The sequence below is a fragment of the Kribbella sp. NPDC056951 genome (assembly GCF_042674205.1).
GTDB lineage: Bacteria > Actinomycetota > Actinomycetes > Propionibacteriales > Kribbellaceae > Kribbella > Kribbella yunnanensis.
Map to the genome: position 1 here is coordinate 166,126 of NZ_JBHUQZ010000014.1, position 56,839 is coordinate 222,964.

Annotated in this window: 55 protein-coding genes (1 of these 55 cut by a window edge); 24 read left to right on the forward strand and 31 right to left on the reverse strand. The window is 67.6% G+C overall.

Going from position 1 to position 56,839, the window contains the following annotated elements; all coding sequences use genetic code 11:
- The 5 genes from ACFTSF_RS36180 to ACFTSF_RS36200 form a co-directional block, all read right to left on the reverse strand.
- On the reverse strand, positions 1-761 hold the beginning of the coding sequence (locus ACFTSF_RS36180) for a BTAD domain-containing putative transcriptional regulator (RefSeq protein WP_380159469.1). It extends 2,218 nt beyond the left edge of the window; the window shows 761 of its 2,979 coding nt (coding positions 1-761); its start codon is at positions 759-761; the stop codon falls past the left edge of the window.
- Between the two features lie 243 nt (positions 762-1,004).
- Positions 1,005-1,832 (reverse strand): LemA family protein, encoded by an 828-nt coding sequence (locus ACFTSF_RS36185; RefSeq protein ID WP_380159470.1) that lies wholly within the window; start codon positions 1,830-1,832, stop codon positions 1,005-1,007.
- 44 nt (positions 1,833-1,876) lie between these two features.
- Positions 1,877-2,572: a hypothetical protein gene (locus ACFTSF_RS36190; RefSeq protein ID WP_380159472.1), complete on the reverse strand. Its 696-nt coding sequence runs from the start codon at positions 2,570-2,572 to the stop codon at positions 1,877-1,879.
- Entirely contained in the window at positions 2,573-3,115 is a 543-nt protein-coding gene (gene pyrE / locus ACFTSF_RS36195) for an orotate phosphoribosyltransferase (protein ID WP_344149339.1), read from the reverse strand.
- Between the two features lie 22 nt (positions 3,116-3,137).
- Positions 3,138-3,758, reverse strand: a complete 621-nt coding sequence (locus ACFTSF_RS36200) for a class E sortase (RefSeq protein WP_380159474.1) — start codon at positions 3,756-3,758, stop codon at positions 3,138-3,140.
- Positions 3,759-3,865: 107 nt separating this feature from the next.
- On the opposite strand from ACFTSF_RS36200, the gene tdh reads away from it, so the two are divergent.
- The 6 genes from tdh (at position 3,866) to ACFTSF_RS36230 (ending at position 8,851) form a co-directional block, all read left to right on the forward strand.
- Positions 3,866-4,915: an L-threonine 3-dehydrogenase gene (gene tdh, locus ACFTSF_RS36205; protein WP_344149335.1), complete on the forward strand. Its 1,050-nt coding sequence runs from the start codon at positions 3,866-3,868 to the stop codon at positions 4,913-4,915.
- Complete coding sequence (locus tag ACFTSF_RS36210) at positions 4,915-6,087, forward strand: glycine C-acetyltransferase (RefSeq protein ID WP_380159476.1); 1,173 nt, start codon at positions 4,915-4,917, stop codon at positions 6,085-6,087. Before tdh ends, ACFTSF_RS36210 begins: the two co-directional genes overlap by 1 nt.
- Before the next feature lie 45 nt (positions 6,088-6,132).
- Positions 6,133-6,408: a ribbon-helix-helix protein, CopG family gene (locus ACFTSF_RS36215; RefSeq protein ID WP_380159478.1), complete on the forward strand. Its 276-nt coding sequence runs from the start codon at positions 6,133-6,135 to the stop codon at positions 6,406-6,408.
- Positions 6,408-6,818, forward strand: coding sequence for a type II toxin-antitoxin system VapC family toxin (locus ACFTSF_RS36220; RefSeq protein WP_380159480.1), 411 nt, complete (start codon positions 6,408-6,410; stop codon positions 6,816-6,818). The genes ACFTSF_RS36215 and ACFTSF_RS36220 overlap by 1 nt, the downstream gene beginning before the upstream one ends.
- 60 nt (positions 6,819-6,878) lie before the next feature.
- Positions 6,879-7,964: a winged helix DNA-binding domain-containing protein gene (locus tag ACFTSF_RS36225; RefSeq protein WP_380159482.1), complete on the forward strand. Its 1,086-nt coding sequence runs from the start codon at positions 6,879-6,881 to the stop codon at positions 7,962-7,964.
- Positions 7,965-8,026: 62 nt separating this feature from the next.
- Complete coding sequence (locus ACFTSF_RS36230; RefSeq protein WP_380159484.1) at positions 8,027-8,851, forward strand: aldo/keto reductase; 825 nt, start codon at positions 8,027-8,029, stop codon at positions 8,849-8,851.
- Here ACFTSF_RS36230 and ACFTSF_RS36235 read toward each other — a convergent pair.
- A complete protein-coding gene (locus ACFTSF_RS36235) occupies positions 8,848-9,756 on the reverse strand; it encodes a LysR substrate-binding domain-containing protein (protein ID WP_380159486.1) in 909 nt (302 codons plus the stop codon). The two genes, ACFTSF_RS36230 and ACFTSF_RS36235, sit on opposite strands and share 4 nt — an antisense overlap.
- Positions 9,757-9,838: 82 nt before the next feature.
- On the opposite strand from ACFTSF_RS36235, the gene ACFTSF_RS36240 reads away from it, so the two are divergent.
- From ACFTSF_RS36240 to ACFTSF_RS36265, 6 genes are read left to right on the forward strand one after another with little or no spacing between them, the layout of a single operon-like run.
- A complete protein-coding gene (locus ACFTSF_RS36240) occupies positions 9,839-10,051 on the forward strand; it encodes a hypothetical protein (protein WP_380159488.1) in 213 nt (70 codons plus the stop codon).
- Positions 10,008-10,907 (forward strand): LysR family transcriptional regulator, encoded by a 900-nt coding sequence (locus ACFTSF_RS36245; protein ID WP_380159490.1) that lies wholly within the window; start codon positions 10,008-10,010, stop codon positions 10,905-10,907. Before ACFTSF_RS36240 ends, ACFTSF_RS36245 begins: the two co-directional genes overlap by 44 nt.
- 45 nt (positions 10,908-10,952) lie before the next feature.
- Positions 10,953-11,705 carry a dolichyl-phosphate beta-glucosyltransferase gene (locus ACFTSF_RS36250; protein WP_380159492.1) on the forward strand — a complete coding sequence of 251 codons (753 nt, stop codon included), beginning with the start codon at positions 10,953-10,955 and terminating at the stop codon, positions 11,703-11,705.
- The gene (locus ACFTSF_RS36255; protein ID WP_380159494.1) at positions 11,702-13,369 is read left to right on the forward strand and encodes a hypothetical protein; all 1,668 of its coding nucleotides are present in this window, start codon (positions 11,702-11,704) and stop codon (positions 13,367-13,369) included. Before ACFTSF_RS36250 ends, ACFTSF_RS36255 begins: the two co-directional genes overlap by 4 nt.
- 2 nt (positions 13,370-13,371) lie before the next feature.
- On the forward strand, positions 13,372-13,890 hold the full coding sequence (locus ACFTSF_RS36260) for an RNA polymerase sigma factor (RefSeq protein ID WP_380159496.1): 519 nt from the start codon (positions 13,372-13,374) through the stop codon (positions 13,888-13,890).
- Complete coding sequence (locus tag ACFTSF_RS36265) at positions 13,887-14,864, forward strand: hypothetical protein (protein WP_380159497.1); 978 nt, start codon at positions 13,887-13,889, stop codon at positions 14,862-14,864. The genes ACFTSF_RS36260 and ACFTSF_RS36265 overlap by 4 nt, the downstream gene beginning before the upstream one ends.
- Here ACFTSF_RS36265 and ACFTSF_RS36270 read toward each other — a convergent pair whose 3' ends face one another.
- Entirely contained in the window at positions 14,865-15,659 is a 795-nt protein-coding gene (locus ACFTSF_RS36270) for a hypothetical protein (RefSeq protein WP_380159499.1), read from the reverse strand. It abuts the gene before it with no gap.
- An 80-nt stretch (positions 15,660-15,739) separates the two neighbouring features.
- Positions 15,740-16,507, reverse strand: coding sequence for an SDR family oxidoreductase (locus ACFTSF_RS36275; protein ID WP_344149309.1), 768 nt, complete (start codon positions 16,505-16,507; stop codon positions 15,740-15,742).
- Positions 16,508-16,675: 168 nt separating this feature from the next.
- On the opposite strand from ACFTSF_RS36275, the gene ACFTSF_RS36280 reads away from it, so the two are divergent.
- On the forward strand, positions 16,676-17,368 hold the full coding sequence (locus ACFTSF_RS36280) for an FCD domain-containing protein (RefSeq protein WP_344149307.1): 693 nt from the start codon (positions 16,676-16,678) through the stop codon (positions 17,366-17,368).
- A 92-nt stretch (positions 17,369-17,460) separates the two neighbouring features.
- On the forward strand, positions 17,461-19,419 hold the full coding sequence (locus tag ACFTSF_RS36285; RefSeq protein WP_380159502.1) for a glycosyl hydrolase family 28-related protein: 1,959 nt from the start codon (positions 17,461-17,463) through the stop codon (positions 19,417-19,419).
- Here ACFTSF_RS36285 and ACFTSF_RS36290 read toward each other — a convergent pair.
- Positions 19,405-20,946: an MFS transporter gene (locus tag ACFTSF_RS36290; protein WP_380159504.1), complete on the reverse strand. Its 1,542-nt coding sequence runs from the start codon at positions 20,944-20,946 to the stop codon at positions 19,405-19,407. The two genes, ACFTSF_RS36285 and ACFTSF_RS36290, sit on opposite strands and share 15 nt — an antisense overlap.
- A 104-nt stretch (positions 20,947-21,050) precedes the next feature.
- Between ACFTSF_RS36290 and ACFTSF_RS36295 the strand changes: the two genes are divergently transcribed.
- Entirely contained in the window at positions 21,051-21,485 is a 435-nt protein-coding gene (locus ACFTSF_RS36295) for a MarR family winged helix-turn-helix transcriptional regulator (protein ID WP_380159506.1), read from the forward strand.
- A gap of 10 nt (positions 21,486-21,495) precedes the next feature.
- Positions 21,496-22,647 carry a pyridoxal phosphate-dependent aminotransferase gene (locus tag ACFTSF_RS36300; RefSeq protein WP_380159508.1) on the forward strand — a complete coding sequence of 384 codons (1,152 nt, stop codon included), beginning with the start codon at positions 21,496-21,498 and terminating at the stop codon, positions 22,645-22,647.
- 437 nt (positions 22,648-23,084) lie between these two features.
- Here the strand turns inward: ACFTSF_RS36300 and ACFTSF_RS36305 are convergent, their stop codons facing one another.
- Genes ACFTSF_RS36305 through clpB form a run of 3 tightly spaced genes read right to left on the reverse strand, consistent with a single transcriptional unit; the run spans position 23,085 to position 26,439 of the window.
- Entirely contained in the window at positions 23,085-23,435 is a 351-nt protein-coding gene (locus ACFTSF_RS36305; RefSeq protein WP_380159510.1) for an ArsC/Spx/MgsR family protein, read from the reverse strand.
- Positions 23,435-23,830, reverse strand: coding sequence for a hypothetical protein (locus ACFTSF_RS36310; protein ID WP_380159512.1), 396 nt, complete (start codon positions 23,828-23,830; stop codon positions 23,435-23,437). Before ACFTSF_RS36310 ends, ACFTSF_RS36305 begins: the two co-directional genes overlap by 1 nt.
- A gap of 29 nt (positions 23,831-23,859) precedes the next feature.
- A complete protein-coding gene (clpB, locus tag ACFTSF_RS36315; protein WP_380159513.1) occupies positions 23,860-26,439 on the reverse strand; it encodes an ATP-dependent chaperone ClpB in 2,580 nt (859 codons plus the stop codon).
- A 226-nt stretch (positions 26,440-26,665) separates the two neighbouring features.
- On the opposite strand from clpB, the gene ACFTSF_RS36320 reads away from it, so the two are divergent.
- The gene (locus ACFTSF_RS36320) at positions 26,666-30,286 is read left to right on the forward strand and encodes a S8 family serine peptidase (RefSeq protein WP_380159515.1); all 3,621 of its coding nucleotides are present in this window, start codon (positions 26,666-26,668) and stop codon (positions 30,284-30,286) included.
- Positions 30,287-30,324: 38 nt separating this feature from the next.
- On the opposite strand, the gene ACFTSF_RS36325 is transcribed toward ACFTSF_RS36320, so the two are convergent.
- Positions 30,325-30,714, reverse strand: a complete 390-nt coding sequence (locus tag ACFTSF_RS36325; RefSeq protein WP_380159517.1) for a RidA family protein — start codon at positions 30,712-30,714, stop codon at positions 30,325-30,327.
- Positions 30,715-30,810: 96 nt separating this feature from the next.
- On the opposite strand from ACFTSF_RS36325, the gene ACFTSF_RS36330 reads away from it, so the two are divergent.
- Positions 30,811-31,197 (forward strand): winged helix-turn-helix transcriptional regulator, encoded by a 387-nt coding sequence (locus tag ACFTSF_RS36330; protein WP_380159519.1) that lies wholly within the window; start codon positions 30,811-30,813, stop codon positions 31,195-31,197.
- Position 31,198: 1 nt separating this feature from the next.
- Here ACFTSF_RS36330 and ACFTSF_RS36335 read toward each other — a convergent pair whose 3' ends face one another.
- From ACFTSF_RS36335 to ACFTSF_RS36345, 3 genes are all read right to left on the reverse strand, one after another.
- Entirely contained in the window at positions 31,199-32,434 is a 1,236-nt protein-coding gene (locus ACFTSF_RS36335; RefSeq protein ID WP_380159521.1) for a hypothetical protein, read from the reverse strand.
- A 91-nt stretch (positions 32,435-32,525) separates the two neighbouring features.
- Entirely contained in the window at positions 32,526-33,212 is a 687-nt protein-coding gene (locus tag ACFTSF_RS36340; protein WP_380159523.1) for a response regulator, read from the reverse strand.
- Positions 33,185-35,017, reverse strand: a complete 1,833-nt coding sequence (locus ACFTSF_RS36345) for a sensor histidine kinase (RefSeq protein ID WP_380159524.1) — start codon at positions 35,015-35,017, stop codon at positions 33,185-33,187. Before ACFTSF_RS36345 ends, ACFTSF_RS36340 begins: the two co-directional genes overlap by 28 nt.
- 143 nt (positions 35,018-35,160) lie before the next feature.
- Between ACFTSF_RS36345 and ACFTSF_RS36350 the strand changes: the two genes are divergently transcribed.
- Positions 35,161-36,351: a glycosyltransferase 87 family protein gene (locus tag ACFTSF_RS36350; protein WP_380159526.1), complete on the forward strand. Its 1,191-nt coding sequence runs from the start codon at positions 35,161-35,163 to the stop codon at positions 36,349-36,351.
- Positions 36,348-37,490 carry a glycosyltransferase 87 family protein gene (locus ACFTSF_RS36355; RefSeq protein ID WP_380159528.1) on the forward strand — a complete coding sequence of 381 codons (1,143 nt, stop codon included), beginning with the start codon at positions 36,348-36,350 and terminating at the stop codon, positions 37,488-37,490. The genes ACFTSF_RS36350 and ACFTSF_RS36355 overlap by 4 nt, the downstream gene beginning before the upstream one ends.
- Here the strand turns inward: ACFTSF_RS36355 and ACFTSF_RS36360 are convergent.
- The 5 genes from ACFTSF_RS36360 to dnaK form a co-directional block, all read right to left on the reverse strand.
- Positions 37,436-37,972: a GNAT family N-acetyltransferase gene (locus ACFTSF_RS36360; RefSeq protein ID WP_344162736.1), complete on the reverse strand. Its 537-nt coding sequence runs from the start codon at positions 37,970-37,972 to the stop codon at positions 37,436-37,438. The genes ACFTSF_RS36355 and ACFTSF_RS36360 overlap by 55 nt on opposite strands.
- 256 nt (positions 37,973-38,228) lie before the next feature.
- Positions 38,229-38,684, reverse strand: a complete 456-nt coding sequence (locus ACFTSF_RS36365) for a heat shock protein transcriptional repressor HspR (RefSeq protein WP_344162739.1) — start codon at positions 38,682-38,684, stop codon at positions 38,229-38,231.
- 1 nt (position 38,685) lies between these two features.
- Entirely contained in the window at positions 38,686-39,864 is a 1,179-nt protein-coding gene (dnaJ, locus tag ACFTSF_RS36370) for a molecular chaperone DnaJ (RefSeq protein WP_380159530.1), read from the reverse strand.
- A gap of 18 nt (positions 39,865-39,882) precedes the next feature.
- A complete protein-coding gene (grpE, locus tag ACFTSF_RS36375; RefSeq protein ID WP_344162744.1) occupies positions 39,883-40,536 on the reverse strand; it encodes a nucleotide exchange factor GrpE in 654 nt (217 codons plus the stop codon).
- Positions 40,533-42,401 carry a molecular chaperone DnaK gene (gene dnaK / locus ACFTSF_RS36380; RefSeq protein WP_380159532.1) on the reverse strand — a complete coding sequence of 623 codons (1,869 nt, stop codon included), beginning with the start codon at positions 42,399-42,401 and terminating at the stop codon, positions 40,533-40,535. The genes grpE and dnaK overlap by 4 nt, the downstream gene beginning before the upstream one ends.
- 214 nt (positions 42,402-42,615) lie before the next feature.
- Here dnaK and ACFTSF_RS36385 point away from each other — a divergent pair, with 214 nt between their 5' ends.
- From ACFTSF_RS36385 to ACFTSF_RS36395, 3 genes are all read left to right on the forward strand, one after another.
- The gene (locus tag ACFTSF_RS36385; RefSeq protein ID WP_380159534.1) at positions 42,616-43,095 is read left to right on the forward strand and encodes a GNAT family N-acetyltransferase; all 480 of its coding nucleotides are present in this window, start codon (positions 42,616-42,618) and stop codon (positions 43,093-43,095) included.
- 128 nt (positions 43,096-43,223) lie between these two features.
- The gene (locus tag ACFTSF_RS36390; protein WP_344162753.1) at positions 43,224-43,760 is read left to right on the forward strand and encodes a hypothetical protein; all 537 of its coding nucleotides are present in this window, start codon (positions 43,224-43,226) and stop codon (positions 43,758-43,760) included.
- 23 nt (positions 43,761-43,783) lie between these two features.
- A complete protein-coding gene (locus tag ACFTSF_RS36395) occupies positions 43,784-44,419 on the forward strand; it encodes a hypothetical protein (RefSeq protein WP_344162756.1) in 636 nt (211 codons plus the stop codon).
- A gap of 59 nt (positions 44,420-44,478) precedes the next feature.
- Here ACFTSF_RS36395 and ACFTSF_RS36400 read toward each other — a convergent pair whose 3' ends face one another.
- Positions 44,479-44,868, reverse strand: coding sequence for a phosphoribosyltransferase family protein (locus ACFTSF_RS36400; protein WP_380159553.1), 390 nt, complete (start codon positions 44,866-44,868; stop codon positions 44,479-44,481).
- Positions 44,869-45,199: 331 nt separating this feature from the next.
- Between ACFTSF_RS36400 and ACFTSF_RS36405 the strand changes: the two genes are divergently transcribed.
- Entirely contained in the window at positions 45,200-46,105 is a 906-nt protein-coding gene (locus ACFTSF_RS36405; protein ID WP_380159536.1) for a DUF559 domain-containing protein, read from the forward strand.
- A gap of 27 nt (positions 46,106-46,132) precedes the next feature.
- Here the strand turns inward: ACFTSF_RS36405 and hutI are convergent, their stop codons facing one another.
- The 9 genes from hutI to hutH all read right to left on the reverse strand — a co-directional run bounded on the left by hutI (position 46,133) and on the right by hutH (position 56,597).
- Positions 46,133-47,296, reverse strand: a complete 1,164-nt coding sequence (gene hutI, locus ACFTSF_RS36410; protein ID WP_380159538.1) for an imidazolonepropionase — start codon at positions 47,294-47,296, stop codon at positions 46,133-46,135.
- A 16-nt stretch (positions 47,297-47,312) separates the two neighbouring features.
- A complete protein-coding gene (locus ACFTSF_RS36415) occupies positions 47,313-48,632 on the reverse strand; it encodes a formimidoylglutamate deiminase (protein ID WP_380159539.1) in 1,320 nt (439 codons plus the stop codon).
- A complete protein-coding gene (locus ACFTSF_RS36420; protein WP_380159540.1) occupies positions 48,629-49,918 on the reverse strand; it encodes an allantoate amidohydrolase in 1,290 nt (429 codons plus the stop codon). The genes ACFTSF_RS36415 and ACFTSF_RS36420 overlap by 4 nt, the downstream gene beginning before the upstream one ends.
- Positions 49,915-50,853 carry an ABC transporter substrate-binding protein gene (locus ACFTSF_RS36425; protein ID WP_344162773.1) on the reverse strand — a complete coding sequence of 313 codons (939 nt, stop codon included), beginning with the start codon at positions 50,851-50,853 and terminating at the stop codon, positions 49,915-49,917. Before ACFTSF_RS36425 ends, ACFTSF_RS36420 begins: the two co-directional genes overlap by 4 nt.
- Positions 50,854-50,872: 19 nt before the next feature.
- A complete protein-coding gene (locus tag ACFTSF_RS36430) occupies positions 50,873-51,583 on the reverse strand; it encodes an ABC transporter permease (protein ID WP_344162776.1) in 711 nt (236 codons plus the stop codon).
- Positions 51,580-52,239 (reverse strand): ABC transporter permease, encoded by a 660-nt coding sequence (locus tag ACFTSF_RS36435; protein ID WP_344162779.1) that lies wholly within the window; start codon positions 52,237-52,239, stop codon positions 51,580-51,582. The genes ACFTSF_RS36430 and ACFTSF_RS36435 overlap by 4 nt, the downstream gene beginning before the upstream one ends.
- On the reverse strand, positions 52,236-53,237 hold the full coding sequence (locus tag ACFTSF_RS36440) for an ABC transporter ATP-binding protein (RefSeq protein WP_380159543.1): 1,002 nt from the start codon (positions 53,235-53,237) through the stop codon (positions 52,236-52,238). The genes ACFTSF_RS36435 and ACFTSF_RS36440 overlap by 4 nt, the downstream gene beginning before the upstream one ends.
- 138 nt (positions 53,238-53,375) lie before the next feature.
- A complete protein-coding gene (hutU, locus tag ACFTSF_RS36445) occupies positions 53,376-55,034 on the reverse strand; it encodes a urocanate hydratase (protein ID WP_344162785.1) in 1,659 nt (552 codons plus the stop codon).
- Positions 55,035-55,046: 12 nt separating this feature from the next.
- Positions 55,047-56,597, reverse strand: a complete 1,551-nt coding sequence (gene hutH / locus ACFTSF_RS36450) for a histidine ammonia-lyase (RefSeq protein WP_380159545.1) — start codon at positions 56,595-56,597, stop codon at positions 55,047-55,049.
- Positions 56,598-56,839 lie beyond the last annotated feature (242 nt).

Genomic DNA, 56,839 nt, shown 5'->3' on the forward strand with positions numbered 1-56,839 from the left:
TTCGGCCAGTTGGCGGAGCGGCCGTTCTCGGCACGCGCTCCGGCCGCCTCGAGCTCGGGGCCGGGCTTGATATCCAGCTCGTCGGCGAGCGTCTGAACAGCCTTCCCGTACGCCGCTCGCGCCTCCCCGACCCGACCGGCCGCGAGCAGCGCATCCACGAGTCGCCGCCACAGCTGTTCGTCGTACGGGTCGTCGGTGAGCCGGGCACTGAGTAGTACGGCGGCGCCGCTGGCATCGCCGTACTGGAGTCGCAGGTCGAGCAGGCTGTCGACGAGGCCGCGGTGCTGAGCCTCGAGCCGGTTGAGCGAGCCCTCCCAAGCGGCCGGGATGATCAGGTCCTCCAGCGGGCGGCCGCGCCAGAGCGCGTAGGCCCGGGACAGCACCTGCATGGCCTGACGTCCGTCACCGGCGTCCTTCAGGTGACCGCCCTCGGCGAGGAGCGATTCGAACAGGCTCGCATCGAGCTCGTCGACGCCGACCTCGATGCTGTAGCCGGCTGCCGACGTGTCGATCGAGGCCGGCAGTCCGGCGTCCTCCAGCACACTCCGCAGAGCGCGGACGTAGGTGCGGATGTTCGCCGTCGCGGAGCGTGGTGGGGTGCTCTCCCAGAGTGCGTCCGCGATCAGGTCGGTGGAGACGAAACGGTTCGGGTGGAGGAGCAGGGTGGCCAGCAGTTGCCGCGGTTTCGCGGCCTTGAGCGGCTGCCCCTGGACGTCATTGAGGCGCAGAGATCCAAGGATCCCGTACCTCGGACTGTCCACGCGCCTACCTCTCCACTCTCGAACCGCCCCATCGTGGCATCCCGCCGTACCGCGCGGGAAGCCCGATGTACGCCGGATGTATCTCACTCGGGCACTGTTGACACAGGTACCGGGGGGAGGCAGGGACTGGGGCACGGCGACCGACCGCCGCCGCGCCCCGATCCCAGCACCGGCGTGGAGTTCGGGATCGGGGGTCCCGAATCACGGGGACCCGGTGCCTAGGAGTGTCCGCCAGGCACTCCGTCAGTGGCCGCCGGTGAAGGGTGGCTGTCCGTCCTGCGGGCTGGGGGAACCCGCAGGCGGGCCGCCCACCGGCGGTCCCTGAGGAGCGCCGTACGGCGGCTGCCCGGGCACCTGCTGCTGTGGCTGATTCTGGGGCGGGTACTGCTGCTGCGGCTGCTGGTAGCCGCCCTGGTCACCCGGCATCTGCGGGTGGATCTGGCCCGAGGACTGCGCGCCCGGCTGCATCTGCGGCGGCGCCTGCTCACCGGCCACCGAGCCGATCGTCCCGAACGAGACCTGCGGAACCGCCCGGACCGCCTCGTCCTTCACCTCGAAGTAGCCGGCCTTCACGAACTTGAACGCGCCCGCGACGATATTCGACGGGACGGACTCGACCCGGGTGTTGTAGTCGCCGACGTTCGCGTTGTAGAACCGGCGGCCTGCCGCGATCCGGTCCTCGGTGTCGGTCAGCTCGCGCTGCAGACCGAGGAAGTTCTGGTTGGACTGCAGCTGCGGGTAGGCCTCGACCGAGATCATCATCTGCCGCAGCGCGCCCGACAGCTCACCCTCGGCGGCGGCCCGCTGCTCCGGGCTCGCGCCCTGGACGTTCACCGCCTGCGAGCGCAGCCGGGCGACCTCCTCGAACACGTGCCGCTCGTGCGCGGCGTACGCCCGGACGGTCTCGACCAGGTTGGGGATCAGGTCGTACCGGCGGTGTAGCTCGACATCGATCTGCCGCCAGGATTCCTGGATCAGGTTCCGCTGCTTCACGAACCGGTTGTACGACGCGATCAGGGCGATGCCCAGAATCAGGACGATCACCACGATCGCGATGATGACAAACGTCATTGCCTTGCTCCCGAGTGTTGGCGATGCTGGCCAAGACTCTATGCCTATCGCGGTTCTACTCCGGCGTAGTCGCGCCACACGTACGGCGGAACCTGCCCGGCTACCTGCTCGAGCAGCTGCAGGCGGCGCAGAACCTCGGTCGGGTCGTGCGGACCGCCGTCCCAGCCGACCAGCGAGTTGCCTTCGATCCGCCAGCCGATCTCGCCGCGCGCCAGCAGCAGCTCCATCATCTGCGGATGCACCACGGCGTGGCCGAAGCGCTCGTCGTTCGCCTTCACGCGGAACGCGCGGTTGAACTGCTCGCTCTCGAACTGCAGGTCGCGGAAGCCGAGCGCGTTCGCGACCGCTCCGCCGAAGATCCCCTCGTGGGTGACCTCCAGATGCGGCAACGCCCCCGGCAACTGCAGGACGACCACGCCGAACTTGTGGGTGGTGGTCCGGCGCTGGCCTTTCCCGTTCGAGCTGTGCGTCTGATAGCTGTAGTCGAAGGCAACCATCTGGTGCCCGTTGAACAGCCCGGTCAGAACGTTCTTCACCGACCAGTTGTCACCGGTCCGGAACGGCGTCCCCTGCCAGTTGTGGGCCAAGGCGTTGTTGTACGGCGCGTACGACCAGCCGTACTGAGCTGCGAATCCGGCGAACAGTTCCCGGCGCTTCTTTGCCTGGTACAGGCTGAACCAGATGATCCCGCCTGCGATGAGAACGCAGAGAACGACCAGCAGTACAGGTCCGACGTTCATTTACAGCCCCAGGTCGTCGAGACCGAACACGGCCAGGTACTCCAGGCCCTCCGACTCCACCTTCTCCTTGGCGCCGGTCGCCCGGTCCACGATGACCGCCACCGCGACCACCTCGGCCCCGGCCTCGCGCAGCGCCTCGACCGCGGTCAGCACCGAACCGCCAGTGGTGGAGGTGTCCTCGACCGCGAGCACCCGGCGACCCTTGACGTCCGGGCCCTCGATCCGGCGCTGCAGGCCGTGTGTCTTCTCCGCCTTGCGCACCACGAATGCATCCAGCGTCCGGCCCTGCTGAGCCGCCGCATGCAGCATCGACATCGCCACGGGGTCCGCACCGAGCGTGAGTCCGCCGACTGCGTCGTACTCGATGTCCTTGGTCAGCTCGAGCATCGCCGGGCCGATCAACGGCGCCGCAGCCGCATCCAGCGTGATCCGGCGCAGGTCGACGTAGTAGTCGGCTTCCTTGCCCGACGCCAGCGTCACCTTGCCGTGCACGACAGCCTTGGTCTTGACCTGCTCCAGCAATGCGTCCCGGTCGTAGCTCATGAGGCTTGAGCTTAGAACAGCGTCAGCTCTTCTTGCTGACGTGGACCAGTTGGCCGAAGGCGACCGAGCGGTCGGGTGAGTGGAACAGGTCCTGACAGGTGGTCAGCGTGATGATCGACTTGGTCGCCGTCTCCTGCGGTTTGCCGGGGACCGGTTCGAGAACCCAGTTGTCGGCCGGTTTCACGGTCAGGTCGCGCGGCGAACCGTCCAGCTCGTAGGTGTAGATCGCGTCGCTGGTCTCGACGATCACCTGGTCGCCCTTGCGCAACTCGAGCAGCTTGCGGAACGGCGAACCGTGCGTGACGCGGTGCCCGGCGATCGCGAAATTCCCCGGCTGACCGGGCAGCTGCGTCTGCGGGTAATGCCCGATCCCGCGCGCGAGCTCACCTTTACCGACACCTTCGATGACCGGCTTCTCCCACTTCTCGCCGAACTTCGGGATCCGGATCAGTACGACGGGATCGCCCTCGGCCGGTTTGGTCGGCGCGGGCTTCTTCCACTGCTCACGCAGCGAGTTCTCCGCCTCACCCATCTGCTGGTTCGAGGTGATCCCGGTTCCGAAGTACTGCCACCCCACCCAGCCGAGCAGGCCCACGCCCGCCACGAGCAGGACAATCCCCAGCCCTCTGATCACGCCCCGCATGCCGACAAGTATGCAGTTCAACTGCAAAGGCTGTGTACGACGTGTCGATGGACGCGGGTGGTTGCCCGGGACGACGATGTTTTCGTCCCGATGACGGAGGTACTGCGGTGAAGGCGCTGGTGAAGGCCGAGGCGAAGCCCGGTCTGTGGTTGCAGGATGTTCCGGAGCCCAAGATCGAGGCCGACGAGGTCCTGATCAAGGTGCTGCGGACGGGGTTGTGCGGCACCGACCTGCACATCCAGAGCTGGGACTCGTGGGCCCAGAAGAACGTGCCGGTACCGATGGTGACCGGGCACGAGTTCGTCGGCGAGGTCGTCGAGATCGGGGTCGGCGTCCGCGACGTCGCGGTCGGTGACCTGGTCAGCGGCGAGGGTCACCTCGTCTGCGGCCGCTGCCGCAACTGCCGCGCCGGCCGCCGCCACCTCTGCATCAAGACGCGCGGTCTGGGCGTCCATGTCGCCGGGGCCTTCGCCGAGTACGTCGCTCTGCCGGCCGGGAACGCGTGGGTTCACAAGGACCCGGTCGATCTCGACGTCGCCGCGGTCTTCGATCCGTTCGGGAACGCCGTACACACTGCTTTGTCGTTCCCGCTGGTCGGCGAGGACGTGCTGATCACCGGCGCCGGGCCGATCGGCGTGATGGCCGCGGCCGTCGCACTGCACGCCGGGGCGCGGAACGTGGTGATCACGGACCTTTCGGAGTACCGGCTCGATCTCGCCCGGAAGATCGGCGTCACCCGGGCGGTCAACATCGGCTCGGAGACGATCGCCGAGGCGCAGTCGAGTCTCGGGATGCGCGAAGGGTTCGACGTCGGGATGGAGATGTCCGGGCAGCCCGCCGCGCTGCGCGACATGCTCGCGAACATGAACCACGGCGGCAAGATCGCGATGCTCGGCCTGCCGGCCGACGAGATCGCGATCGACTGGAGCACCGTCGTACTGAACATGCTGACCATCAAGGGTATCTACGGCCGGGAGATGTTCGAGACCTGGTACTCGATGTCGGTGATGCTCGAACGCGGCCTGGACCTGACCCCGGTGATCACCCACCGCTTCGGGTACGGCGACTTCGAGCAGGCCTTCGACGTCGCGCGGGCAGGTCAGTGCGGCAAGGTGATCATGGACTGGACGAGCGAGACGCTGGAGGAGAAGCACTGATGTTCGGGCAGATGCGGGACGATCTCAAGACCACGATCGGCGAGATCCGGGAGGCCGGGCTGTACAAGTCCGAGCGGGTGATCACCTCACCCCAGCAGTCTCTGATCTCCGTTGCCAGCGGCAACGAGGTGCTGAACTTCTGCGCGAACAACTACCTCGGACTGTCGGATCACCCGGAGGTCGTCGCGGCGGCCAAGGACGCCCTCGACCGGTGGGGGTTCGGCCTGTCCTCGGTGCGCTTCATCTGCGGTACCCAGCAGATCCACAAAGACCTGGAAGGTGCCCTGAGCAACTTCCTTGGCACCGAGGACACCATCCTCTACAGCTCCTGCTTCGACGCCAACGGCGGCCTCTTCGAGACCCTGCTCGGCGCCGAGGACGCGATCATCTCCGACGAGCTCAACCACGCCAGCATCATCGACGGCATCCGCCTGTCCAAGGCCAAGCGCTACCGCTACAAGAACCGCGACATGGCCGACCTGGAAGCCCAGCTCAAGGACGCCGCCGACGCCCGCTACCGCCTGATCGCCACCGACGGCGTGTTCTCCATGGACGGCTACCTGGCCCCCCTCGACGAGATCTGCGACCTCGCCGAGCGCTACGACGCCCTCGTCATGGTCGACGACTCCCACGCCGTAGGTTTCGTAGGCCCCGACGGCGCCGGCACGCCTTCCCTGTTCGGCGTCAAGGACCGCGTAGACATCGTCACCGGCACCCTCGGCAAAGCCCTAGGCGGCGCCTCCGGCGGCTACGTCTCAGCCCGCCGCGAAATCGTCGAACTCCTCCGCCAGCGGTCCCGCCCCTACCTCTTCTCCAACTCCCTGGCCCCCTCAGTCACCGCAGCCTCCCTCAAGGCCCTCGAACTGATCGCCACCTCCACCGCCCTCCGCGACCAACTCAACGCCAACACAGCCCTCTTCCGCGCCAAAATGACCGAGGCCGGCTTCGACATCCTCCCCGGCACCCACCCCATCACCCCGGTCATGATCGGCGACGCCGCCCAAGCCGCCGTACTAGCCGAAAAACTCCTGGCCCTGGGCATCTACGTCATCGCCTTCTCCTACCCGGTCGTCCCCCACGGCAAGGCCAGAATCCGAGTCCAGTTGTCAGCCGCCCACTCCACCGAAGACGTGGAGAAGGCCATCGCCGCCTTCGTGGAAGCCCGCGACTGATCTGCCTTGGTACCACGCATGGTACTTTCGCGGTACCATGCGTGAATGGCGATGAACTTGAGACTCAGCCCCGAGGTCGCGTCGGCTCTCCAGGCCGAGTCGGAGCGCACCGGCAAGTCACAGCAGGAGATCATCCGGGAGGCTGTCGCCCGGCACCTCCACCTGGTCGGGCGCGAAGCTCCGCTCTCCGATCGTGAGCAGGCCCGGGCATCAGGTCTGGTCCGCCCAGCGCGCGTTCCATACCGGAAGGTGACACCCACCCTCCGCCTGCCGAAGGGTGTGACCACCCTCGATCTGCTGGATCGAGAGGACCGCGTCTGATGCATGTGTACGTCGACAGCAGCGCACTCCTGAAGCGAGTGTTCGCCGAACAAGAGTCCGCCGAGTTGCTCAGCTTTCTCGATGGGCATTACCAGCAGGACGACGTACTGGCGACCTCATCCCTCGGCCTGGTCGAGGTGTCGCGCTCTGTACTGTCACGCGCCAGGACGCCGATCGCCGCCGGTGATCTGATCGACGAGGCGATGTCCGGTATCGACGAACGCCCGATGACCGCGGACGTCGTCAGCGTCGCACGACGCGTCGAGCCGCTCATCCTGCGTAGCCTCGACGCCATTCACCTCGCCACCGCCGTCCTGATCGATGCCGATGTCGTCGTCACCTACGACGATCGGCTTGCCGATGCCTGCCGCCGCAACTCCCTCGCAGTCGCAATGCCTGGTCGCGACTGACACCCGCTCTCCACTGTCCTGTCCCAAGACTTTGTCGGTGGGGTGGGGGACTATGCGGGGATGGTGGTTTTGAGTGGGCGGGCGGTGGGGCGGGCGACCTTGGCTCGGCAGATGTTGGTGGGGCGGGCTGAGGTGCCGGTGGTTGAGGCTGTGGGGCGGTTGGTGGGGATGCAGGGGCAGGAGGCCAAGCATCCGTACGTCGGGTTGTGGTCTCGGGTGGTTGGGTTTGCGGAGGGGGATCTCGATCGGGCGGTTGCCGATCGGGAGGTTGTGCGCGGGACCTTGTTTCGGGGGACTTTGCATTTGGTGACTGCTGCCGACTACCTGCGGTTTCGAGCGACTGTGGCTCCGGTGTTGGAGGCGGGGTTGCGGATGTTGAAGGAGCGGGCGGAGGGGATGGATCCGGTCGCGGTAGTAGCGGCGGCGGAGCGGATTCTGAAGAAGGAGCCGCTGACGTTCACCGAGGTGCGGGATGCCTTGCAGGCGGAGTTCCCCGCGGTGAATGAGCGGGCGCTGGGGTTCTGTACGCGGATGATGGTGCCGCTGGTGGTGTATCCGACCGGCGTCCGGTGGGGGTGGCCGGCCAATGCGCGGTTCACGCCGGCCGAGGCGTGGCTCGGGAAGAAGCTGCACCGCAAGGAAGAGCAGGGCGAGCTCATCGTCCGGTACCTGCAGGCGTTCGGTCCCGCGACACCGGCCGACTTCCAGACATGGTCCGGCCTATCAAAAGCCAAGCCGGTGTTCGACAGCCTCGATCTCGAGGTCTTCACCGACGACAACGGCAAGACCTTGTACGACGTACCGGACGCCCCGCGCCCTGATCCGGACACCGCGGTTCCGGTCCGGTTCCTGCCGGAGTTCGACAATCTCCTGCTGGCGCACGCGAAGCGGGAGCGGATCATCGCCGACGCGCATCGGCCGGCGGTGTTCACGAAGAACCTGCGGGTGAAGGCGACGTACACGGTGGACGGACTGGTCGCGGGGCTGTGGACGACGGAGAAGAAGCGTGGTGTGGCGACTCTCACGCTGACTCCGTTCGGGCGGTTGCTGAAGCGGGATCGGGTCGAGCTGGAGCGGGAGGGGACCGCATTGCTGGGGTTCCTGGAGCCCGATGCGAAGACCTACGAGGTGGTTACGGGCAGTTGATGAGGTTGTTGTCACACATCAGATGACTGGGCCAGAACCCGTCGGCCCGGTGAAATGGATGGATGAACACAGTCCCCTCCATCACTCTGGACAACGGCGTCGAGATCCCGCAGCTGGGCCTGGGGGTCTGGCAGGTCGAGGACGCGATCACGGCCGACGTGGTCAGCGCGGCCTTCGAGGCGGGTTACCGCCACATCGACACCGCCGCGGCGTACAACAACGAGCCCGGTGTCGGCCGGGCGATCGCGGCCAGCGGCATCCCGCGCGACGACCTGTTCATCACCACGAAGCTGCAGAACGACGACCAGGGCTACGACTCCACCCTGGCCGCCTTCGACGCCAGCCTGGAACGGCTCGGCCTCGAGTACGTCGACCTGTACCTGATCCACTGGCAGTGCCTCAAGAAGGACAAGTACGTCGACACCTGGAAGGCGTTCGAGCAGTTGTACGCCGACAAGCGCATCCGCGCGATCGGCGTATCGAACTTCCACGAGCCCGCCCTGCGACGGATCTTCGACGAGACCACGATCCGGCCGGCGGTGAACCAGATCGAGCTGCACCCGGCGCTCCCGCAGGACGAGCTGCGCGCGTTCAACGCCGAGAACGACATCATCACCCAGGCCTGGAGCCCGCTCGCGTCCGGTGAGCTGCTCGGCGACACCACGCTGAAGGCGCTCGGCGACAAGCACGGCAAGTCGCCGACTCAGGTGATGATCCGCTGGCACCTGCAGCTGGGCAACGTGGTGATCCCGAAGTCGAAGACGGTCAGCCGGATCCAGGAGAACATCGCGGTGTTCGACTTCCAGCTCGACAACGACGACATGGCCGCGATCGCCGATCTCGAGACCGGCGTCCGCACCGGCGGCGACCCCGACACCCTCGGCTAAATCAGCTCCAAGAACCGCGCAAGCACCGGGGACCGGTTGTCCGGCGACCAGGCGACGGACAGTTGCCACGGTGGTAGGTCGTCGGACAACTCGCGGTACACGACCGCGTCCGGGTTCGACGGTGGCGTCGGCCCGATCAGCAACGAGACGCCCAGCCCGGCCGCGACCAGCGAAACGATCGTCTGTACGTCGGCCGCCACCTGCTCGATCCTTGGCGTGAACCCGACCGCCCGGCAGAACCCGAGCAGGGTGTCGTGGACGACGGGCCCACTCGGTCGGCTGTAGAACACGAACGGCTCCTCGGCCAGCTCAGTCAGCCGCAGCCGCTTCCGCCGAGCCAGCCGGTGCCCCGCAGGCAGCACCACGACCACCGGATCCGACGACACCACCCGCGACTCCAGATCGGGTGCCAAGCGAACAACAGCGATCCGCGTCGACGGCGCCCCGACGGCCGGAGCGTTCGGACGCATCAGCCCCACGTCGATCCGCCCGTCGCGCAACGCCTCCGTCTGCCGCAACGTCGTCACCGACTCCAGCTCGAGAACAACTTCCGGGTACGCCGCCCGGAACGCCCCGAGCAACCGCGGCAGCGCCTCGAATGTCGCCGACTGCACAAACCACAGCCGCAATGTCCCGAGCTCACCACGCTGCGTCCGCTGCGCCGCCCGGACCGCCTCATCCGACCGCCGCAGCAGGTCCTGCGCCTCCGCCAGGAATGTCGCCCCGGCCGCGGTCAGCACGAACCGCTTCCGCACTCGCGCGAACAGCTCCACCCCGAGATCCCGCTCGAGCGCCGCGATCTGCCGGCTCAGCGAGGGCTGGGTGAGATGCAGCCGCACCGCCGCGCGCCCGACGTTCAGCTCCTCGGCCACCACCACGAACGACCGCAACTGCCGTAGCTCCATCCCTAGATCATGCACCATGCACATCAACTAAGCGAAGAACTTTCATTGGACGTATCAATGCTCAGTTCTTACCGTCGAAGACATGAGCTACATCCCGTTTTCCGTCATCAAAGCCATCCACGAAGACACCCACTCCGCCGAGCCGCACGCCCCTGTCCGGCCGCACCGCCCGCGCCGCAACCGCTCGGTGCTGCGCGCCATCCGCAGGCTGTTCGACCTTCCCCCGGACGACGTGTGCCAAGCTGAGGTCCGTGATCGAGGTACGACGGTTGCGGGTCCTGCGCGCGCTTGCTGATCACGGCACCGTGACCGCGGCCGCCGAGGTGCTGCACCTGACCCCCTCGGCCGTCTCGCAGCAGCTGGCCGCCCTCGAATCCGAGGTCGGCCAGGAACTGCTCGAGCGCCGCGGCCGCCGGGTCGCGATCACGTCCGCCGGCCGGCTGCTCCTGAGTCACGCCGACACGATCCTCGGCGAGGTCGAGCGGGCGGAGGACGCGCTGCGGTTGTTCGCCGACGGTTCGACCGGCGAGGTCCGGATCACCGCCTTCGCGACCGCGATCAGCCTCCTGGTCGCGCCGACCCTGGCGCGGCTGCGCGACACCAACCCCAGCCTCACCCTCGTCGTTCGCGATGCCGAAGGCCACCAAGGCATCACCCAGCTCCTCGACGGCGACGCCGACCTGGCAATCGCCGTCGAGCACCGCGGTTCACCTCGGCCCGACGACCAGCGACTGACCCGAATCCCCTTGTACGCCGAGCCTTTCGTCGCCGTCGTACCGCCGACTCACCCGGCCGCCGGCCACGACACGGTCGATCTCGCCATGCTCGCCGGCGACGACTGGGTGATGACCGCGCCGGGCAATCCGATCCGCGACGTCGTACTGCTGGCTTGTGAACAGGCCGGCTTCCAACCCAAGATCGCGCACGAGTCCGACGACTTCCGCGCCGTCGCCGCACTGGTCGCGGCCGGCGCCGGCGTCTCGCTGGTACCCCGACTCGCGGTCCCGACGCCGACCCTCGCGGTCATCCGCCCGCTGCCCGACCCGGCCCCGGTACGACGGGTCTACGCGGCCGTCCGGCGGAGTCGCGCCGACCACCCGCTGATCACCGCGACTCTCGCCGTACTGACTGACGTCGCTGACAAGTTGTGACCCAGGTCACTCAACCATCCGCGACGCCGACGGTGTCTGCGGGGTGTGACAGTTCAGCTCAGCGTGGTGATTCCCGCTTACAACGAGGAACAGCGCCTCCCGCAGACCTTGAAGGCCGTGACCGCCTACCTGGCGGCGACCTGCGAGGACTGGGAGGTCCTGGTCGTCGATGACGGTTCCGCCGATGCCACTGCGCGGTCTGTCCAGGCGGCCGGGGACGAGCGCGTCCAGCTGATTCGCTGGCCGGTCAATCGCGGCAAGGGCCACGCCGTCCGCGTCGGCATCCTGGCTTCCCGCGGTGCGCGCGTACTGATGTGCGACGCCGACAACGCGACCCCGATCGAGCAACTCCACGTCCTGCAGGCTGCGCTCGACCGCGGCGCGAGTGCGGCGATCGGCTCCCGCGCCCTGCCGGAATCCGAGCTCGAGGTCCGACAGAGCGCGTTCCGCGAGACGTGCGGCCGGATCGGCAACGCGCTGATCCAGGCGTTCGCCGTACCGGGCATCCAGGACACCCAGTGTGGCTTCAAGCTGTACGACGGGCCGCGGGCGCGGCTCGTATTCCAGCTGGCGCGGATCGACGGGTGGTGTTCGGATGCGGAGGTCCTGCACCTGTTTCATCGGCTCGGTCTCGAGGTCGCCGAGGTTCCGGTGCGCTGGTTCGATCGCGACGGCTCGAAGTTGCGGCCGTCCGGCTACTTGTCCGGCCTGGCCGAGCTCGCGCGGATCCGGCGCTACCACCACGCGTTGCCGCCGCTGCACCAGCTGATCCAGCCCTCCTTGCTGGGTACGCCGTGACCGTGGTCGAACTGCGGCCCACGCCGACCCAGCAACGCACAGGTGGTCGGTGGATCACGCTATTGGTTGCTCTCGGCTACCTCTGTGCCGCGATCGTGTTGCTGCACGGGATCTGGGCCGATCCGAACGGCCGCTACCTCTGGGACAGCGGGCAGGATCAGAACCAGTGGCAGTGGTTCTTCGACGTCACCGCACACCAGGTCCTGAACGGCCAGAACCCCTTGTTCAGCACGCTGATGAACTATCCGCTCGGCGTGAACCTGATGGCCAACACCGCCATGTTCGGCCTGAGCATCCCACTCATCCCGGTCACGGTCTGGCTCGGCTCCGGCGTCACCTGGGCCCTGATTCTCACGCTGGGGCTGGCCGGTACGGCGTTCGCGTGGTTCTGGATGTTCTCCCGGCGACTCGCCTCGGTCCCGGCAGCCGCGGTCGGCGGTCTCTTCTGCGGTTTCGCACCGGCGATGATCTCGCACGCGAACGCGCACCCGAACTTCGTCGTCCTCGCGGTGATCCCACTGCTCCTGCTGCCGCGACCACCTGGCCGTCGTACGGCGATCGTGGTCGGACTGCTGATCGCGTACCAGATCTTCCTGGGTGAGGAGGTTCTGTTGCTGGCGGCAACCGGGCTGCTCGTCTTCAGCGTCGTGCACGCGATCGTCCGGCCGCTGGAGTCGTCCACTTTCGTCCGCCGGTACGCCGGCACGATCATCGGCGCCGGGGTTGTCGCGCTGGCGATCGTGGCGCTGCCGCTGGCCTGGCAGTTCTTCGGTCCGCAGAGCTATCACAAGCTGGGTCACGGCGATCAGGGGACGCCGTTGGCCGCGTTCACCGAGTTCAACTCGTGGGCTCTGGCCGGCGATCCGGAGACGGCTCAGGCACTGTCGGTCAATCCGACCGAGGAGAACGCGTTCTTCGGCTGGCCGTTGCTGGTGGTCGTGCTTGGGTTGGTCATTGCCCTGCGCAAACAACCGAGGGTGCGGATCCTCGGTATCACCGCGTTGATCCTCGCGTGGTTGTCGACCGGGCGGTCGGTGGAGGTGTTCGGTGTAGAGGTGCCGGGTCCGTGGGCCGTCATCCGGTTCCTGCCGCTCTACGACTCGGTGGTCGAGTCGCGGATCGCCATGGTCTGCATCCCGATCATCGGCGCACTACTTGCCATCGGCATCGATCGGTTCAAGCGGATTGGATATGTCGTCGTCGCGGCCGCGCTGCTGCCGATCGTCCCGGTCCCATTGATGGCAATCGAACGCGGTCCCACACCAGCCTTCTTCGCCGACGGGCTCTGGCGGGACTACGTGCGGCCGGGGCATTCCGTCGTACCGGCGCCGCCGGCGAACGGTGCCAACGGTGCACCGCTTCAATGGCAACGGGCAGCCGACTTCGGGTTCACCATCCCGGACGGCTACTTCGTCGGACCCCATGGTCCGACCGGCAAAGGCGGGTACGGCGCCCAGCCCCGCCCCACGTCAACCATGTTCTGGCGGGTCCAGGACGGTGGCGAATGTGAGATCACCCCCGCACAACTCGAGGCGGATCTCCGGTACTGGAACGCGGACGCGGTCGTCGTACAGCCCGGGAACGAGCGCATGCATACTTGTCTGGACAGGCTGCTCGGCCGAGGTTCACTCGTCGGCGGCATCTGGGTCTGGCGGGTGGTGTGACCGTGCGTGCGCATGACGAGCAGCAATACGTGGACTACGTGACCGCGCGTCTGCCTGAGTTGCGCCGGCTCGCGGGATCGTTGTGCAAGGACAGCGACCGGGCGGACGACGTCGTACAGCAGGCGATCACCAAGCTCTACGTGCACTGGCACAAGGCGCAGTCCGCCGAGAACCTGGACGCGTACGTGCGGACCATCGTCGTCCGCACCTTCCTCAACGAACGCCGGTTGCGCTGGTCGCAGGTGAAGCTTGTCGACGATCCGATCGAACGCCCCGCACCGCACGGTCGCGAGGTGGAGACCCGGCTCGTCGTTGCCGATGCTCTCGACCACATTCCGCCGAAGCTGCGCGCCGTACTCGTCCTGCGTTTCCTCTATGACCTGTCCGTCCGCGAGGTCGCCGCCACGCTCGGATGCCCGGAGAACACCGTGAAGAGTCACACCGCCAGGGGCCTGACCCTGCTTCGCCGCCAACTGGGCACCCACCTAGCCGCCACTGACCGAAAGGAGCAGCGCGCATGAACGAGGACTATGCCGGTCTCCTGAAGGCGCTCCGCGAAGCCCCGGACGAGTCGACCGAGTCGATCAGTATCGACCGCGCCATCCACGACGGCCGCCGTACCATCCGCCGCCGCCGCGTCCTCGGCACCTTGGGCGTCGTCGGTGTCGTCGCCGCGGCTTCCAGCGCCCGCCCGCTGTTCAACGCCTTCCGCGAACCCCCGGTCGCCGGACCGCCGCCGGGCAGGTTCCAGCCGTTGCAGATCTGGGGCCGCGAGTTCGACGTCGGTACGGCGGGCGGCTTCCAGCCTTACCAATACATCACCGGCCGGATCTTCCACATGGTCGCGCTCACCTCCACCGCACGACCCACCAACGAAGCGACTGCGGTCGCGACGCTCTACGCACCCGGCCTGCGCAGCGCGCCGCCGTCGGCCGCCCTGCAGCTCGAGCCCATCGAGGGTCGCCCTGTCTACGTCATCGGGGAGGACTCGGGCGCGACGACGGTCACCTGGGAGTACGCCGACCATTCCTGGGGCACGGTTGCCGTCTACACCGATCCCGCGGGCCGGGCTGCGCGAGCCCGGCATGTTGCCGAGAGCATCCATCGGCGGAAGACGCCGGTCGCCCTGACTGTCCCGTTCACCGTTCCGCGGCGGCTCTTCGGTCCGGAGGACGACGTCGTACTGGTCCGCGTGCCGTACGGGGCGTTGGACAGCGAGTACGAGGTGGCTGTGGCGGCCGCGGATCCGGAGGAGCCGACCGTGGTCTCGTCGCTGACCAGCGCAGGTATCCATCGACCTGCCGCTCACGAGAAGCCCAACACGACGATCGCCGGGCGACCGGCGATCGTGGACGGCGGCCTCAACGCGACGGTCTTCGGCGTCGGCAGCGGTTATGCCGCCGACGCCATGGCCCAGGCACCCCTTGACGTGAAGGCGATCGCGGCCGCGGTCACCCTGACCGGTGGCAAGGGGACCGACGAGCCGCTGCGGTGATTACGGGAGTTTGGTGGCGGCTGCGCGGGCCAGCGCTTCCCAGTGGGCCGGCGCAACACCCTTGCCCATCTCGCCGAAGGCGAGGACCGAGACCACGGTGCCCTTGCGGGTGACGGCGTACGGGAAGCCGCCGTCCTCGCTGCCCGGGTCGTTCGGCTTCGGGTAGTCGTACCAGCGCAGGATCGCGGTGGCGTCACCGACCGCAAGGGTGCGGTTCTCGGTGAGCTTGCGGGCATGCGTCTCACCGGGCACGAAGGCCTTGCACGACTTGATCGTCGCGACGATCTGCTCGTACGCCGCCTTGGCCGCGGCCGGACTCTGGTAGCGCGTCAGCCACTGCCCACCGGACGCGTCGAGCTCGGTCGTGAACGAGCGGGTCAACCGACCCTGTACGCCGTTCCCCTGGGTGGCCGCCTTGCCGCAGATCGACCGGCTGGCGGCGCTGGTCGCGATCCAGCCACGCTTCGGGTCCGCCTTGGCAACCTCTTTGCCGGTCAGCAGCATGGAGTTCGCGAGCCGCTGAACACCCGGCGGCTTGGTCGGCGTCGGCTGCACCGTCTTCGTCGGCACGGTGGTCGGCGCCTTGGTCGGCTCGGTGGTCGGGGCCGACGTCGGCGGGTTGCTCGGCGTCGCCGTACTGGTCTCTGGCGCCGTCGGCGTGCTGGGTGCCGGTGTGCTGACTCCGGTCGACGGCGTACCGCCGGCCGGTGTTTGGTTGCCGCAGGCCACCAGTCCGACGCCGGCGACGGCCAGCCCGGCCGCGGCGATGACGCGACGCATTCCCCGAGTGTTCATGGCTCCAACCCTTCCCCTTAGGTGTCAGGTTGGACGCGGCCCGGCCCACTGCGGTTGGGACACGAGTTGATCACGACAGCTCAGGTACGGCGACGCCCGTCCAGACCGACCGTGGAGAGCCGCGCGATCAGCGTGCGCGGGGTATACCGCGCGGCGGCCGTGAGGAGCTTGTACCGACGACTCGGGATCGAGATCGCCTTCCCGCGCATCAGGTCCTTCCACGCGTCGTCGACCAACCGAGTCGCATCCAGCCACATGAACGACGGCACGACCGTCTTATCCATCCCCATCCGCTCATGGAACTCCGTGTGCACAAACCCCGGGCACAACGCCATCACGGCAACCCCCTTGGCATGCAGCTCAATCGCCAACCCCGCCGAGAAGTTCGTCACCCACGACTTGTGCGCGCTGTAACTCCCCCGCTGCAGGAACCCAGCCACCGACGACACATTGATGACAGCCCCCGACCCCCGCTCGATCATCGGCAACACGGCAGCATGCGTAAGCCGCAACACCACCCGCACCAACAGATCCAGCTGCTTCTCTTCAGCCTCGACCGGATTGGCCCAGAACGCCTTCTTCTGCCCGAACCCGGCGTTGTTCACCAACACCTCGACAGGCCCGCTCCGAAACCGCTCCTCGACCCGCAACAGGTCCGCGCGATCAGTCAGATCAGCCGCCAGCACCTCACACCCCACGCCGTACTCCCGGCCGATCTCCCCCGCAACCTCCTTCAACCGAGCCTCGTCCCGGGACACCAGCACCAGGTCATACCCCTCCCGCGCCAGCTTGTCCGCAAAAGCCCGGCCGATCCCAGCCGTAGGTCCCGTGATGAGCGCAGTCGCCACGTCGTCCTCCCGTCGATCAACCCCCAGTCTGTCACTACTCTGCTCTCGCACTCTCCTCCGACTGACATCTGATGACTGTCAGGTACAGCTCACATTTCAAGGGCAATCGGGGAATTGTGCGCTTGAATGGTCTGAGGACTTGGTGATGGTGGAACGGGAAGGTGGACGATGGCGGCGACCGACACGGCGTTGACCGGGTTGCGGCAGATGATTGCTTCGGGGGCGCTGGGACCGGGGGCGAAGTTTCCGCCGGAGCCGGAGTTGTGTGATCGGCTCGGGGTGTCGCGGAGTTCGTTGCGGGAGGCGGTCCGGTCGCTGGCGGCGCTGGGGGTGATCGAGTCGCGGCATGGGTCGGGGACGTATGTTTCGGCGCTGGATCCGGCCGAGATCATCAGCCGATTCTCGTTGTCGGTGGAGCTGATTCCGCTCGAGGGGGTGCTTGAGCTTCTCGAGGTACGGCGGGTGTTGGAGGCGCACGCAACCGCGTCAGCCGCCGCCCGCCAGGATCCGGACCTCGCCGGCCGACTCGGCGAGATCCTCGACCGCCTGGAAGCGACCACCGACGCACACGAGATCCAGGTGCTGGACGCCGAGTTCCACGGCGCGATCTGTACGGCGGGCGCCAACCCGACCGTGACCGCGTTGACCGCGGTCATCCGCGGCCGCGGTGGGCACTACCGGATCTTCGAACCAGGCGACGACTTCGACGCGATCAAACAGACCAGCGACCGCGGTCACCGCGCGATCCTCTCGGCCATCACCCTCCGCGACCCAGCCGCCGCCGCAACCGCCGCCTCCGCCCACATCGCCCAAACCGAACTCTGGCTCCGAGCCCTCCGCCCCACTCCCCAGCCCGACTGATCGCGCGCGATTTTTCTACATTCTGTCGAGATCTTGCGCTGAGGTGGTCTACTGCATAACCTCCAGGCAGTTCGTCTGGAGGGGATCCGCCAATGTCCCGAACAGTTCTGCGCGCCCTCGCCGTCGCCCTGACGACGGCGGTCCTCGGCGCCACGCTTACCGCTCCCGCGACGGCTTCCCGGCCGGCACCGCGGATCACTCGCGCAGGTCTTGATCCGGCGCTGGTCGCCGGGCGCGGTGCCGCGGTTCCGTTCGTCGAGCAGGAGGCTGAGAACGCCTTCTTCACCGGCGAGCAGCTCGGCCCGGGCCGCGAGGCCTACACCCTGCCGGCCGAGGCGTCCGGCCGGACCGCCGTCCGCCTGCAACCACGCCAGTACGTCGAGTTCACGCTGACGCACGCGGCCAACGCGCTGACGTTGCGCTACAGCATTCCGGACGCGCCGACCGGCGGCGGAATCCAGGCACCACTCGACCTCACCGTCAACGGTAAGCACCAGCGCACGCTGACTCTCACGTCCGAATATGCCTGGCTGTACGGGATGTATCCGTTCTCCAACGACCCGAACGTCGACCCCATCCCGGGCTGGTGGAAGCCGGAACCCGATCCGGTCGCCAAGCCCTTCCGTCCGAACCACTTCTACGACGAACAGCGCGTGCTACTCGACCGGACGTACCGCGCCGGCGATCGCGTCAGGTTCGCCGTACCGAAGCACACGAATGCCGCCTGGACTGTCATCGACGTCGCCGACTTCGAGCTCGTAAAGTCGCCGATCCGCCAACCGGCCCGATCCCTCGACGTCCGCCTGTTCGGTGCCGACCCGACCGGCCGGCGCGACGCCGCACCGGCGATCGACCGCGCTATCGCGACCGCAAAGAAGCTCGGCTGGTCGGTGTTCATCCCGCCGGGCACCTTCCAGGTCAACCGACACATCGTTGTCGACAAGGTCACCGTCCGCGGCGCCGGCAACTGGCACACGATCATCAAGGGCAAGGTCCTGCCCCTCGCCGAACCCGCGCCGGACAAGTCAATCCACAGCGCGCCCGGCTTCTACGGCAAGTACGCCGACGCCGGCGGCAGCACGGAGGTCCACCTGGCCGACTTCGCGATCGAGAGCGACGTACGGGAGCGGATCGACACCGACCAGGTGAACGGGGTCGGCGGTGCGATCGGCGGCGGCTCGACGATCGAGAACCTCTACCTGCATCGCACCAAGGTCGGCATCTGGCTGGACGGCCCGATGGACGGGCTGCTGATCCGCAACAACGTCATCACCGACGCGATCGCCGACGGAATGAACCTGCACCTGGGCGTCTCCAACGTCCGGGCCACCAACAACTTCGTCCGCAACAGCGGTGACGACGGTCTGGCGATGTGGTCGGAGACGAACCCGGCCGGACTGGCCAATCACAACAACGTCTACGACCACAACACCGTCCAGACCCCCGTCCTGGCGAACAACATCGCCATCTACGGCGGTCGCGACAACGCCGTCACCGACAACCTGGTCGCCGACCCGATCCGCGAGGGCAGCACGCTGCACGCCGGTTCGCGCTTCAACTCGACACCGTTCGAAGGCAAGCTGACCTTCGCCCGGAACACCACCGTCCGCGGCGGCCCGAGGGACCTGAACTGGAACATCGGGCTCGGCGCGATCTGGTTGTACGCCCTGCAGTCGACGATGTCGGCCGACCTGCAGATCACCGACAGTTCGTTCCTGGATTCCACGTACAACGCGCTGATGTTCGTCGTCGACTGGCCAGTGAAGGACACCTACGCGATCAATAACGTTGCCGTACGCAACCTCAAGGTGGACGGCACCGGGACCAGTGTGGTGAATGCCCGGGTCGGTGGCTTTGCCTCGTTCGAGAACGTCGACGCTCGCAACGTCGGTGCACCGTTCGTCAACAACTGCGGCACCTTCCACTTCGAGAACCCCCCGACGTTCGACGTACAACTCCTCACCGGCAACGACGGCGGCTGGTACGGCGCTACTTGGTGCGAGGACCGCCCAGCCGTCGTACCGCCGCCGCCTCCGTCAGCCTGGAACTGAGGACAACTCGGCGTCGGCCGCCCCGGTGGCCGGCGCCTTACGGTTGCGGAAGGCAAGGATCAGGACGACCGTTCCAGCCAAGGTGAAGATCGCGGCGACCACCGCGGCCGTGTGCATCGCCTGAATGAAGGCGTCATTCGCCAACGGGATCAGCTGCGGTTGCCCGAGCTCAGCCGCAGCATGACGGGTCGCCTCTGCGGATTCACCGGCCGTGTCGCGGAGGTTGGCCGGCAACGACGGCGCGATCGCGTGCTGGTACGTCGACGAGACGATCGTGCCGATCACCGCGACCCCGAGCACACTACCGACCTGCCGAATCGCATTGCTGACCGCCGAACCGGCGCCGATCCGATCCATCGGGAGGGTTGCGACGACACCCGCGGTGGTCGGCGCGACAGCGGCTCCGATCGCCAGGCCGGCGATTATCCCAAGGAAGCAGAACCACACGAGTGACGTGTCGACGGTGAACGTGAGGTTGAGGACGAGACACACCGTGAACACAGCCAACGCCGTACCGGAGACGCGGGCGATGCCGAACCGGGCGGCAAGCCTGGCACCAAGCGGCGAGCCCAGTACGACGCCTGTTGCCCCCGGCAACGCTAGTAGTCCGGCCTGCAGCGGGCTGAGGCCGCGCGCGCCTTGCAGGTAGAAGGTTTGGTAGAACGCCTGGCCGGTGATGGTCAGGAACAGGGCACCGAGCGCGACGTTGCCGGCCGCGAAATGACGGTTGCGGAACAGGCGTGGATCGAAACTCGGGTCATGTTCGCGCGCTTCGGAGTACAGGAAGGCCGCGATCAGGACGAGGCCGGCCGCGATACTCGCCCAGACCTGCCAACGGCTCCAGCCGTCCTGGTGACCACCTTCGATCAGGCCGTAGGACAAACCGAGCAGACCGAGCGTGGACAGCCCGAGACCTCGCACGTCGAGGCGGCGGCGTTGCTCGCTGCGGGGATTCGGGAGGGTGAGGGCGGCACCGACCAGCGCGACGGCGACCAGTGGCAGGTTGATCAGGAAGACCGAGCCCCACCAGAACCGGGCCAGCAGGAGGCCACCGAGGACCGGACCGGCAGCCACTCCGACACCGGCCGCGGACGACCAGATCGCGATGGCCCCGGCTCGGCGTTCGGGGGCGAAGGTCCGGCCGAGGATTGCCATCGAGGTCGGCATGATCATTGCGCCGCCGAGGCCCATGGTGGCGCGGGCGAGGATGAGTGCGACCGGATCGCTGGCCCAGGCCGCCCACGCGGACGACGCACCGAAGACGACCAGGCCAGCCATCAGGACGGTCCGGTGACCGTAGCGGTCGCCGAGCGCACCGGCGGCGAAGAGTGCGGTGGCGAACAGCAGCGAGTAGATGCCGATCGCCCATTGGAGCTGACCGGGGGACGCGCCGAGGCCGTCGACCGGGTCGGCGAGGCGTTCGAGGGCGATGCCGAGGACTGTCGAGTCGATCCAGATCAGCAGCGCAGAGAGGACAAGTACGGCGAGCACCCGGCCGGGCCGGGTGGGTGTTGGCGGTAGGGACACCACGTCTCCTATGATTGACAGGACCCTGACGTGGTTTCAGTGTGCGGTGATTGACAGGTTCCTGTCAATCACCTTTTCAGACGTGTGTTGGCAGAATGAGCGGTATGAGCAGCGAGCCTGACGACAGCTTCGGCGTGACCTTCCTGGTGCGGCACGCCTGGCTGAGCCTGCGCTCCGCGGTCGCTGTCGCCCTGGTCGAGCACGGGCTCTCCGTGCAGCAGTACGGCGCTCTGCTCGTTCTCACGCATCACCCCGGCCGGACCGTCGCCGAACTGGGCCGCGTGGTCGGAACCGCCCGGCAGTCCGCGAACGAACTCGTCACCGGCCTGGAGAAGGCCGACCTGGTCGAACGCCGGCCGAATCCGAACGATCGGCGTACCCAGCAACTGTTCCTGACCAAGGCCGGGGTCGACCGGCTGGCGGTCGCGGCTCCCGCCGTACTGGCTGTGGAGGCCGAGATCGAGGCGAGCCTCGCCGACACCGACCGGACCACGGCGCGCGACTGGCTGGCCCACATGGTGCGCAACGCCGGGCGTTAGAGTCGACTGCATGCGCGGACATGCTGAGCGGTTGAACGGGCTGGGCACCACGATCTTCGCCGAGATGTCGGCCCTCGCGGTCGCTACCGGGTCGGTCAACCTCGGGCAAGGGTTCCCCGATACCGACGGGCCTGACTCGCTGCTCGAGGATGCGATCGCGGCGATCCGTGCTGGCGCGAACCAGTACCCGCCCGGCCGCGGCATCCCCGCGCTGCGGCAGGCGATCGTCGACCACCAGAAGCGCTTCTACGATCTGTCGTACGACCCCGACACTCAGGTCTTGGTGACCACGGGCGCCACCGAGGCCATCGCCGCTGCCCTACTCGCCTTCGTCGAACCCGGTGACGAGGTGATCGCGCTTGAGCCGTACTACGACTCGTACGCCGCCGGCATCGCCTTCGCCGGCGGTCGTCGGGTTCCCGTGACGCTGCGAGCGCCGTCGTACCGGCTCGATCTGGACGAACTCCGCGCCGCTGTCACCCCGCGGACGAAGGTCTTGCTGATCAACACCCCGCACAACCCGACCGGCACGGTGCTGACCGATGATGAGCTTCGCGGGATCCGGGATCTGGCAGTCGAGCACGATCTGGTGGTCATCACCGACGAGGTCTACGAACACCTCGTGTACGACGACCACCGGCACATCCCGTTGGCGACGTACGACGGCATGACTGACCGGACCGTCTCGATCGGCAGCGCCGGTAAGACGTTCTCGGTGACTGGGTGGAAGATCGGCTGGGTGACAGGTTCGCCTGAGGTGGTCACTGCGGTCACCACGGCCAAACAGTTCCTGACCTACGTCTCCGGTTCGCCCTTCCAGCCGGCCGTAGCCAACGCCCTTGCCCTAGGCAACGACTACTTCGACACCCTCCGCAGCACCCTCCAGTCCCGCCGCGATCTCCTGGCCAACGGCCTGTCCGACCTAGGCTTCGAAGTCCACCGCCCCGCCGGCACCTACTTCATCACCACCGACATCCGCCCCCTGGGCCACACCGACAGCATCGACTTCTGCCGCCTCCTCCCCGAACGCACCGGCGTAGTAGCCATCCCCACCCAAGTCTTCTACGACAACAAAGAAGCCGGCCGCCCCCTGGTCCGCTGGGCCTTCTGCAAGAAGGAAGAACTCCTCCAAGAAGCCCTAACCCGCCTGCAAAAGCTCTAAAAGGACACCGCCTCCGGCGCGCCCGCCTCACGTGCTTCCGCCCTAACGCGACCGGCGAGCAACTGCGATCGTCGGGTTGGTGTCGCCCGAGGGGTGGTGTCGGGGTGGCGGTTGTCGGGGGCGGGGATTGGTGCCGCCCGAGGCCGTCGTCTGGCGCGATGTCGCCAGGGGTGGTCGTCGGGGTGATGTCGCCAGGGGTGGTCTCACCCGGGGGTGTCGTCGGCGGGGGTGGTGTCACCCGGGGTGTCGCCCGCGTGGTGGAGGTGCGTGCGGAGCGGCCTCGCCCCGCCAGCTACCGGCGAACCTTGCGACATGTGGTTGGGCGGGCGGACCGCCACCACTCAGTAAGTCGTTCGGAGGGCGGTTTCGGCGCGGCGTTCAGGCGTGGTGGTGCGGAGCCTGTGCGGGTTGGTGAGTGGGGGCGGTCCGGGCCTACCTCAGGAAAGGAAGCGGGACAGGGATTCGGGGTCTCGGACTACGGCGGTGGTTTGGTCGTCGGCGGTGAGGATGGGGCGTTGGATGAGGATGGGGTGGGCGACCATGGCGGCGATCCAGTCGGCGCGGTGGGAGTCGTCGCGGGGGAGGTCGCGGAGGGGTGCTGCCTCGGGTTCGTTGTGGCGGACGACGTGCCAAGGGTCGAGGTTGAGGCGGGTTAGGACGGCATCGAGTTCGGCCGCGGTGGGCGGGTCGTCGAGGTAGCGGCGGACGGTATAGGAGACGCCGGCCTCGTCGAGGGCCTTGGTGGCGGACTGGCATTTGGAGCAGGCGGGGTTGATCCAGATCTCCATCAGCGGCGGAACCATCTCTTCGTCGGGGGTTGGAGCATGAGGACGAGCAGGGCGGCGTGGATGGCCGCGCCGAGCAGGCCGGTGGGGAAGGCGACCAGGCCGCCGACAACACCCAGTACGGCGACCGCCATGATCACGTAGCGGGCCCAGGGACGGCCTTTGCGGAGGAACAGTGCCGGGACGATGTAGAGCACGGCACCGACCCACGCCAGCACGACCACCACGGCCGACGCGCCCTTCGAGCCGGTGACGATCTCGGAGATCTGGTCGCCGGCCGAGGTCAGCGCCATCAGGCCGAGCAGCAGGTAGAGAACACCGAAGCCGAGTACTACGACGGTCGCCACTGTCACTTGACGCGGCGGTCCGTTCTCTTCGTAGTACTCGGCTCCGAACACTCCTTGATCCTTGCAGACGGACCAAGCTGTCAGGCGGTGACTTCCAGCGCGTCCTTCGACTCGTTCAACGTCACGCGGACGGTTTCGCCGTCGCGGACCGTGCCATTCAGCAGACCTCGCGCCAGCTCGTCACCGATCGCGGACTGCACCAGGCGACGCAACGGACGCGCGCCGTACACCGGGTCGTAGCCGGTCAACGCCAGCCATTCCAACGCACCTTCGTCGACCTCCAACGTGATCCGACGGTCGGTCAGGCGGCGTTGCAGGGCGGTGATCTGGAGCGCGACGATCTTCGTCAGCTCCTCACTGCCGAGCGCGTCGAACAGGACGATCTCGTCGAGCCGGTTGATGAACTCCGGCTTGAAGGACTGCCGTACGACGGCCATCACCTGGTCGCGCTTGACCTTCTCGTCGAGCGCCATGTCGGCCAGGTACGACGAACCGAGGTTGCTGGTCAGGATCAGGATGACGTTACGGAAGTCGACCGTCCGCCCCTGACCGTCGGTCAGCCGGCCGTCGTCGAGCACCTGCAAGAGGATGTCGAAGACCTCGGGGTGCGCCTTCTCGACCTCGTCGAGCAGGATCACCGAGTACGGACGACGCCGTACGGCCTCGGTCAGTTGACCGCCCTCTTCGTAGCCGACGTAGCCGGGAGGGGCACCGACGAGTCGCGAGACGCTGTGCTTCTCGCTGTACTCGGACATGTCGATGCGGACCATCGCCCGCTCGTCGTCGAACAGAAAGTCGGCCAGCGCCTTCGCCAGCTCCGTCTTGCCGACACCGGTCGGGCCGAGGAACAGGAACGAGCCAGTCGGCCGGTCCGGGTCGGAGATGCCGGCCCGCGCGCGCCGTACGGCGTCACTGACCGCCTTCACGGCTTCCTTCTGACCGATCAACCGCTGACCCAGCTCGTCCTCCATCCGGAGGAGCTTGCCGGTCTCGCCTTCGAGCAGCCGCCCGGTCGGGATACCGGTCCACATCGCGATCACCTCAGCGATCTCGGTGGGCCCGACCTCCTCGTTCACCATCGCTTCGGGCGCCTCGACGGCGTCCTCCGAAGCGTCGGCCTCCTCGAGCTCCTTCGTGAGCTCCGGGATCTCGCCGTACAGGATCCGGGCCGCCGTACCGAGGTCGCCGTCGCGCTGGGCACGTTCGGCCTGGCCGCGCAGCTCGTCGATCCGCTCCTTGATCTCACCGACCCGGTTCAGGCCGGACTTCTCCCGCTCCCAGCGGGCTTCGAGCGCGCGCAACTCCTCCTCGCGGTCGGCGAGGTCGGCGCGCAGCCGCCCGAGCCGCTCCTGCGACGAGGCGTCCTCCTCGCGGGACAGCGCGAGCTCCTCCATCTTGAGCCGGTCGACGGTACGGCGCAGTGAGTCGATCTCGACCGGGGACGAGTCGATCTCCATCCGCAGTCGCGACGCAGCCTCGTCGACCAGGTCGATCGCCTTGTCGGGCAACTGGCGACCGCTGATGTAGCGGTTCGACAGCGTCGCCGCAGCCACCAGTGCGCTGTCGGAGATGGCCACCTTGTGGTGCGCCTCGTACCGCTCCTTCAGCCCACGCAGGATCGCGATCGAGTCCTCGACCGATGGCTCACCGACGAAGACCTGCTGGAACCGACGCTCCAGCGCCGGGTCCTTCTCGATCCGTGTCCGGTACTCGTCGAGCGTCGTGGCACCGATCATCCGCAGCTCACCGCGCGCCAGCATCGGCTTCAGCATGTTGCCCGCGTCCATCGCGCCCTCGCCGGACGCACCGGCGCCGACGACGGTGTGCAGCTCGTCGATGAAGGTGATGACCTGACCGTCGGATTCCTTGATCTCGGTCAGCACCGCCTTCAACCGCTCCTCGAACTCACCGCGGTACTTCGCGCCCGCGACCATCGCGCCGAGGTCGAGGCTGATCAGCCGCCGGCCGCGCAGCGACTCGGGCACGTCACCGGCCACAATCCGCTGGGCCAGACCCTCGACGACGGCCGTCTTGCCGACGCCGGGCTCACCGATCAGGACCGGGTTGTTCTTGGTACGACGGGACAGCACCTGTACGACGCGCCGGATCTCGGAATCACGCCCGATCACCGGGTCGAGCTTGCCGTCGCGAGCACGCTCAGTCAGGTCGACGCCGTACTTCTCCAGCGTCTTGGTCGTCCCTTCGGCCTCCGGCGACGTGATCCGCCGGTTGCCCCGCATCTCGTCGAACGCCTTCAGCAGCGCCTCCGGAGTCACCCCGAGCGCCGTCTTGGCAGGTCCTTCGACGGTGGCGAGCGCGATCAGCAGGTGCTCGGTGGAGACGTACTCGTCCCCGAGCCCGAGAGCCCGCTGCTCAGCCTGGTTCAGCACCTCACCGGTCTTCGGCGACAGGCTCGGCGCTTGCACACTGCCCCCACTCGCCTTCGGCAGCCGACCAACCTGCTCGGTGGTCCGGCGTCGTACGGCGTCCATGGCGCCGCCGGCGGCCTCGAGCAGACCGGTCGTGGTCCCCTCGGGCTGCGCGAGCAGCGCGGAGAGCAGGTGAATCGGTTCCACGGTCGGGTTGCCCGCCGCGGAGGTCTGACGGATGGCGACCGACAGCGTTTCGCGGGCCAGCGTCGTCAACCGCTGAACATCCATATCTCAGAGCCTTTCAGTTCAAGCAAACACAGTCACTAGCTACAACCTAGCCAAACTTGAGTCCATTCCACTCAACTCTAGGGGATCTCTCCGGGACAACCCAGGGATCTGCTCCGAGTTCCGGTCTAGTCTTGAACTTCTGACGAGTTCGTTCCGTCAACGCAAGTGAGACCACCGCCCGACTCTGGAGGAACACTTGCACCCGAACCGCTGGCTGGCGCCCCTCGTGGGCCTGAGCCTGACGCTCGGCGGCGCGACCACCGCCACCGCCGCGTCCCCACCGCCCCGCCCCCAACCGCCCACCTCGACGGTCAACCTGATCACCGGCGACCAGGTCCGAGTCACCACGCTCCCCGGCAACCAGGTCCGAACGGCCTTCGTCCCGGGCCCCGGCAGTACGTCGGACTCGGCCCTCACGAGCACGCTGAACGGGCACACGTACGTCGTACCGACCGCCGCCGCAGCCGATGTCACCGCCGGCCGCCTCGACCGAAGTCTGTTCGACGTCACCACCCTGATCGCCGAGGGCGCCACCGACAGCACCCCGGTGATCATCAGCTCGACAGGCGCAGCCCGGTCCGCCGCGGTTCCCGGTACGACGGGAGGCCGGGTGCTCGCCAGTCTCGGCGCCCGCGCGACCCGCGTGTCGCACGGCCAGGCGTTCTGGCGATCCCTCACCCCGGGCAAGACCGCGCGGGTCGCCTCGACGGTCACCCGGGTCAGCCTCGATCGACGCGTGAAGGCGAACCTCGACCAGAGCGTTCCGCAGATCGGCGGACCGGCCGCCTGGCAGCGCGGATTCACCGGCAAGGGCGTCAAGATCGCCGTACTGGACACCGGGATCGACCCGACCCACCCCGATGTCGCCGGGCGGATCGCGGCCGCCGAGGACTTCAGCGAATCCGGTGACGCGGTCGACCACAACGGCCACGGCACGCACGTCGCGAGTATCGCGGCCGGCAACGGCGCCGCCTCGCAAGGCAAGTACAAGGGCGTGGCCCCGGACGCCACGTTGCTCAACGGCAAGGTGCTCGACGACAACGGCAACGGCTACGACTCCGGCATCATCGCCGGGATGGAGTGGGCCACCGCGCAGGGCGCGTCGGTCGTCAATCTCAGCCTCGGCGGCGGTCCGAGCGACGGCACCGACGTGCTGTCGGAGGCGGTCAACCGGATCAGCAAGCAGACCGGCGCACTGTTCGTCATTGCTGCAGGCAACTGCTATCCGCCGACCCCGGGCAGCGTCAGCACACCGGCCGCGGCCGACGAAGCACTTGCCGTTGGCAACCTTCAGTTCGACGGCCGGCCGAGCAGCACCTCCTGCCACGGTCCGCGCAAGGGCGACGGCGCACTGAAGCCGGAGCTGTCCGCACCAGGCACCGACATCGTCGCCGCCCGCGCCGCCGGCACCAGCCGCGGTGAGCCGGTCGACGACAACTACACCAAGCTTTCCGGTACGTCGATGGCCAGCCCGCACGTCGCCGGTACGGCGGCCCTGCTGGCCCAGGCGCACCCGGACTGGAAGGCGGATGCGCTCAAGGCCCGGCTGATCTCGACCGCGGATCCGCAGCAGGGAAGCCCGCTCGCCGAGCAGGGCGCCGGCCGAGTCGACGCCGACCAGGCCACGGCCACCGAAGTCACGGTCGACACCGGCGAACTCGAGCTAGGTCGGCTGGCGTGGCCGTACCCGCAGACCGACGTGGTCACCCGCGAACTGACCTACCGCAACCCGACCAGCGCGCCGGTCACCCTCAAGCTGGCCGTGGATCTCGAATCCACCCAGCTGAGCGCCAACCAGGTCGTCGTACCGGCGAACGGCGACGCCAAGGTCACTGTCACGACCGACCGGGCGAAGAAGGGCCCGGGCAACTTCGCCGGCCGGATCACCGCCACCGCGGACGGCGCCGACCCACTCGTCACGACCATCGGCTGGTACGCCGAACCTGAGGTCTACGAGCTGACCGTCACCGGCATCACGCATGACGGCCAGCCGGCCAACGACGACCTCGCCGTGAACCGGCTGGACGGCCCGCAGCCGGAGCTCGGTCCATCGCACGGCGTTCCGATCGTGAACGGCACCGCGAAGGTGCGGCTCGCACCAGGCAAGTACGACGTCTCGTCGATCTTCATCTCCTCGGCCACCGACGACGCACCCGGGCGATTCGACCTGGTGCTGTCCGACGAGTTCGCGATCAGCAAGGCCACCGCGATCACGCTCGACGCGCGCAAGACCCAGGTTCTCGACCTCGGTGCGCAAGGGCAGCCTGCCACTGCAGCACCCAGGGAAGTCTCGATGACTCACGTCCGCGACGTACCGAACTGGCGTCGTACCGACTCGGTCAGTCAGACCGGCACCCGAAGGACGTTCGCCGCGACGAAGACCGCGGCGAAGGCGGTTGGTTCCGCCGAGATCGGATTCGGCAAGCGGATCGAACAGCCGCCATACCAGGCTCAGATCGTCGGCGGCCTGTCGATCACCGCGCTGGACTTCCACTTCGGGCCGCGGTTCACAGGGCAGAAGGAGTTGCAGGTCTTCGACGGCGGTACGGGTACGCCGGCCGAGCTGACCGGGGCCAAGGGCAAGCTCGCGCTGATCCGCTCCGACCAGACCCAGGCGAGCGGCGATCTCGCGACGAACGCCGAGAAGGCGGGCGCCGCTGCGGTCATGCTGTACGACCCGAGCAGGGCCGGTGATGGCGCGATGTTCGCCTTCTGGGCCTACAGCGAAACCGGCAACGCGACGGTCCCGACGATGCGGATCTCGCGGTTGAACGCGCAGCGCCTGCTGGAGCGGCCCACGACAGTCCGGGTCACCGGCCAGGCCGTAACGCCGTACGTCTACGACCTGATCGTTCCCTGGGCGAACCGACTGCCGGCCGATACCGAGCTCACCGTCAGGCGCGACCAGCTCGCGACGGTGGACGAGACCTTCGGGACGCACACCGGCCTGCCGACGGCCGAGGCACGCACCGGTGTCACACCGGCGGGAGCCGACGTAAACAGCTTCTTGCTCCCGTACTTCGCCCCGCCGGCCAAGCGGACGTCGTACGTGCTCGCCAACCAGGTCACCTGGTCGAACCAGCTCATCATCGACGGTGAAGAGGCCGACCCCTTCGTGCTCGGGACCCCGCGCGTCTACCGGCCCGGCACGAAGACGGTCGAACGCTGGTTGACCCCGATCATCAACAGCGGTCTCCCCGACGCCGACGTCGGGGCAATCGCCCAGGTCGGCCGGTACGACGGCGGTCTGAGCATGACGATCAGTACGCTGAGCCACGGTCCTGGCCAGTACTCCCCCTGGTGGTCCACCACCGGCGAGACCTCGATCGTTGCCCATCGCAACGGCGTCGAGATCTTCTCCGACAATTCCGGACCCGGCGGATTCGTCGAAGTACCACCCGAGGCAGCCGACTACGAGATCGACCTGAAGAACAGCCCTGATCCGACGCTGTTCCGCTACTCCACCACGGTCGAGTCGCACTGGAAGTTCCGCTCCAAGGGCGGTGAGCAGGAGCAAATGCCGCTGGTGTTGGCCGATCTCGACGTACCGCAGGCCAACGCCCACAACCAGGTGCCGACCGCCCGCCCCGTCACGATCAACCTCGGTCTCCGCCACCAGTTCGGCTCCGGTAGCACGGCGAAATTCGCCAAGCCGAAACTGGAGATCTCCTACGACAACAAGCGCTGGACCGCCCTGCCGCTGACCGGAACCGACGGCAAATACACCGGCACGGTGACCCACCCAGCCAGCGCCACCGGCAAGTCGCCCTCGCTACGACTCACCGCAACAGATGCCAACGGCAACAGCCTCAAGCAGCAAATCACCGCCGCCTACGGCCTGAAGTAGCCCGCAGGGGGATGGCCCCGCCATCCCCCTGCACCACTTCAGTCCAGAACCGCGGTCGCCTCGATCTCGACCCAGTGCTCCGGTACGTCGAGTGTCGCGACCCCGATCAGCGTCGCCGGCGGCTTCGGGGTGATGCCGAGCTTGGCCGATGCGCGAGCGATCCCATCGAGCAGCTCCGGCATCTTCTCCGGCTTCCAGTCGACGGCGTAGAACGTCAGCCGGGTGACGTCGGCGAACGAGCCTCCGGCCGCGGCGAGCGCCGTACCGACGTTCAGATAGGCCTCTTCGACCTGAGCAGCCAGGTCCGGTACGGCGTTCCACGCGACCTGCCCGGCGATGAACACCAGCCGCGTTCCGGACGCGACCGCGACCTGCTGGTAGACGTCGATCTCGGGCAGACCAGCGGGATTGATCAGGGTGACGGCCATGACAGTTCCTCTCACACTCTCTTGTGGTTACTCAGGAACCGTAGGAGAGTATGGAGTGCAGCGGAAGAACGCACTTTTCGGTGACAGGGGAACCAGATGGGAACCAAGCAGGTCAGCGGCTTGTCGGCGGAGGAACAGGCCGACATCAGCCGGGCCGACTCACTGGCGCGGGAGATCTTCTCCGACGTGGCCAACAAGTGGGCGCTCCTGATCATCGAGACGCTCGGCGACGACACCCGGCGCTTCAGCGATCTGCGCAACCGCGTCGATGGCATCAGCCACAAGATGCTCACCCAGAACCTGCGCATGCTCGAACGCAACGGCCTGGTCGAGCGCACGGTCTACCCGACCGTGCCACCCAAGGTCGAGTACACGCTCACCGAGGCCGGCCAGGGCCTGCGGGCCACAGTCGACACCATGTGCGAATGGACCCACAGGTACTTCAGCCACATCGAGTCTGCCCGGCAGTCGTTCGACAGCTGATTCAGCGCTGGTAGGCGCCGGAGTCCCAACTGGTCAACCCGGTAAGGGATTTGCCGGCAAGGTCCTCGGGGTAGCCGGAGTTCTCGGCGCGGCCGATCGCGGGGCTGCCGGCTTTCAGGCGGAGGTCGGTGGCACTGGTATAGAGCGGGTCGGCCTTGACTGAGCGAGCGCCGAGGGTGAACTGGTAGACGGCACCCTGGTAGACACCGCGGTCCTCGTCGGCCGCGTCGGCCGGGTTGTGGGTGTCGAACGAGTCGTCGTAGCCGACCTTCTTGCCGACCTTGACGATGTTGTTGCGCAGCTTGAGGATGCCGGGGCCGCAACCCTGGTCGCAGCTCCAGCCGTCGCCGTTCGGCAGGTTGACGGAGTTGTTGATCGCGAGCGTCCGGCGTACCGGGCCGATGTGGCTCTGGGCGCCGCGGGTGATCAGGAAGGTGCCGGACGGTTTGGTCGAGGTGACCGAGTTGTAGGCGAAGACGTTGTCGTCGGCGGTCTGGCCGGCCTCGTGACCGAGCTCGGTGAACGTGTCGTTGTCGGCGGTCTTGTTGTACTCGATGTGGTTCCGGTCGCCGTTGAAGATCTCGACCGCGGCGCCGTCGTACCCGTAGTCGTGGCTGGTGTGGAAGCTGCCGCTGATGGTGTTGTGGCGGATCTTGTTGTCGTCGCCGTGCACGAGGATGCCGAAGGCACCCGAGTCGTCGTCGGGGTGCGTGTCGTCGTCGACGCTCATCTTGTTGTTGTTGACGAGCGTGCTCCAACGGATGTCGTTCCAGTCCGAACCGTCGGTGATGGAGATCCCGGCCACGTTGTTGTCGGCCTGCACGGTGTCCAGCACGATGCTGTCGCCGAACAGTTCGAACCCGGCCCAGTTGCAGCCGCTGGCGCGGAGATCACCGATGAAGATGTCGTCGCCGGTCACGTTGACGCAGTTCAGCACCGGACCACCGATCTTCGGTAGCGCGCCGGAACCGTAGGCACCGACGGTGATGCCGTTGCGCGACAGGTTGAGTGACCCGGTCCAGGACGAACCTCGTTTGAACAGGATCTGCTGACCCGGATCGAAGGCGTAGCCGTTGACCTTGGCCAGGCTCTTCCAGGGCGTGGTCTCGCTCGTCCCGGAAGCGGCGTCGTTCCCCGCGACCGAGTCGATGTAGAAGATGGTCGGCTCCGCAGCGGGTGCCGTGAGGAGGGAGGCGGAGAGGAGGACAGGACTCAGGAGGGCGGCGAAAGTGAGCACGTCAGCCAGTTTTCGGGCGACTGTCGACCGGCGTCAACGCGTCGTCTTGGCCAGTTCTCACCGTTGTCCACTTTTTACCGATGGGCACTGTTTACCTCTGCCCGGCCGTCACCAGTCCTGCGTCGTACGCCAGGATGACGGCTTGCACCCGGTCCCGCAGGCCGAGTTTGGCCAGCATCCGGCTGACATGCGTCTTCACGGTGTGCTCGGTCAGGTGCAGCTCGTCCGCGACCTCGGCGTTCGAGTTGCCCTTGGCAACCAGCACCAGGACCTCCCGCTCCCGAGCAGTCAGTACGTCGATCCGCGCCGCCACCGCGGGATCCAGCCGGGTGTCGGCGAACCGGTCGATCAGCCGCCGGGTCACCGGCGGCGCCAGCAACGCATCGCCGGCCGCGATCACCCGAACGGCGTTGATCAGCTCATCCCGCGAGGACCGCTTCAGCAGGAACCCGCTGGCCCCGGCGCGCAGCGCGTCGTACACGTATTCGTCGAGGTCGAAGGTGGTCAGGATCAGCACCCGCGGTCCCCCGGCGAGCTGCCGAGTGGCCTCGAGCCCGTCCATCACCGGCATCCGGACATCCATCAGCACGACGGCCAGATCGAGAATCGCGGCCGCCTGCCGGATCGCGTCCGCGCCGTCGACCGCCTGGGCGACCACCTCGATATCGGGCTGCCCGTCGAGGATCATCGCGATCCCGTCCCGGACCAGGTCCTGGTCGTCGACCACCATCACCTTGATCGGCCGATCGTTCACCGACGACCCCCGACCGGCATCCACGCGTCCACAGTCGTCCCGGCTCCCGGCGTACTGCGGATGTCCAGCGTGCCGCCCTCGATCCGGACCCGCTCCCGCATCCCCGCCAGCCCGTGCCGGTTCCCCCGACGCGCTGCGGCGACGTCGAACCCGACCCCGTCATCGGTCACCTCGACCCGCACCCCCGTCTCCTCGCTCCGCACCGCCACCCGGACCCCGGTCGCCCGCGCATGCTTGACCACGTTGGTGAGCGCCTCCTGCACCAGCCGGTACGCCGTCACCTGCTGACCCTCAGGTGGAGTCTCGAGATCACCCTGCAGGTCGAGTTCGATCGGCAGGTGGTCGTCGGAAACGTCCGCGACCAACTGTGACAGATCGGAGATCCCAGGCTGCGGAGCCAGTTGCGGATCGGCGATCCCGTCCTCGTCCCGCAACGTCGACAACAACCGGTCCAACTCGCTCAACGCCCGCCGCCCGGCATCCCCGATCCGCTGGAACCCCGCCAGTACGTCGGCCTCCCCGCGCCGTACGAGATCCGGCCCGGTCTCGGCCTGGATCACCATCAGGTTCACCGCATGCGCGACCACGTCGTGCAGATCACGAGCGATGATCGCCCGCTCGGTGAGAACAACCTGCTCAGCCTCGAGCTCCTCAGCCGCCCGCTCCAGCTCAGCCTCACGCCGCGCCGCCTCACGATTCCGCCGCAACTGCCGAACCGCGATCGCGGCGAGCACCGGCAGCAGCAGGATCAACGAGAGTGTGACCGGCCAGATGTTCTGCGCGATCCCGTCGTACGTCGAGTTGTGCAGCACGGTGTTCCACGTGTAGTCCCAGCCGCGGCGCTTGATCTCGGGGAAGATCAGCTGCAGGAACCAGACCCGCATGGTTCTGGTGATGAGCGGCAGCAGGATCAGTACGCCGATTGCCACCGGCAACGTCCACCGCAGGCTCCGGGACTTCTTCGGGGTGACGACGAGCCAGTACAACGCCACCCCGAGCGCGGCGTACAGCGGGACGTAGTGGATGTACGACTGCCAGTTCGCGATCAGGCTCGCCGCGGTCAGCACCACCACCGCAACCACCGGCCGACGTCGGAACACCAGCACCAGCGCGGCCGCTGCGACACCCCACGGCATCCAGCTCGGCGCGCTCCACCATCCGCCATACAGCAAGTCCGTGCGGACCTCGACCAGCGTCATGCCCGCGAGCGCACCGCCCAGCAAGGCGTATCGGACCCAGGAGTCGACCGGATCGACGAGGTACGCACGCAGATCGGCCCAGCGCTGACGAGCTGGTACGACGCGCGCTCGATCCCGCCGTACGAGCAGGAACGCCATGGCCACGACGGCGATCAGGGCCACCCGCGGCCAGGGCACCACAGCAGGCGCGCCGGCGGCCACGATGTTCTCGAAGAGCTGGGACAGGTTGCCGCCGAAGGAATCGTACGGACGCAGGATTTCTTCGACGGCGACCCGGGCCACGTCCAGCACGATCGGGATCAACACCGATCCCGCCGTGACGGCGATCACGGTCCGCTGCCGGCACCGGCCGGCCAACGACCACAGCGCGAGGACGATGCCGACGTACAGGAGCCAGGGCGCCTGGCCGAGCGCGACGGCCAGGTACGCACCGACGACCAGACCGGGCAGTGCGAGCGCGGGCTCGATCCGGCGGATCGCGATCAGCAGCGGAAACAGGATGAGGATCACCCGCAGCCACAGCCAGTCGCCCGCCTGCCAGTGGGGACGCGCCTGCAGGCTGACCATGGCGGCGAACGCGATCGCGGAGTCGATCCAGAGCGCGCGCCGGCCGGTCAGGAGTTCTTTCACCCGACCATTGTGGCGGCGGGACGGGCCGGAAGCCGTCACTCTCAGGAGTGACACTCGGCCGTGGCGGCCCATACCCCGCGGTGAGGCCGGTCCATACCTGGCGGCGATGTGGCGGCCCGGGTCTCGCCGGGATTGTCGAAGGCATGACGATCAGTCCTGTTCGGCCCGCCCTTGAAGGGGCCGTTGGCAACGGCCGGATCACCCGCCCGGTCCTCGCGCTGAGCCTGGCCGCGGCGGCGTTCGTGGCTGTTTGCGTGGCGATCTGGCCGCCGACCAAGGATCTGTACGACCTCCGCGTGTACGTCGCCGCTGCGAAGGCCGTCCTGCACGGCCAGGACATCTACACCGCGCATCACGCATCCCCGGATCTGCTCGGCTACACCTACCCGCCGTTCGCCGCACTCCTGATGGCCCCGCTCGGCCTCCTCCCCACAGGTGCAGGCCGAGCGCTCATGACCGCGCTCTCCGCCCTTGCCCTGCTGGTGATCGGGTCGGTCACCTTCCGCGCACTGAAGCCACACTGGTCGACCCACCAGGTGCTGGCGGCCGGAATCGCCTTAGGTGCAGCCGGTCTCGCGCTCGAGCCGGTGCGGATGACGTTCCACTACGGCCAGATCAACCTGATGCTGCTCGCGATCCTGATGATCGACCTCTTCGGACACCTACCGCACCGGTTCCGCGGCGTACTGATCGGGATCGCGACCGGGATCAAGCTCACCCCCGGCATCTTCATCGTCTACCTCCTGGTGACCCGCCGGTATCGCGAGGCGGCCACTGCCGCGGCGACGACCGCCGCCACGATGCTGGTCGGCTTCCTGGCGATGCCGGATGCGGCTTGGAAGTTCTGGAGCACGTACGTCTTCGACCCGACCCGCCCCGGCTCCAGCACCCTGGTCACGAACCAGGCCTGGCGTGGCGTCCTCGGCCGACTGAACGGCGGCCCCCAGGGAGTCGAGCCGTTCTGGATCCTCGCGATCCTCGCCACCTTGGCCATCGGCTTCTTCGCGGTACGACGTGCCTACGACCGCGGCAGGTTGTTGGAATCCGTCCTGCTGACCGCCGCCGTCGGGCTGCTCATCTCGCCGATCTCGTGGAGTGCTCACTGGGTCTGGGCGCTCCCGGCCTGCGCACTGCTCTGGTCGCGCGCGACCACGGTCTACCGCGTCGGACTTGCAGCGCTCACCACGGTCACCTTCGGCATCGGGCTTCCCTGGCTGGCGCCGTACCTGGACGATCGCGAGCTGCACCACCACGGCTTCGAGCTGTACCTCGGCAACTCCTACGCAATCTGCGCGGCGGTGCTGCTGATCGCAGCTTGGCGGCGTCGCGCATGAGCAAGCGAAAACTGGTGCTGCTAGCAACAATTCTGCCGATCCTGTGTCTCCTGCGCTGGCATCCCTGGTCTGCTGAGATGAGCGATCTCGGCATCTACTACGCGGGCGCTCGCGGGCTCGTCAACGGACAGGACATCTACACCGCGCATCTCACCTACTACCCCCACATCGGGCTCGGCTTCACCTATCCGCCGTTCGCCGCGCTGGTGTTCTCGCCGTTCGCGATCGGTCTTCCCTTCGCCCGCACACTGATCACGGTTGCGTCGGCACTGTCGCTGCTGGTGATCGGGTGGGCCACGGCGAAGAAGCTCGGCTGGTCGACCGGCGTACTGATCGCGTGGGCCGCCTTGCTCTTCGAACCAGTGCAGTCGACCTTCAGGCAAGGCCAGATCAACCTGGTGCTGCTGGCGATGCTGACGGTGGATCTGCTCGGACTGATCCCGCGGCGGTACCGCGGAATCCTGGTCGGTGTTGCCACCGGCATCAAGTTGACGCCGGGCATCTTCATCGTCTTCCTGCTGATCACCAAGCGGTACCGCGAGGCCATGGTCGCAAGTGTGACAACCGCGCTCACGATGGTGATCGCGTTCCTGGTGTCACCCACCTCGACGATCGACTTCTGGACGAAGTACATCTTCGATCCGAGCCGCGTGGGGCCGCCGCACTACTTCAGCAACCAGTCGCTCCGCGGCGCACTCGTCCGGCTCACCGGAGATTCGCCCTTATGGTTGCTCACGGCAATCATCGTCGCCGTCACCGGCCTGTACGTCGCGCGTCGGCTCCACGAGCGTGGTCTGGGTTTCGAGGCCGTCGTGGTGACCGGGTTCACCGGGCTCGCGGTCTCCCCGATCTCGTGGACCAACCACTGGGTCTGGGCGATCCCGGCCGCGGCTCTCGCCTGGCATCACCGCGGCAAGCTGCGGTCCCTGCGGACGGTGCTCTCCGCCACGTGGATCACGATCTTCCTGATCGGACTTCCGTGGTGGATGCCGTTCGGCAACGACCGCGAGCTGCACTACACCGCCGTACAGACCGTGCTCGTGAACTCGTATCTGCTCTGCGCGCTGGCGTTGGTTGCCTTCGGCTACCGACTGAACTCCGAGGCTCGGATCCGGTACACCTGCAGGTTGAGGTCGTAGTACTTGTCCGTCTCGCCGACCCACTCCATGCCGAGCCGCCGAGCGGTGCCGATCGCGCGTTTGTTGTTCGGCCGCGCGACAGCGAAGAGCTCGTCGACGTCGTGGGTCTCGAACGCCCAACCCATCAACGCCTTACTCGCCTCGGACGCGAACCCGTTACCCCAGGCCGACGGCCGCAACTGCCAGCCGATCTCGAGATCCTCCTCGTACGGCGGGAGCAGCCGGATCAGCAGCCCGCCGATCACCTCGCCGTCCTCCTGCCGGACCACGGCCCAGCGGCCGGCCGGTACGACGAAGTTGGGCTGGGCCTCGATCCAGGCGGTCAGGATCATCCCCATGGTGGCCACGTCGGTCACCTTGTCGATAGCCGGCGAGAGCCACGGCGCCACCTCGGGCGAACCGTAGATCTCGAGCGCGGCCTCGGCGTCGTCTTCTTGCCAGTCCCGGATCAACAGCCGGTCCGTCTGCAGGCTCAGCGTCACCTGGCCAGCGTACGTCGCGGTCCAACCAGGCAAGTGTCCGGCAAATGAACGAGCAGAGATGAGAGCCGCAGGGTGGCCCGGTAGAGCGGACCACCCCGCGGGGGCCGAAGAACACCCGGGGGAGGGTGCGACTCCGGCTGTGGAAGTGTCGAGGGGGGATTCGACGACTTCCACCGGATCGGAGGCCCCGAGGGGTGGGGTTCGGGGAACCTCCAGTGGTTCTGTTGTGCGCGCTGAGGTTCTCAGCGCTCGAGGATCAGCGCGGTCCGAGCTCCAGCGGCTGGGTGCGGATCCAGCGCGTCGTGGTCTGCTGGCGGCCCATTGCGATCACGTCGCCGGCGGGACCGGCCGAGAAGACCCTGCTGGAGGTGCTGCGTCGCGAGACGCCCACCCCCCGCTGAACCTCTGCCAGGAGCTGGTTCACCCGGGAACGCAGATCCTCTACTTCCGACTGTAGCGCGAGGATGTGCCGAATTCCCGCCAGGTTCACACCCTCGTCCTGGGACAGGTGCTGCACATACCGCAACCGCGCCACGTCGTACGCCGAATAGCGTCGCCCGCGGCCGGACGCCCGGCTCGGCACCACCAGGCCGAGCCGGTCGTACTGCCGCAAGGTCTGCGGATGCATACCGGCCAGCTGGGCCGCCACCGAGATCACGTAGATCGGGGTGCGGTCGTCCCAGGTCGGTACCTGGCTGAACGGGATGCCCATCTCAGGCGCTCCCGAACAACCCGGCGCGTAGATCAGGCTGGTCCGAGGCCGAACTGAACTCCTGCAGCTTGGTGCGCTGCTCGTCGGTCAGCTCGTGCGGGACCTGGACCTCCAGGGTCAGCAACATGTCGCCCTTGGTGCCGTCCCGGCGCACCGAGCCCTTGCCGCGAACCCGGAGCTTGCTGCCATTCGCCGTACCGGCCGGAATCCGAACGGTGACCGGCAGGCCGTCGAGTGTCGGCACCTTGATCTCGGCGCCGAGGGCCGCCTCGGTGAAACTCACCGGGACGCTCAACGTCAGGTGCTCGCCCTGCCGGCCGAAGATCCGGTGCGGCGTGACGTGCACGGTGACGTAGAGGTCGCCCGAAGGACCACCCCGCTCGCCGGCCGCGCCCTTGCCCTTCAACCGGATCCGCTGGTTGTCCTGGACACCCGCCGGGATCCGGACCTGCATGGTCCGGCTCGACTGGCCGCGGCCGGAGCCGTGGCAGGTCTCGCACGGCTGGTCGACGACCAGACCGCGACCCTTGCACTCGGTGCACGGCTCGGTCATGGCGAACACGCCGCCCTGGACCGAGGTCTGCATGCCCGTGCCTTCGCACTTCAGGCAGACCTTGGGCACTGTCCCGTACTTCGCTCCGGTACCGCGACAGGTCTTGCAGGGCTCGTCACTGGTCATCCGCAGCGCGACCGTGACACCGTTCACGGCCTCGGCGAACTCGATCGTCGCCTCGGTCTCGATGTCCTGCCCACGCCGCGGCCGTGCGGTCGTCGTGGAGGTCGAGGACCGTCCACCACCACCGAACATGCCGCCCAGGATGTCGCCCAGACCGCCACCGGCCCCGGCCGCGCCACCGCTGCCACCACGGTTGAACAGGTCGCCGACGTCGAAGTTGAACCCGCCGCCCTGCTGACCACCGCCCGGCATCCGGAAGCCGCCGCTGCCGAACAGCCGCCGCGCCTCGTCGTACTCCTTGCGCTTCTTGGTGTCCCCGACCACGTCGTACGCCTCGGAGACCTCCTTGAACTTCGCCTCCGCGGAGGCGTCACCCTGATTGGAGTCCGGGTGGTACTTCCGCGCCAGCTTGCGGTACGACTTCTTGATCTCGTCCTGCTCGGCGGTCTTGGAGACGCCGAGGACCTTGTAGAAATCCTTCTCTATCCAGTCCTTCGTGCTCACTCGACGCCTCCCCTCCCGCTACTCGGACTTGTCCGCAGCCTGTTCGTCATCTGCCGTGCTCTCTGCCGGGGCTTCCGGCAGCTTCTCTGTCGGCTCCGAGACGGCCACCCGGGCCGCCCGCAGGATCCGCTCGCCGTGCCGGTAGCCCGGCTGCATCACCATGGTCGCGGTCGGGCCGTCGACCTCGTCGGAGTAGTTGTGCAGCAGCGCCTCGTGGATGCGTGGGTCGAACGCGTCGCCGGGCTCGCCGAACTTCACCAGGCCGAGCTTCTCGGTGACCCGCTCCAGCGATTCCGAGACCGCCTTGAACGCGCCTTCGAGCTCGCCCGCCTCGCGGGCGCGGCCGACGTCGTCCAGGATCCCGAGCAGCTCGGTGAGCACGGTGCCGATGACGAGCTCGCGGCTCGCCTCCCGGTCCCGGTCCACCCGGCGCTTGTAGTTCACGTACTCCGCCTGCAGCCGCTGCAGGTCCGCCGTACGCTCCGAGAGGGCCTCGGTGAGCAGGGCTTCCTGGGCCGACGGACCGGTCAGCGACGACACGTCGTCCGGAACTCCCGCGGGAGCCTGGTCAGCAGGCTCCCGCACGTCACCGGTCTCCGGGTCGATCCGGCGCTTGTCCCGGACGACGGGGTCACCGTCGCCGAACTCGCCGCCTGTGGGTCGATCCGTCACTTGTCCTCCGCCTTCTTGTCCTGCGGCCGGTCCTCGTCCACGATCTCGGCGTCGACGACGTCGTCGTCGTTGTTGTCCGCCTTGGCCTGGTCGTCAGCCGACGCGCCGTCCTCGGACCCGCCCGCGGCCTGGGCGTTCGCGTACATCGCGGCGCCCATCTTCTGGCTGGACTGCGACAGCTTCTCCGACGCGGCCTTGATGGCCTCGTCGTCGGTGCCCTCGAGCGCCTTCTTCAGCTCCGCGACGCCGTCCTTGACCTCGGTCTTGACGTCGTCCGGGACCTTGTCCTCGTTCTCGGACAGGAACTTCTCGGTCTGGTAGACCAGGCCCTCGGACTGGTTGCGGGACTCGACGGCCTCGCGGCGCTTGCGGTCCTCCTCGGCGTACTGCTCGGCGTCGCGGACCATCTGGTCGATGTCGGTCTTCGGCAGCGCGGAGCCACCGGTCACCGTCATCCGCTGCTCCTTGCCGGTGGCCAGGTCCTTGGCGTTCACGTGCACGATGCCGTTCGCGTCGATGTCGAAGGTGACCTCGATCTGCGGCACGTTCCGCGGCGCCGGCGGCAGGCCGGTCAGCTCGAAGTTGCCGAGCGACTTGTTGTCGCGGGCCATCTCGCGCTCACCCTGGTAGACCTGGATCATCACCGACGGCTGGTTGTCCTCGGCGGTGGTGAAGATCTCCGAACCCTTGGTCGGGATCGTGGTGTTGCGCTCGATGATCTTGGTGAACACGCCACCCTTGGTCTCGATGCCCAGGCTCAGCGGGGTCACGTCGAGCAGCAGGACGTCCTTGACCTCACCCTTCAGCACACCGGCCTGCAGGGAGGCGCCGACGGCGACGACCTCGTCCGGGTTCACACCCTTGTTCGGGTCCTTGCCACCGGTCAGCTCCTTGACCAGCTCGGCCACGGCGGGCATCCGGGTGGAGCCACCGACGAGGATGACGTGGTCGACTTTCGACACGTCCACGCCGGCGTCCTTGATGACGGCCTTGAACGGCGCGCGGGCCCGCTCGAGCAGGTCGGTGGTGAGCTTCTGGAACTCGGCCCGGGAGAGCTTCTCCTCCAGGTGCAGCGGGCCGGAGTCGGTCAGGCTCAGGTACGGCAGGTGGATGCTGGTCTCGGCCGCGGACGACAGCTCGATCTTGGCCTTCTCGGCGGCCTCGGTGAGGCGCTGCATGGCCATCTTGTCGCCGGACAGGTCAGTGCCGTTCTTGTTCTTGAACTGGGTCACCAGCCACTGCACGATCCGCGCGTCCCAGTCGTCACCACCGAGGTGGTTGTCACCGCTGGTCGCCTTCACCTCGAAGACGCCGTCACCGATCTCCAGCAGCGACACGTCGAACGTGCCACCACCGAGGTCGAAGACCAGGATGGTCTGCTCGGTGCCCTTGTCCAGGCCGTAGGCCAGCGCGGCGGCGGTCGGCTCGTTGACGATCCGGTGCACCTTCAGGCCCGCGATCTCGCCGGCCTCCTTGGTCGCCTGGCGCTGCGCGTCGGAGAAGTAGGCCGGCACGGTGATGACCGCGTCCGTGACCTGCTCCCCGAGGTACGCCTCGGCGTCCCGCTTCAGCTTCTGCAGCACGAAGGCGCTGATCTGCTGCGGGTTGAACTTCTTGCCGTCGATGTCCACGCTCCAGTCCTCGCCCATGTGGCGCTTGACGGAGCGGATGGTGCGATCCACGTTCGTGGTGGCCTGGCGCTTGGCCACCTCGCCGACCAGGACCTCGCCGTTCTTGGCGAAGGCGACCACCGAGGGCGTCGTGCGCGCTCCCTCGGCGTTGGGGATGACGGTGGGCTCGCCACCTTCCAGTACGGCGATGACGGAGTTCGTCGTACCGAGATCGATACCGACCGCGCGGGCCATGCTTTACCTCCACGAGTTGAGTGATACAGACTCAATGTTGCCGTTCGGTCGCCCGGTATTCAAATCCGTGACTGAACAAACTTGAGTTCACTGGACTCAACATTGCACAGGCTCCAGGTCATTCCCAAGGGCGATCCCGGATTTCGGGGTCCGGGCCGGGGTCCGGCCAGGGGAACCCCTCCCTGGAATGGGCCTTCCATGGGACGCTGACCAGGTGAAACTCCGCCCGCTCGTTCCTGCCGATTACGCGTCGGTGCTCGCCCTCAACGCCACCGCGGACGGACTGGTCGACCCCCTGGGCCTCGACCGCCTCGACTGGCTCCGACTGATCGCGGCCCATGCCGTGGTCGTCGAGGACGACGGCCGCCCGATCGGCTTCGTCCTCACCTTCACCCCGGGATCGGCCTACGACGGCCTGGAGTACGGCTGGTTCACCACGAACTACGCCGACCAGTTCCTGTTCGTCGACCGCATCGTCGTCGATGCCGACCGCCGCCGTCAGGGCGTCGCCTCCACCGTCTACCGTGCCATCGAACGCGCCGCCCAACCCTTCGCCCGGGTCGTCACCCGGGTCCGTTCCGACCTGGCCGACACCTCCGCCCTCGCCTTCCACACCGCCCGCGGCTACACCCAGGTAGGCACCCGCCCGAACCCGAGCGGCGGCACCATGGCCCTACTGGTCAAGGAGCTGTAGACCCCCGAAAATCTGCGGAAAACCGGGAAAGACCTCCGTTTCCCATTGACGCCTCACGGCTGCCCCAGGAGGCTTTTGCGACGTGCCCTGAACGCCCAATCTCGGCACCTCGAAGGGGGTAGTCCCGCATGAACTTCCGCCACTTCACCCTGCGCTCGATCGCCGTCGGCTCGGTCATCCTGATCAGTACGACGGTGCTCACCGCACCCGCTGCCATGGCCGGCCACGGCCGTGGCGCGGCCAGTGGAATCCTGAACACCCGCACCTGGAGCGTCTGCGTCTCCGGATGGACCGACGGCCAGAACGGCTCGCACTACGCGATCAGCCAAGTCAGTGCCACCGAGGTCAACGCCAGCAGTGTCCACTGCCCTGGCTCCTACAACGTCTCGTCGTACGCCACCAGCTATCCGGACAGCTGGTACGGCCTGACCTCCTGCAACGCCTGGTCCGGATCGCGCTGCGCGTCGAAGTCGGTCAAGCTCAACGGCCGCACGATCGGCACCACGACCCAGTGGCGCAAGACCGCGACCCACGAGTTCGGTCATGTGGCCGGCCTCGGCCACCGCGACGGCGTCAACTCGACCTGTATGGCGTCCGGCGCCGCGCCGCCGATCGTCACGTACTTCGACCAGCACGACAAAGACTCCATCAACGCGAACTACTGAGCCCGGCGGAAAGGAGAACTCCGATGAACACCCATTCGAAGATCGCCGCTGCGCTCGGTGCCCTCGCACTGTCCGCAGCCCTGGTCGGCTGTGGCTCTGACGCGACCCCCGCGGCCGCGGACCACGACCACGCCACCCACCAGCACAACGACCGCTCCCTCTACCAGCACACCGACGGCACGGAGGCGAACACGGACACCGACGACAACCTGGCCGGCGCCGACCTCAAGCAACTCGCCACCGCCTCCGACCTGGTCGTCCGCGGCAAGATCACCAAGGCCAAGAAGGACGTCCTGCTCGCCAAGGGCGACCCGACCGCGAAGTACACGGTCTTCACCACCCAGGTCACCGACCACGTCCGCGGCGTACAGGCGAAGGAAGTCGACTTCGCACTGCTGACCGAGATCAGCGGCTCTCCCATCGTCGTCGAACAACGGCAGACGCCGCGCGTCGGCTCGGACGTGATCCTGGTCCTGACCAAGATCGCCCCAGAGTTCAACCACGACGGCTACGTCCTCACCAACCAGAGCGGCCTCCTGGTCGTGAACAAGAACGGAACCGTCGCCTCCGGCCTGGAGGACTCCTCCCCGGTCTCGAAGCAGACCGAGTCCCTCCGCACCGCCGAGCAGGTCCTCACCGAGCTCCGCTCCGCCGGCTGACGACCAGGCCTGCCGCCCCGCGACTCAGCAGGGCACACCAGGGCGGCAGGCCCCTCGTCCTACAGCTGCCGAACGTCCAGCAGCCCCTTCAGCGGCAAGTCATGCCGCAACCGCGGATCCGACAACCCGTCGACAATGCACGCCGCCCCGATCCACCGCGCCCCGCAATCGACCACCAGTTCTCGAGCCACCCGAGCGGTCATCCCCGTCTCCGCCCAGTCGTCCACCATCAACACCCGATCGGCCGGCCGAATCAAAGCCCGCCGAAACCCGAACTCGAGCTGCCGATCCCGGTAGTCGGGCCCGGCAGTCCGCCGTACCCACCGATCACTGTCCATCGCCGGCGCCGCGTTCTTCCGCATCTCCACGAACCCCACGCCCAACGCCACCGCAGTCACCGCCCCCACCAACGACCCCCGAGAAACCGGCCCGACCACAACCGTCGGCACTTCCCCGTACAACCCCGCCAACGCCGGCCCGATCTCCCGCAACAACCCAGCATCCCGCCACCACCCAGTGACGTCAGCCGAACACCTTCAAACCCCCCGATCAGCCCGCCACCGAAACGCCATCTTCAACCGCCTCTGAATGTCCATACCCCCAGCGTGGCGGACGCAGCTCGGATCTGCAGGTGGTTATCCGAACCTGCACGCCATCACAAATGGCGCTCCGAGCTCCCTCCCCGCGGGCGGGGGCCGCGGGCGTTCAGTTGTGATGGCCTCTGGGTCCGCCTGTGGATAACTGCGAACGGCAGTCGCCGAGATCGGTCAGCATCGAGGGATGACCGATGTGGTGGGAGTGCTGCGGCGGCGAGCGGGTACGGCGAGCTTTCGCGAGCTGCGCGGGGTGGTGTCCAGGGGTGCGATTCGTACGGCGCTGGCCGACGGACTGATCAGACGGATCGCGCGCGGGGTCTACGCCCTCCCGCCGCTCCCCGATCCACTCGCCGCCGCGCGAGCCCAAGGTGGCGTGGTCTCGCACGAGAGCGCCGCCGTGCTGCACGGCATGTCGGTGCTCGAACTACCGGACAAGCCGCAGATCACGATCCCCCGTGGCCAGCATCGCCGCCCGAGCCCGGTGCCCTGCCGATTGCATTGGGCCGACGACGTCGCGTCCGACGGTCGCGTCACCAGCAAGCTCCGAACCGTGCTGGACTGCGCGCGCACCCTGCCGTTCGAGGCCGGACTCACGGTCGCGGACTCCGCGCTGCGCCTCGGAATGGTGGACCGGTCCCAGCTGATGGTGGCCGCCGCCGAGCTCACCGGCCCCGGCTGCCGACGAGCCGGACGGGTCGCGGCGGCCGCGGACGGGCGGGCCGAGTCGCCGCTGGAATCCGTGTTCCGGTCGATCCTGATCGAGAACGGCATCCACGGCTTCGAGTTGCAGGTCGTCGTTCAGGACGACGAGTTCTTCGCACGCATCGACCTCGGCCACCGTGAACTGCGGCTCGCCGCAGAGTGCGACGGGTTCGCCTTCCACAGCAGCCGGGAGGCCCTCACCCGCGACTGCCGTCGGCACGTGAACCTCACGCTGCGCGGTTGGCGGCTGCTGCGGTTCACCTGGGAGGACGTGATGTTCGACCGCGACTGGGTCGTCGCCTCGATCCGCGCCGCGATGGCCGGACCCAGCGGCCATCACAATTGGCCCAGCGTGAACGCTCTACGCGGGGCAAGCCTGGCTGGGTGACAGTTGTGATGGCGTTTGGGTCCGCGCCTACACCGGTCGGCCGGCCACGTAGGTCTGCGCCACCAGCGGTACGCCGGGGCGGTAGGCGAGGTGTAGGTAGGTGGGGGCGTCGAGGATGGCCAGGTTGGCTTGGGCGCCGGGGGTCAGGTGGCCTACGTCGGTACGGCGGAGGGACTTGGCGCCTCCGGCGGTGGCGGACCAGAGGGCTTCGGCGGGGGTCATGTGCATTTCGCGGACTGCCAGGGCGATGCAGAAGGGGATTGACGAGGAGTAACCGGAGCCGGGGTTGCAGTCGGTGGCTAGGGCTACGGTGACGCCGGCGTCGATGAGGCGGCGGGCGTTGGGGTACGGCGATCGGGTGGAGAACTCGATGGCCGGGAGGAGGCCGGCGACGACGCCTGTTTGGGCTAGGGCGTCGATGTCGGCGTCGGTGAGGTAGGTGCAGTGGTCGGCTGCTGCGGCGCCTAGTTCGCAGGCCAGTTGGACGCCGGGGCCTTCGCCGAGCTGGTTGGCGTGGACTCGCGGTTGGAGGCCGCGGGCGATACCGGCCTGCAGGATCGTGCGGGCCTGGTCCTCGTCGAAGGCGCCGCGTTCGACGAAGACGTCGATCCATTTCGCGTGTGCTGCAACGGCATCCAGCATCGACCCGGTCACCAGGTCGACGTAGCCCGCCGGGCCGTCGGCGTAATCGGCCGGCACAACATGCGCACCCAGGTACGTCGTTTCGTCGGTGAACTGACGCGCGATCTCCAGCGCCCGCGCCTCGTCCGCAACCGTCAGCCCGTACCCGGACTTGATCTCGACCGTCGTCGTCCCCTGCCGCCGCATCTCGGTCACAAGCCGGGCGACATTCGCGGTCAGCTGCTCATCGGTTGCCTGCCGAGTGGCCGCGACCGTGGTTCGGATGCCACCTGCCGAGTACGGCGTTCCTGTCATCCGGGCCGCGAATTCCTCGGCCCGGTCACCCGCGAAGACGAGATGCGAGTGCGAGTCGACAAACCCGGGGATCACGGCGCGCCCGGCCACGTCGATCGCGTTGTCAGCAACGGGTGCGGCGGTACGCGGGCCGACCCACGCGATCGTGCTGCCCTCGATCACCAGCGCGGCATCGAGAATCTCGCCGAGCAGCCCGCCATGGGACGGGTCGTTGGTGACGAGCGAACCGATCCCGGTCACGAGAAGAGAGGTCATGAAGTCATCAGTCCAATCAGGGTCGAGCTGTGGTCACCGCAGCGATCGAGGCGGCCAACTCAGCGGCGACATCCAACGCAATGTGCTTGCCGTCAGCAACCAAATGGCGTCCGTCCGACACCACGTCGGTGACGTCGGCGGCCGACGCGGCGAAGACTGCGGTCTCCACGGTTCCACCGGTTCCCGCAGTACGGATGCTGTCGAGCCGGACCGCGACCAGGTCGGCGCGGGCGCCTACCTCGATGCGGCCGGCGTCGGCGAAACCGATCGAGCGGTGACCGTCCACGGTTGCGGCGGTGAGAAGCTCGGGCGCTGACCAGTGTCCGCGTTCTTGCGATGACAACCGCTCATCCAGCTCGACCGCGCGCATCTCCTCGAACAAGTCGATGACCGCGTGACTGTCCGAACCAAGCGTCAGCCGCGACCCGGCATCGCGCAGCGCCACAGACGGGCCGATGCCGTCGGCTAGGTCGCGTTCGGTGGTGGGGCAGAAGCATGAGTACGTCGCGGAGCTCCCGAGCAGGCCGATGTCGACGCCGGTCAGGTGAGTCGCGTGGACCGCGCTCGTCCGGCCGCTCAGGAACCCGGCCTCGTCGAGCACCTGCGACGGCGTCCGCCCGTACGCCTCGAGGCAGGCTGCGTTCTCGGCGACCTGTTCGGACAGGTGAATATGCAGCGGTACGTCGGGAAACGCGGAAGCGACCGCCCCGAGCTGATCCTGCGGAACGCCGCGGATCGAGTGCGCGGCGGCACCGATGACCACATCGTCGGCGCCCTTCAGCGCCGAGACGCGCGCGGCCCAGGAGGCGGCATCGCCGTCGCTGAATCGCTGCTGCACCTCGTTGAGCGGTTGGTCGATTCCGCCTGCGATGTAGCAGGTGTCGAGCAGGGTGATGCGCAGGCCGACATCGCGTGCGGCGGCGATCAGGGCCGCGCCCATCGCGTTCGGGTCGTCGTACCGACGGCCGCCCGGTGCATGGTGCAGGTAGTGGAACTCGCCGACCGCAGTGATTCCGGTCAGGAGCATCTCGCCGTACACGGCGCGCGCGAGCTCGTAGTACGAATCCGGGGTCAGGGCGGACGCGACGGCGTACATCTGCTCGCGCCAGGTCCAGAAGGTACCGCGCTCGGTCTGCGTGCGACCGCGGAGCGCGCGGTGGAACGCGTGACTGTGGCAGTTCGCGAGGCCGGGGATCACGAGGCCGTTGAGCCGCACAGCATCACCGGGCTGCGCGTCGACCGAGACCGCGGTAATGCGGCCGTCGGCCACGGTCACCAGGACGCCCGACGCGACGCCGGTGGGGAGGAGTGCGGTCGAGCACCAGTACGACGTCACTGCGCGAGATCCTTCAGTACGGCGGCCAGCGCCTCGACGCCGGCCAGACAGTCGTCCTCTTCGGCGAACTCGGCCGGCGAATGCGAGATGCCGGTCGGGTTCCGAACGAAGAGCATGGCGGTCGGAATCCCGGCCGCCGAGAACACCCCGGCGTCGTGGCCGGCGCCGGTCGGGAGGACGGGGGCGCCATCCAGTACGCCGACCAGGCGGTCCCGCAGACCGGCCGGGAAGTCGACGATCGGGGAAACCGACTCCGGTACGACGGCCACCGTCGTACCGTCGCGTTCAGCCCGCTCGACCGCTTGCCGGGTGATTGCTGTTAGCAACGACTCCAGGGTGGCGTCGTCGGCGGCCCGGGCATCCAGCCAGGCGATCACGCGGGACGGTACGGCGTTTGTCCCGTTCGGCTCGATCGAGAGTCGGCCGAAGGTGGCGCGGGCGCCGGCGAGACGGGCTTGTTTGTTGGCGGCGAGGGCCGTCATCGCGTAGGTGAGCATCGGATCGTGCCGATCCTCCATCAGCGTGGTGCCGGCATGGTTCGCCTCACCCTCGAACGTGAAGCGGTACCGCCCATGCGGCCAGATGGAACTGGCGACACCCACTGGTGCTGTCAGCCCACGGCCTTGCTCGACATGCAGTTCAACAAACGTCCCCATCCGCTCGAGCAACGGAGACGGTCCTACGCCAGCCGGGTCAGTCCCGGCCAGCTCCAGCGCCTGAGCCAACGAAACACCCTGCCGGTCCGTCAACGCCAAAGCCTTCTCAGCCGACAGAACCCCAGCAGCAATCCGAGACCCCAGACAAGGCATCCCGAACCGGGACCCCTCCTCCTCCACAAACGCTCCCACACCAATAGGCACGGAAGGTTCGAACCCCTGAGCCCTGAGCAGATCAACAGCCGCCAACGCCGAAACCACCCCCAGCGGCCCGTCGAAAGCACCCCCATCAATCACCGAATCAAGGTGACTCCCGGTCACGACTCCCCGGCGAGCAGCCGGCCCTCCGGCCGGCTCCCCGCCGGGTGATGGGGTGGTAGGAGTCCCCGCAGAGCCCGACCCGGTGGTGCCGTTGGGCGCCTGGCTGGCGTACCCCCCGGTGGGCTCCCACCAGGCGACGAGGTTGCCTATGCCATCGGATTCCACCGTCAAATCGCGGGCGGCGCATTCGTCCAGGAACCAGGTGGTGGCTTCGCGTTCGGTGGGGGTCCAGCCGCCTCGGGTGTAACCGCCGGTTTCGGGGTTACGGCCGATGGCGGACTGGTCCGCCCACAGGGTTTCGAAACTCAAGACAGCGGGTTCTTCGACAGCCAGTCCTTGGCTACCGCGTCGGCGCTTTCGGAGCCGCCGCCGATGCGCTTCACCATGTCGGTCAGGCTTTCGGTGGTGAGCTTGGCCTGGATGGCGTTCAGGGTGGTGGCTACGTCGGGGCTCTTGTGGTCGGTGCGGATCAGCGGGACGACGTTGTTCGGCAGGTGGATGTGCTGCGGGTCGTCCAGGACGACCAGGTTGTTGTCCTTGATCGCCGACTGGGTGGTGAAGAACTGGGTGACCTGGATCTGGTTCTTCAGCAGCGCGTCGAGGCTCAGCGGGCCGCCCGGGTCGAGCGACTTGAACTCCTTGAACTCGATGCCGTAGACGTCCTTCATCCCGGCCACGCCCGCCTTGCGGGTCTTGAACTCGGGTCCGCCACCGGCGACCAGGTCCTTGGCGACCGGCTTCAGGTCGGCGATCGACTTCAGCGAGTACTTGTCGGCGGTCGCCTTGGTGACCACGACCGCGTCCTCGTCGGTGGCCGGCGACTTGTCCAGCACCTCGAGACCGGACGGCAGGACACCGGGGATCGCCTTGTAGACGGCCTCGGCCTCGTTCTCGGTGGCGTCCTTCTTGAAGTAGACCAGGGTCGCGCCGGTGTACTCCGGGAGCAGGTCGATCGACTTGTCCTGGATGGCGGCCATGTAGACCTCGCGGGCGCCGATGTTGAGCTTCTTGGTCACCTTGATGCCCTTGGCGGCCAGCGCCTGGCCGTAGATCTCGGCGAGCAGCTGGCTCTCCGGGAAGTTGGCCGACCCGACCGTGATCGAGTCGACCTTGTCCGGCGCCTTGCCGCCGCCGGCGTCGCCACCGGGGGACAGCGGGTCGCCGCCGCCGTTTCCTCCGCAGGCCGCGAGGGCGAACACGGCCGACGCGGCGATGGCACTGCGGATGAAGGTTCTTCTGAACACGGGATCCTCCAGGGTCCGTTCAGTTCGCGCCGGCCGGTGCCGGTGCAGTGGAAGTCTTGGTGTTGCGGCGCAGCCGGCCGGTGAGTCCGGCCGAGACCGCGTAGCGGGCGATCAGGGCGAAGAGCAGGTCGAGCACGATCGCGAGCAGCGCGACCAGTACGGCGCCGGCCAGCATCTGCGGGAAGTCCCGGACACCGAGCCCGTCGATCACGTAGCGCCCCAGCCCGCCGAGTGCGACGAAGGCCGCCACGGTCGCGGTCGAGACGATCTGCAGGGTCGCGCTGCGCAGCCCGGAGATGATCAGCGGCAGCGCGATCGGGATCTCCACCTTGGTGAGGATCTCGCGCCCGGTCATGCCCATCCCGCGGGCCGCGTCGATGGTGTTCCGGTCGACACCTGACACTCCGGCGTACGTCGAAGCGAGGATCGGGGGAATGCCGAGCACCACCAGCGCGATGATCACCGGCACCTGCCCGATCCCGATCAGCAGCACGATCAGCGTGAGCAGACCGAGCGTCGGCAGCGCCCGCCAGGCGTTGACCAGGTTGATCGCGAGGAACGCTCCACGCCGGGTGTGCCCGATCAGCAGCCCGACCGGGAACGCGATGACGCCGGAGATCAGCAGCGACAGCAACGTGTAGTAGATGTGCTCCGCGAGCCGGGTGGGGATGCCTTCGGAGCCCGACCAGTTCGCCGCGGTACCGAGGAAGTCGAAGAGGCCCTGGATCATGAGATCGCATCCTTCAGCGGGGACGTCGCGCGAGCCCACGGTGTGAGCACTCGCTGCAACCCGACCAGCAACACGTCACAGAGCAGCGCCAGCGCCAAGGACGCGACGATGCCGACCACGATCGGCGTCAGGAAGCTGTTCTGGAAGCCCTGCGTGAACAACTCGCCCAGCCCGCCGATACCGATGATCGCGCCGACGCTGACCATCGAGATGTTCGCGACCGTGACGACGCGCAGGCCGGTGAAGATCACCGGGATCGCGATCGGCAGGTCGATGGTCAGCACTCTTCGCAGCGTGCCATAGCCCACCGACACTGCGGCCTGCCGAACATCTTCGGGTACGGAGCGGAGTCCGTCGATCACGTTCCGGATCAGCAGCGCGACCGCGTAGATCGTGAGCGCGATGATGATGTTCAGCGGCGACAGGATCTGGGTCCCGATCACCGCCGGCATCGCGATGAACAACGCGATCGACGGCAGCGAATACAGCACGCCACCGATCGCGATCAGCGGGTTCGCCAACCGCGCATAGCGAGTGGCGACGTACCCGAGAGGCAACGAGATGAGCAGCCCGAGGACCATCGGCACCAGCGCCAGATAAAGGTGCTCGCGCAACTGTTCCCAGATCAGCGGCCAGTTGTCGCCGACCCACTTCATGAGCGGAAGGCCTCTGCCAGGGCCGCGTACTCGATCACGCCGACCGCTTTACCCGCTTCGTCAACGCAGACGCCCTTGCCGACCGGTGACGTCAGTACGGCGTCGAGCGCGGCCCGCAACGAGTCGCCCCGCTGGAAGGTCGCGCCGATCGGCTCGACCTTGCCCGAACCGTTCTGCCAACCCACCGGCGACCCGTCCTCGGCCCGCGCGAGCTCAGCCGGTACGTCGGCCAGTCGCAGCTCGTCGGCGGTCACGAACGTCAGTGCGCGGTAACCGCGGTCCTTGCCGATGAAGCTCTCGACGAAGTCGTCGACCGGGTTGGCCAGCAACTCCGCCGGCGGTGCGAACTGGGCGAGCTTGCCACCGACGCGCAGTACGGCGACGTTGTCACCGAGCTTGATCGCTTCGTCGATGTCGTGGGTGACGAACACGATCGTCTTGCCGATGTCGCGTTGCAGCCGCAGCAGCTCCTCCTGCAGCTGGTTGCGCACGATCGGGTCGACGGCGCTGAACGGCTCGTCCATCAGCATCACCAGCGGGTCGGCCGCGAGCGCCCGGGCCACGCCGACTCGTTGCTGCTGACCACCGGACAGCTGGGCGGGGTACCGCTCGGCGAGTTTGAGGTCGAGACCGACCCGCTCGAGCAGCTCCATCGCCGTACTGCGTGCTTTGCGTTTGTCCCAGCCGAGCAGCTTCGGCACGGTGGCCACGTTCTCCACCACGGTCTTGTGTGGGAACAGGCCGGCGTTCTGGATCACGTAGCCGATGCCGCGCCGCAACGTGACGGGGTCCTTGGTGTTGATGTCCTCGCCGTCGATCGAGATCGTGCCGCTGGTGCGCTCGATGGTGCGGTTGATCATCCGGAGCGAGGTGGTCTTGCCGCAGCCGGAGGGTCCGACGAACACGGTGATCTCGTGGCTCGGGATCCGCAGAGACAGGTTGTCGACGGCGACGGTGCCGTCCGGATACCTCTTGGTGACGTCCTTGAACTCGATCATGGCGCCCTTTCGCGCTTGTCGTCGGTCGCCCGATTGACCCTAGCGGACCGAGATCGTCTTGCCACGTGATCTGGGGGAATCTCGGTCCGCGGGAAAGTGCACCATAACGGTAGGGATTTAGCCGGTCGCAGCCGGTGTTCAGGACTCCCGCATCGGGACCCGGACCCCACGTTCGGCGGCGACTCGTTCGGCAATGTCGTAACCGGCGTCGACATGGCGGATCACGCCCATGGCCGGGTCGTTCGTGAGCACTCGCTCCAGCTTCTGCCGGGCCAGATCGGTGCCATCGGCAACCGACACCTGGCCGGCATGGATGGACCGGCCGATGCCGACGCCGCCGCCATGGTGGATCGACACCCACGACGCGCCGGACGAGACGTTCACCATCGCGTTCAGCAACGGCCAGTCCGCGATCGCGTCCGAGCCGTCGAGCATTCCTTCGGTCTCGCGGTACGGCGAGGCCACACTGCCGGTGTCCAGGTGGTCCCGGCCGATCACGATCGGCGCCTCGAGTTCACCCGAGGCGACCATGTCGTTGAACCGCACACCCGCCTTGTCCCGCTCGCCCTGACCCAGCCAGCAGATGCGCGCCGGCAGGCCCTGGAACGCGACCCGCTCACCCGCCATCTTGATCCAGCGAGTCAGGTGCTCGTTGTCCGGGAACAGATCGAGGATCGCCTGGTCGGTCTTGGCGATGTCCGCCGGGTTCCCCGACAGCGCCGCCCATCGGAACGGGCCCTTGCCTTCACAGAACAACGGCCGGATGTACGCCGGTACGAACCCGGGGAACTCGAACGCCCGCGAGTACCCGGCCTTGCGGGCCTCGTCGCGAATCGAGTTGCCGTAGTCGAACACCTCGGCACCGGCGTCCTGGAACCCGACCATCGCCTCGACGTGCCGCGCCATCGACTCCTGTGCGCGCTCGGTGAATCCGGCCGGGTCCTTCTCGCGAGCGGTCACCCAATCGCCGAACTCGATCCCCACCGGCAGGTACATCAGCGGGTCGTGTGCCGAGGTCTGGTCGGTGACGATGTCGATCGGCGCACCGCGCTGCAGCAGGTCCGGCACGATCGTGGCCGCGTTGCCGAGGACACCGATCGACAGCGGACGCCTTGCTTTACGCGCCTCCTCGGCGAGCGTCAGCGCCTCGTCGACAGAAGATGCCCGTACGTCGAGGTAGCGGTGCTCGATCCGTCGGTCGATGCGCGTGGAGTCCACGTCGATGCAGATCGCGACGCCGTCGTTCATCGTCACAGCCAGCGGTTGCGCGCCACCCATGCCACCGAGTCCCGCGGTCAGCGTGATCGTCCCGGCCAGCGTGCCACCGAACTTCTTCGCGGCAACCGCGGCGAACGTCTCGTACGTGCCCTGCAGGATGCCCTGCGTGCCGATGTAGATCCACGAGCCGGCCGTCATCTGGCCGTACATCGTCAGACCCATCGCCTCGAGCTTGCGGAACTCCTCCCAGGTGGCCCAGTCGCCGACCAGGTTCGAGTTCGCGATCAGCACCCGCGGCGCCCATTCGTGGGTCTGCATGACCCCGACCGGACGGCCGGACTGGACCAGCATGGTCTCGTCGGCCTTCAGGTTGGTCAGGGTGCGCACCATCGCGTCGAACGAGTTCCAGTCCCGGGCCGCCTTACCGGAACCGCCGTACACGACGAGCTCGTCGGGGTGCTCGGCAACCTCGGGGTCGAGGTTGTTCTGCAGCATCCGCAGCGCGGCTTCCTGCTGCCAGCCTTGCGCGGTCAGGGTGGTACCGCGGGCGGCGCGTACAGGACGGGGTCCGGAGGACATGGGTGATCCCTTCTAGTGGAGCGGGCCGGTGACGGCCTCGACGTCGGTAAGGTAGGTGCCATCGGCAACCAGACGGACCGAGTGCTCGATCTCCGGTGCCAGATGACGGTCGGTCCCCGGCCCCTCGACGTACTGCCTCAGGGCATCCCGTACGGCGGCCGTGGCCGGGGAGGGAGTGAGTGGCGCGCGCAGGTCGAGGGCGCGCGCGGCGGTCAGGATCTCGATCGCGAGCACTCGCTGGAGCCCGTCGATCGACCTGCGCAGCTTGCGGGCGGCCGACCAGCCCATCGAGACGTGGTCCTCCTGCATCGCGCTGCTCGGGATCGAGTCGACGCTGGCCGGTACGGCGAGCCGCTTCAGCTCGGAGACGATCGCGGCCTGCGTGTACTGCGCGATCATGTGACCGCTGTCGACCCCGGGATCGTCGGCCAGGAAGGCGTTCAGGCCGTGGTTGCGGGCGACGTCGAGGAAGCGATCGGTACGGCGTTCGCTGATGCTGGCCAGGTCGGCCACGGCAATCGCGAGGAAGTCGAGAACGTATCCGACCGGGGCGCCGTGGAAGTTGCCGTTCGACTCGACTCGACCATCAGGCAGTACGACGGGGTTGTCGATCGCGGAGGCGAGTTCGCGGTCGGCGACGGTCGCGGCGTGGGCGGCAGTGTCACGGACAGCGCCGTGGACCTGGGGAGAACACCTGAGGGAGTAGGCGTCCTGGACGCGGTTGCAGTCCGGACCGCGATGGCTGGCGACGACGCCGCTGTCTTTCAGGATCGTCCGGAGGTTGGCCGCGGCTGATGCCTGACCGAGCTGCGGACGCAGGGCCTGCAGTTCGGCGGCGAAGACGCGGTCGGTGGCCAGCTGACCTTCAACGCTCATCGCGGCGGCGATGTCGGCGGTCTTCACGAGCCGGTCGAGGTCGGCGAGCGCGAGCACCAGCATGCCGAGCATGCCGTCGGTGCCGTTGATCAGCGCCAGGCCTTCCTTCTCCGCGAGCACGACGGGTGTCAGGCCATGCGCTGGCAGTGCCTCGGCGGCGTCGCGAAGGTTGCCGTCGGCATCGCGGACCTGACCTTCACCCATCACCGCGAGGGCGACATGGCTCAACGGCGCGAGGTCGCCAGAACAACCGAGGCTGCCGTACTCGTGCACGACCGGAGTGAGCTTGGCGTTCAACAGACCGGCGTACGCCTGAGCCGTCTCGAGCTTCACCCCGGTACGACCGGTGGAGAGCGTGGACAGCCTGAGCAGTGCGAGGGCACGGACCACCTCGGTCTCGACCTCGGGCCCCGAGCCGGCAGCGTGCGACCGAACCAGACTGCGCTGCAACTGGGCCCGCAGTTCGGGCGCGATGTGCCGGGTCGCGAGTGCCCCGAACCCGGTGGACACGCCGTAGTGCGGGGTGTCCGCGTGTGCGAGGGCCTCGATCGCGGCCCGCGACTTCGCGATCTCCTCGAGCGACTCGTCGCTGATCCGGACCTGAGCGCCGTACCGCGCCACCGCGACGACCTCGGCCGCGCTCAACGGTCCGACTCCGACGATCACCGTACTGCTGCTCTCATCCACCCGATCATTGGACCCCTTGGATCGACCCGTGGACACCCGATCCCACCTCAGTTCCGTCTCAAACCCGAGACATCCCGAACCCATTTGGTGGGTGCACCCACCACGTCGGAGGTTCCCACCCGGGAATCCGGTGCGGGAACCTCCCATTTGGTGGGTTCACCCCAAGGCCGGTTAGTTAGTGGTCAGGGTGGTGTGTCAAGGATGTCGATGGTGATGGTGGCTTTGTAGGTGGTGCGGTTGAT

Coding starts and splice junctions, on each gene's coding strand:
- ACFTSF_RS36225 (WP_380159482.1), top strand. CDS start 6,879: ATGGTGGTTTTGAGTGGGCGGGCGGTGGGGCGGGCGACCTTGGCTCGG.
- pyrE (WP_344149339.1), bottom strand. CDS start 3,115: ATGAGCTACGACCGGGACGCATTGCTGGAGCAGGTCAAGACCAAGGCT.
- clpB (WP_380159513.1), bottom strand. CDS start 26,439: ATGGATGTTCAGCGGTTGACGACGCTGGCCCGCGAAACGCTGTCGGTC.
- ACFTSF_RS36395 (WP_344162756.1), top strand. CDS start 43,784: ATGAACACCCATTCGAAGATCGCCGCTGCGCTCGGTGCCCTCGCACTG.
- ACFTSF_RS36230 (WP_380159484.1), top strand. CDS start 8,027: ATGAACACAGTCCCCTCCATCACTCTGGACAACGGCGTCGAGATCCCG.
- ACFTSF_RS36200 (WP_380159474.1), bottom strand. CDS start 3,758: ATGCGGGGCGTGATCAGAGGGCTGGGGATTGTCCTGCTCGTGGCGGGC.
- ACFTSF_RS36440 (WP_380159543.1), bottom strand. CDS start 53,237: ATGATCGAGTTCAAGGACGTCACCAAGAGGTATCCGGACGGCACCGTC.
- ACFTSF_RS36215 (WP_380159478.1), top strand. CDS start 6,133: ATGGCGATGAACTTGAGACTCAGCCCCGAGGTCGCGTCGGCTCTCCAG.
- ACFTSF_RS36350 (WP_380159526.1), top strand. CDS start 35,161: ATGACGATCAGTCCTGTTCGGCCCGCCCTTGAAGGGGCCGTTGGCAAC.
- ACFTSF_RS36300 (WP_380159508.1), top strand. CDS start 21,496: ATGCGCGGACATGCTGAGCGGTTGAACGGGCTGGGCACCACGATCTTC.
- ACFTSF_RS36280 (WP_344149307.1), top strand. CDS start 16,676: ATGGCGGCGACCGACACGGCGTTGACCGGGTTGCGGCAGATGATTGCT.
- ACFTSF_RS36220 (WP_380159480.1), top strand. CDS start 6,408: ATGCATGTGTACGTCGACAGCAGCGCACTCCTGAAGCGAGTGTTCGCC.
- ACFTSF_RS36185 (WP_380159470.1), bottom strand. CDS start 1,832: ATGACGTTTGTCATCATCGCGATCGTGGTGATCGTCCTGATTCTGGGC.
- ACFTSF_RS36235 (WP_380159486.1), bottom strand. CDS start 9,756: ATGGAGCTACGGCAGTTGCGGTCGTTCGTGGTGGTGGCCGAGGAGCTG.
- ACFTSF_RS36210 (WP_380159476.1), top strand. CDS start 4,915: ATGTTCGGGCAGATGCGGGACGATCTCAAGACCACGATCGGCGAGATC.
- ACFTSF_RS36190 (WP_380159472.1), bottom strand. CDS start 2,572: ATGAACGTCGGACCTGTACTGCTGGTCGTTCTCTGCGTTCTCATCGCA.
- ACFTSF_RS36240 (WP_380159488.1), top strand. CDS start 9,839: ATGAGCTACATCCCGTTTTCCGTCATCAAAGCCATCCACGAAGACACC.
- ACFTSF_RS36435 (WP_344162779.1), bottom strand. CDS start 52,239: ATGAAGTGGGTCGGCGACAACTGGCCGCTGATCTGGGAACAGTTGCGC.
- hutI (WP_380159538.1), bottom strand. CDS start 47,296: ATGACCTCTCTTCTCGTGACCGGGATCGGTTCGCTCGTCACCAACGAC.
- ACFTSF_RS36330 (WP_380159519.1), top strand. CDS start 30,811: ATGGGAACCAAGCAGGTCAGCGGCTTGTCGGCGGAGGAACAGGCCGAC.
- ACFTSF_RS36405 (WP_380159536.1), top strand. CDS start 45,200: ATGACCGATGTGGTGGGAGTGCTGCGGCGGCGAGCGGGTACGGCGAGC.
- ACFTSF_RS36270 (WP_380159499.1), bottom strand. CDS start 15,659: ATGAACACTCGGGGAATGCGTCGCGTCATCGCCGCGGCCGGGCTGGCC.
- ACFTSF_RS36355 (WP_380159528.1), top strand. CDS start 36,348: ATGAGCAAGCGAAAACTGGTGCTGCTAGCAACAATTCTGCCGATCCTG.
- hutU (WP_344162785.1), bottom strand. CDS start 55,034: ATGTCCTCCGGACCCCGTCCTGTACGCGCCGCCCGCGGTACCACCCTG.
- ACFTSF_RS36390 (WP_344162753.1), top strand. CDS start 43,224: ATGAACTTCCGCCACTTCACCCTGCGCTCGATCGCCGTCGGCTCGGTC.
- dnaK (WP_380159532.1), bottom strand. CDS start 42,401: ATGGCCCGCGCGGTCGGTATCGATCTCGGTACGACGAACTCCGTCATC.
- ACFTSF_RS36325 (WP_380159517.1), bottom strand. CDS start 30,714: ATGGCCGTCACCCTGATCAATCCCGCTGGTCTGCCCGAGATCGACGTC.
- ACFTSF_RS36305 (WP_380159510.1), bottom strand. CDS start 23,435: ATGGAGATCTGGATCAACCCCGCCTGCTCCAAATGCCAGTCCGCCACC.
- ACFTSF_RS36285 (WP_380159502.1), top strand. CDS start 17,461: ATGTCCCGAACAGTTCTGCGCGCCCTCGCCGTCGCCCTGACGACGGCG.
- ACFTSF_RS36265 (WP_380159497.1), top strand. CDS start 13,887: ATGAACGAGGACTATGCCGGTCTCCTGAAGGCGCTCCGCGAAGCCCCG.
- ACFTSF_RS36430 (WP_344162776.1), bottom strand. CDS start 51,583: ATGATCCAGGGCCTCTTCGACTTCCTCGGTACCGCGGCGAACTGGTCG.
- ACFTSF_RS36295 (WP_380159506.1), top strand. CDS start 21,051: ATGAGCAGCGAGCCTGACGACAGCTTCGGCGTGACCTTCCTGGTGCGG.
- ACFTSF_RS36365 (WP_344162739.1), bottom strand. CDS start 38,684: ATGGGCATCCCGTTCAGCCAGGTACCGACCTGGGACGACCGCACCCCG.